The sequence below is a fragment of the Pseudomonas sp. B21-019 genome, assembly GCF_024749225.1.
In the GTDB taxonomy this organism is placed as follows: Bacteria; Pseudomonadota; Gammaproteobacteria; order Pseudomonadales; family Pseudomonadaceae; genus Aquipseudomonas.
The window spans coordinates 2,746,124-2,803,794 of sequence record NZ_CP087193.1 but is presented as its reverse complement, the minus strand read 5'-3'; the positions used below and the strand labels follow the sequence as shown (position 1 = coordinate 2,803,794).

The following is a 57,671-nucleotide window of genomic DNA, read 5'->3' as shown; positions in this document are numbered from 1 at the left end:
CAGATCCGCGCCGTGGTGCATCCCGATGCGACCAATCCGGATGATTCGAAGACCCTGACCTCGGACAGCCTGGTGACGCTGACGGCGACCAAGACCGATGGGGACGGCGACAGCGCCCAAGCAACGCTCAACATCGGACAGAACCTGGTGTTCAAGGATGACGCCCCCAGCATCAGCACCACCGGCACGGAACCGACGCTGACGGTGGACGAAACGGTGTTGGCGACCAACGATACCAAGAGCTTTGCCGCCAACTTCAGTTCGGCGTTTGGCGCCGATGGCGCCGGCACGCTGACCTACGCGCTGGGCGTGGTGGTGGGTGCCTCCGGGCTGACCGATACGGCCACCGGTGAGGCAGTCAACCTGTCGCTCAACGGTGGCGTGGTCGAAGGCCGAACGGCCACCACCAACCTGCTGGTGTTCACCGCTAGCGTCGCCGCCAATGGTGAGGTCACCCTCGACCAGATCCGCGCCGTGGTGCATCCCAACACGGCCAATCCCGATGATTCGAAGACCCTGACTGCGGACAATCTGGTGACGCTGACCGCGACCATCACCGACAAGGACGGCGACAGCACCCAGGCGACCCTCAACATCGGCCAGAACCTGGTATTCAAGGACGACGGACCGAACATCAGCACCACCGGTACGGAGCCGACACTGACGGTCGACGAGACGGTGCTGGCGACCAACGATACCAAGAGCTTCGCGGCTAACTTCACCTCCGCGTTTGGCGCCGATGGCGCCGGCACGCTGACCTATGCACTGGGCGTGGTGGTGGGGGCCTCCGGGCTGACCGACACGGCCAGCGGCCAGGCGGTGAACCTGTCGCTCAACGGCGGCGTGGTCGAAGGCCGCACGGCCACCAGCAACTTGCTGGTGTTCACGGCCAGCGTCGCCGCCAACGGCGACGTCACCCTCGACCAGCTCCGCGCGGTGGTGCATCCCAACGCCAGCAATCCCGATGATTCGACGACGCTGTCGGCGGACAACCTGGTGACGCTGATAGCGACCAAGACCGATGGGGACGGCGACAGCGCCCAGGCCACCCTGAACATCGGGCAGAACCTGGTGTTCAAGGACGATGGCCCTACACTTGCCTTCGGCAACCTGATCGGGACCGGTAGCATCCTTCCACAACAAGGGTACTGGGATCATTCGAACGGAGCCGACGGACTGGGGGCAACCGGGCTGGATATTTCGTTGGTGAATAACCAATTCACCCTCGTCCGGCCAGACAACACGACCACCACCGGGACCGGTACGCTCACCGAGCAGTCGCCTTCACCGGACGTCAATGGCGCGTTCCACTTCGCAGGGACGTTGACCGGTGATTTCGACAACAACGCCGCCACCGCGAATACCAGCGTCGACTACACGCTGACCGCCTATAGCAATGGCACCTATACACTGGACCTGGTGCAAGGCTTCAGTTCGACGATCGTGCTCAGCAGTGCCGATGGCTCGCTCAGTGCTGGCGGCCCGGATCCGGTGCGCACCTTGCTGATCCCGGCGCAGAATCCGCCGACTATTCCTTCACCCTCCGAGGAGATTGTGTTCTTTTCCGCCAAAGCAACGGCGTCGACTGCGGACATCCTGACCGGCATCGGGGTCGGGAAACCCGACCCCACCGAAGCCCAGCTACAGACCACCCCCCTGCCCTCGTACATCGACTCGGCGGCCATGAACGTCAGCACGTCCGGCATCGGCGTCGGCAATAACATTCTCCAGGGAGACAGCCTCGCGGCCATCAGCAACGCCGATGAAAGTTTCGTGATCAATCCGGAGAGCCTGCTGACGGGGATGAAAGTCTTCATCGACAACTCCGTGGGGGGGTACAACACGGCGACCGAGGACCTGTACTACAGGATCTACTACGAGGATGGCTCGACCTCGAACCTCACCGAGGTGAACACCGTGACGCCGGAGGCCGGCGGACAAGTGTCCTTCCTCGTTCAGAAGCAAGGCTCGCTGCTGATTGACGCGGTTCAACTCACGATGGGCCGAGGCGATGTCAAGATCCCGGTGATCCAGTTCATTCAGCAGACCGAGAACCTGGCCAGCGATGTCAAGCTGGCGTTCAACGCGACGCTGACGGACAAGGATGGGGACTCGGCGACGAGTGCGTTCGACGCCAACCTGTTCGCCAACGACTTGGGCACCACCTTCGACTTCACGCTGGCTGGCACGGCCGGTGAGCGGGATGCCTTCAACGTCGATTTGTCATTCACCCAAAACAAGTACCAGATCACCGGCTTCGATGCGAGCGCAGGCCTGCGCGACACACTGGTGCTCAACGGCGACCAGAGCTCCGTTGCCCAGATCGACAACAGCGGCGCAAACAGCATCGTGACGGTTACCGAAACGGGCGGACAAATAACCACCATCACCCTGGTCGGGGTCGATCTGCTGAGTACTGACATTGTCCATGGCAGCGCCTGAGGCAGCGCGCGCGTAAAAGAATGCGAGGGTGGCGTAGAAGCCACCCTCGCATGCCTTACAGGTCAAATATGGGATTCACGAACGGCGACACAGTGACGGCCTGGGCGCCCCAAAGAAATTCAATGCAGTTCCACCCAAGTGGACTCGGGCGGTTCTTCGTTGTTGGTGAGCCCGTGCTTCTGTGCATATATCAGCAAGTCGATCCGGTTAACGAGATTAAGCTTTTGATAAATGTTACTGAGGTGGTTGTGCACGGTGTGCTCGCTGATACCCAGGCGCCCGGCGATGCACATGTATTTGGCAGACGGATCCCCCACGATGGCGCGAATCAGTTCTCTTTCACGCAGGGTCAACCGCGCCTGTTTCGCCTGCTCCGAATTGCATTTCAAAGGTATATGCCCGGTCGCGGCATAGTCGGAAAGCCCACCGACCCAGGCTCTACCCAGCCCGATGTCACGATGGTGGACCTGGATGATGGCTCGGATGATCGATTCTGTCGGGTCTTCCGCCAGCACGACGCCGCGTGCGCCCGCCTCTATCGCCTGGGCAACAGGGACGGTTTCGTACAGACTCTTGAGCACTAGGACTTTCATTTCGGCGCTATGGGCGAGCCCCGCGACGACCGCCAATGGGTTCAGCGCATCCGGAAAGAAACTGAAAAAAATGACATCGGGACGCAACTGATCGGCAAGATCCAGCGCTTTGGTATAGGTGGTGGCCTGCCCGCTCACTTCCATCTGAGGCTTGCGGGCATTGATCAAGTCTTGAAGGCCCATAAGAACAAGGGGACGACAGTCGATCAGCATCACGCTTATTGGTTTTATTTGGGTCGTCATTACCGTCCTGACTCCCTTGAAAAATGCACGATGGCCTCCACCCGTTGGCCTTCCTGGATCAGCAACTCAATCACCTGGCCACCACGATTGAAGGACAGATGCGAGCGCCGACAGGCCTTGACAGTGCCCGCCCGGTATTAGCCTTTGGGACACTTCCACCCGTTGCACCGGCAGGGATTGCGGACGTTCCCAGAAGCCGGGCAAAAGCCATCGAAACAACAGAAATAGGAATAATCATCAATAGTTTGCGTTTGATGATGTGCTCCTTCGAACCGCTCAACTGAGTCTAGGCCAGCCCGGCGCACTGCCAGCCTAGCCATTTGCCAGTCGTCGACTTAGCCTCATACAGGTAGCCCGGTCGACGTACCCAAGGGCGCCCTCCCCCCTAGAAAATCAAGGTCTTAGGCTCGCCGCCGACGACCTGCGGTCACAGCCTGACCCGATCAAAATCGTCAATTAACCGACGAGTGGCGCACAACAAAGCATGACAATAAAACAATCGTCAATTTACCGGCGAAACCTGCCTCGCAGAGCCACCCACAAGCCGGCCCCAGGCCCGTGGGGCAGGCACTGAAAAACCAGTCTGGCTGGAGGGTATACAACGTCGGTATTGCAGGCAGGATCAGGGGGATGTGAGTTTTTTGCTGGAGCTGCCGGGGCTCAACCAGGCATTGACGTTTTCGACACTCTCGACAGGCGGCTTGCCCGCCCAGCGATTGAGCGTGAAGACATTGGTGACGAAGTCGTATTGCGTCTTGAGCAGATCACGACGAGCCCGGAATTCGTTGCGTACGCTGGTCAGTACATCGACGGCATTGACCATTCCGTAACTGAGTCCTTTTTCTGCCGCCACTCTGGACAGCTGTGCCGAGGCCAAAGCATGCCGGCTCGCACTGATCTTCTCTGCGCTCGAGTTGGCGGTCAGGTAAGCAGTGGTGATCTCCTTGACCACCTGGCGCTGGACTGCTTCCAGCTGCTGCTCCGCCACAATCTGATCCTGGTAGAGCCCCCGCACCCGCGCCGAGGTTGAACCACCGCTGTATATCGGCACTTGCACGCCAATACCGGCGACATAGCTGTCGGTACGCGGCGCCAGGGAGTTGTTGTAGCCCTCGTTGGTCTGTTGCGCGCTCAGAGACAGGCTCACGGTCGGATAGTGCCCGCCCTTGCCGCCGCGCAACGCAGCGCCTGCGGCCTCGACACCACTTTCGTTGGCCTTGAGCGCCGGGTTTTGCGCTATACCCTCGCGGACCCACGTTTCAAGACTCTGCGTCGACACCTGTAGTTGCACGTCATCGCGAATCCGGTTGAGCTTCTCCTTGACCGGCCGGCCGACGATTTCCGCCAGTGCCTCGCGGGTGATACTGGCCTGGTTCTGGGCATCCAGTTCCTGCGCCACCAGCAAATCGACCCGGGCCTTGAGGTCGAGCTGATCGGTAATCAATGCCAGCTGCTTTTCGTACAACGCATTGACCCTGTCCAGGCTCTTTTGCGTGGTTTGACGCTCCGCCTTTACCAACTCCAGTTCATCCTCGGCCGCCAACGCGGCGAAGTAACGCTGGGCCAAATCCACTGTGGCCTCGGCCTGGGCCTCCTGCGCTTCTGATTCGGTTTGCTTGGCCAGGCTTTTGAATCTTTGGTAGTTCTCCCACGCGGCCTTGTTGTAGAGGTACTGACGCAGCACCAGGCTGTAGATTTCGCTATCGTAACTGCGCTGTACCAGGTCGCTCTCCTGATGAATCCGGTTCTGCCCGGCGTTGAGCGATATCTGTGGTAACAGCGAGCCCAGGGCCTCGCGCTGATGTTCCTCGCCCGCCTTCGCTCGCGCATACGAGGCCAACACTCGCGGATCTTCCAGCCGGGCCTCGCGATACAACTGCATGAGATCAGTGGAATACGTCGAGGCACTGACCCCGGTCGGCTTTGCTTCAGTGGTTTGCGCCAGAACGGCACCCGCGGCAAACATGAACGCCCCGCCCAGCAGAACTGTCGACGCTCGCATGATCACTCCTCGATCAACGCTTGAGAGATGACATTGCGGGCCGGCTGCAGAAGGTATTGCAACAGCGTGCGTTGCCCCGTGATGATCAACACGTCCGCAGGCATCCCTGGCAGTAATTTGCGATCACCCAAGGCGCGCACACCGGCTTCGGTGACCCGGACCCGCGCCAGATAATAGGGAGTCCCGGTCTTTTCGTTGACCAGCCGGTCCGCCGAGACACTGATGACCTCGCCCTGGATCACCGGCGTGGTCGCACTGTTGAACGCGCCGAAACGGATATCGGCACGCTTGCCGATGGCGATGCGATCGATATCGACCGGCGCCACCTGGGCCTCTATGACCAGTTCAGAAACCGAGGGAACAATGTCCAGCAAAGGCGTCGCCGAGCGCACGACGCCGCCAATCGTGTGCACCGTCATGCCAATCACCATGCCCGATTCGGGTGCGCGGATGATGATATGGCTGAGCCGGTCCTCCAGGGCGGAAGCCTTCTCTTGCAGGTCGTAGATTTTGGTCTGGACATCGGCCAATTGTTTGGCGACATCGGCATTGAAGTCTTTATCGACTTGTAGAATCTGCAGCTGTGTTTCGTTGATCTGCAGGCGCGTCCTGGTGATGGTCGAACGATGGTCGGCCAATTCAGACTTGACCATTTCAAGCTTGCGCTGCTGCTCAAGCAGGCGTTGTTTGTCGACGAACCCTTGTGACAACATGTCTGTCAATTCAACGATTTCACCGCTGTAGGATTTATTCAGTTGGCTCTTGACCCCGATCATCGCCTCCAGCCCCTTGATCTGTTGATTCAACTGACCAATGCGCTCTTGCAGCACCGATATCTGGCCCAACCGTGACCCCCGTCGTGCGTTGAATACCTGGGTCTCGCCCTGGCGCGCCTCGGCACCTCGCAGACTATCGGCATCGGTCATGACGTCAAAGCCAATGACTGGCAGATTGTCCCGCTCAGCCTTGAGTCTTGCCTCCATGGCTCTGGCGGCAATGAGCTGGCTTCGGGTCATCTCGTATTCGGATCGCAGCTGGGCATCATCGAGAATAATCAGCGGGTCATCCTGCTTGACGATGTCACCGTCATGGGCCAACACCTCTTTGACGATGCCACCTTCGAGGTGTTGTACCGTTTTCCGATAAGCCTGCACGGTGACCACACCAGGCGCGTAAGCCGCGCCATCGATCGGTGCGACCGCCGCCCAGGTGCCGAACACCCCGAAGGTCATCAATAAAATGCCAAAACCCAGGCGACGGATCTTTCGATCAGATACCGCCAGGTCGGCGAAGTTATCTGTTTGACGACTGAGCATCGTACTGTTCATCGGCATCACCCTTGCGAGTAGCCACCGAAGCCACGCTTGCGCCTGCTTGCGTGGCGTGCTTTTGTGCCCGCTGCGCGAGTTCGGCCAGCACTTGTTCGCGTGGTCCATAGAGACTGATGGCGCCATCACTCATCACCATCAGCCGGTCAAGTTGGGACACAATGTTGGTTCGGTGGGTAATCACAAAAACGGTTGCACCTGTCAGCTTGAGCTGCTGGATGGCCACCGCCAGGGCACGATCACCGACTTCGTCGAGATTGGAATTGGGCTCGTCGAGGATAATCAGCCGCGGGTTGCCATACAGGGCACGGGCCAGGCCGATGCGTTGGCGCTGCCCTCCCGACAGCATGACGCCATCGCTGCCAATGACGGTGTCATAGCCATCGGGCAACAGCAGAATCATTTCGTGAACGCCGGCAGACTTGGCCGCCAGAACGACTTTCTCGGAGTCGACCTCGGCGAAGCGGGCAATGTTCTCGCTGACGCTGCCTTCGAATAATTCAATGTCCTGGGGCAAGTAGCCTATGTACGGCCCAAGTTCATGTTTGTCCCACGCGCTGATGTCTGCGCCATCAAGCCGGACCACCCCATGCTGCGGCGCCCATACTCCCATCAGTGCCCTGGCCAGGGTGGACTTGCCCGCCGCACTTGGACCGATGATTCCGATAATGCTGCCGGCAGGTACGCTGAAACTCATATTTTTGATGATCGGGGTTTTCGAGCCAGGTGCCGCGACGATCAGATTCTCCACCTGCACATGCCCCTGAGGCGCAGGCAGTGTCATACGCTCGGGCTGAGCCTGTTGTTTGTCGAGGATGTCATTGAGACGGCGGTACTGCGAACGGGCCGCAATAAAGCCCTTCCAGCTGCCGATAATCAGATCGATGGGGGCCAAGGCGCGCCCTAGCAGCACGGACCCGGCAAACACCATGCCTGGCCCCACCTGGTGATCCACGGTCAGGTACGCCCCCAGCCCCAGGATCAGCGATTGCACCAGGATCCGGAAGGACCTGGAAAGCGTGCTGATGATGCCACCTCTGTCGCTCGCCCCGGACTGCAGCAACAGGACATTTCTCTGGCGACGCCCCCAACGGTCCATCAGGGTTTCAAGCATGCCCATGGACTCGATGACTTCAGCGTTGCGCAGATTTTTCGTGGTGTGGAGCGTCGCGCTGATATGTTCCTTGTTAGCCTGGGCAAGTGCCGGCCCCGTAAACCTCTCATTGAGAAACGCGAGAAATAACAACAACAACGCACTGCCCACCGCTACCCAGCCATACCAGGGATGGAACATGAACATTACAGCGACATAGATAGGTAACCAGGGCGCATCGAAAAAGGCGAACAATCCATTACCGGAGAGAAACTGTCTCAAGCCCGTCAAGTCGTTGAGCGACTGGGCCGAGGCATCCATGCCGCCACTTTCCAGCGCCCGTTTGAAACTGGCCTTATAGACCTGGCGCCCCAGCAACACATCCAGCCGGGTACTGACCCGAACCATGATGCGTGAACGCACCCATTCCAGGGAACCGAGTGTTACCACCAACCCGGTCATGATCAGCGTCAGCATCGCCAGGGTCGTCAGACTTCCGCTGGTGACCACTCGTCCATACACCTGAAGCATATAGAAGGTAGGAACGAGCATCAGCGCGTTGATGAAAAAGCTGAAAAAGCCAACAGAAACAAAGCTGTCTCTACAGGCTTTCAACGCTATTTTCAGACTGTTTTCAGGTGTGTTTCGCATGGAAACCCCTGCTCGAAAAGCCATACCTTGAGGAGCTTAGATCATGCCGAACGACTGTGCGCAGCCGTTGGCCAGATCGCCCCGGACAACGGGTTTCACCCCCGGGCTGGCGGTCTTTTCGACTGGATGCAAGTAAAGCGTCACCGACAAGATCCGTTCCGCCAGTACTTGTCCTATCCTTCCCTCCAACCCATCACTGCGGACATCGAAATGCCCAGCCCCGAATCCACCCTCCTCCAGAGCTGGCACCACAACGCCAAGCCCTGGATCGAGGCTATCCGCACCGGCACCATAGAAAGCCGACTCAAAGTCACCGACCAGGCAATCCTGCTGGCGATACTGGGCCGCCAACCCGAGCGCGTGCTCGACCTCGGCTGCGGCGAGGGCTGGCTGTTGCGTGCGCTGGCTGAACGGGCCATCGAGGCGGTCGGTGTGGATGGCGATGCGACACTGGTCGAGGCAGCGCAGGCGGCGGGCTCTTCGCGGGTGCATTTGGCGAGCTATGATGAGCTGGTAGAGGCGAAGGTGGACATCGGCAGCGACTACGACCTGATCTGCGCCAACTTCGCCCTGTTGCACCAGGACATCATCCCCCTGCTCGCCGCCATGAACGCCCTGCTCACCCCCGGTGGCGCGCTGGTGATCCAGACGCTGCATCCGTGGACCGCGGCGGCGGGCGACTATCAGGACGGTTGGCGGGAAGAAACCTTCGCCGGGTTCAAGGGGCAGTGGCAACCCATGCCGTGGTACTCGCGCACCATGTCCAGTTGGCTCAACGCCCTGGACATGGCCGGTTTTCGGCTGGCCGCCCTGCAGGAGCCGCAGCACCCGCAAAGTCCGGTGCCGCAGTCGTTGTTGTTGGTGGCTGAGCAAACGTCCGCATGATCGCCTGCCGCGCCCACTGCTGAAGCAATGTTGTTCACTTAAGCCATTTCAGCCGCGACGCATTCCTTGTAGCAGCTGCCGAGCTCGCGAGGCTGCGTTCGGCGGTAGCAGCTGTCGAGCTTGCGAGGCTGCGTTCGGCTGCGCAGTAGTCGTCAAACAAGACAATGCGGTGCGTCAGATACACCACGGTAGCCGGACTCACGACTGCTGCGCAGCCGAACGCAGCCTCGCAAGCTCGACAGCTGCTACAGATCGCCTTACGGCATAAGTGAATATGCATTGCACCGCTAAAGAGCTTTTTTATAGCTCCCAAGCATATTTTTAATAATTTTCCTCTTCCGATTGATGCCGCACTATCAAACCGCACTGAGCACCTCTGGTCCGGCTTTCCCGGATGAAAGCTTTTTTCATAACGATGCCGGCCCCAAGAGCCCGGCACGGTGGAACCTTATCGGCCTCTGGCCAGCACTGCCCGGCTTTACACCATTCTAAAAACCAGCTGTGGGAGCGTTCCATGTCTTTATCCTTACGTACCTGTGTTCCTATTTCCCTGGCCCTGTTGTGCACCGGCGTGCTCGCCGAGCCCCAGGCCCTGACCGTCATTTCGTTCGGCGGCGCCACCAAGCAGGCCCAGGACAAGGCCTATTTCCAACCCTTCAATGCAAGCGGTGCAGGACGCATCGTCGCCGGCGAATACAATGGCGAACTGTCGAAGATCAAGGCCATGGTCGATGTGGGCCATGCCACCTGGGATGTGGTCGAGGTGGAGAGTCCGGAACTGTTGCGTGGCTGTGATGCCGGCTTGTTCGAGCGGCTGGACAAGGCCAGTTTTGGCGACCAGGCCCAGTTCGTACCGGGGACCTTGACCGAGTGTGGTGTGGCCACCTACGTCTGGTCGATGGTCATGGCCTTCAACAAGGACAAGCTGGCCAAGACCCCGACTTCCTGGGCGGACTTCTGGAACGTCACCGACTTTCCGGGCAAGCGCGGCCTGCGCAAAGGCGCCAAGTACACCCTGGAAATCGCTCTGCTGGCCGATGGCGTCAAGCCTGACCAGCTCTACAAAGTGCTGGGCACCCCCGAGGGCGTGAACCGAGCCTTCGCCAAGCTCGACAAGATCAAGTCGAGCATCCAGTGGTGGGAGGCCGGAGCCCAACCAGCGCAGTGGTTGATCGCCGGTGACGTGGTGATGAGTGCCGCCTATAACGGTCGTATCGCCTCGGCGCAAAAAGAAGGCATGAACCTGAGCATCGTCTGGCCACAGAGCCTGTACGACCCGGAATACTGGGCCGTGGTCAAAGGGTCGCCGAACAAGGCCCTGGCCGAGCGTTTCATCGCGTTTGCCAGCCAGCCGCAAGCCCAGAAGGTTTTCTCGGAAAACATCCCTTACGGCCCAGTCCACCGCCAGGCCCTGGCGCTGCTGCCGGAGCCAGTACGTCAGCAATTGCCGACGGCCGAAGCCAACCTGGCCAAGGCCCGGTCGGTAGATGCGGAGTTCTGGGTGGACCACGGCGAGGAGTTGGAAGAACACTTCAATGCCTGGGCGGCGCGTTAGCCGCGACACACTCTCTGTAGCAGCTGCCGAGCCTGCGAGGCTGCGTTCGGCTGCGAAGCAGTCGTGAATCCGGCTGACGCGGTCTGCCTGACGCACCGTAAGTTCTGGTTTTACGACTGCTGCGCAGCCGAACGCAGCCTCGCCCCGGCTCGACAGCTGCTACGGATTAATCAATCAAGCCATCAAGAGCGCCCCACGGAACCTGTGACCGGTAGATTTCCCAGCAAGTTGAGCCCGGTACTCTTCACGAAAGCGTCATAGTCCATCGGTTTCTCGATGCGAGTTTCAGCGTTGGGCAGTACGTAAGCCCAGGCACGCTTGGACGATGCGTCGTAAACCAGTTTGAACAGGCGGGTCGGCACCCAGACCTTGTTGTCGCCGACGGTGCCGTGGCCTGAATCAAAGAGCGGGCCGGTAAAGACAAAGACATTGCCATCGGCTCGTTTGGCAAACTTTCTGACATCGGACTCGACCTTACTCCAGATCTTCCGGTTGTTGGTTGGGTCTTGCGGCACCATGTTCGACAGCGCAAAGGATTGGGCCATTGCATTGGGGTTCGGTGCATCGGCCGCCGGGGATTGATGGCCACGGTCCACGGCCGGATGTTGGCTACGGTAGTCGCTCAACTCTGCCCGCCCACTCTTGGGAATGCGTGGGTCCGGATAGAACTGGTTGGTGCGCTCCTCCCCTTTGGCATCCTGCAGCTGGGCGGCATTAAGGCGTTCGACCACTACCAGCGGCGTCTTGCTGGTTTGCGAGTACAGCACCGCGAAGTTGTCGGAACACAAGGCCAAGGGTTTCATTGTGGCAGGCACAGTGGCCATGTTGATCGGTTTCGCGGCCGGGAACAGATCCGCGCAGCCGTCAAACGATGGCTGTTTCTGTTTGTTTGAATAGAGTTCCAGCGCCGCGCTCTGGCTGATCGAGCCCGAGTGGGAGGTTTGTTGCTGATGCTGGGTGGGCGGCTTGATGAAATCCAGCAGACTGCGGGCTTGTGCCCCGGTCGAGAGCAAAACAAGGGCCGACAGCCCAACTGCAATTTTGCGTAGGTGCATGCTTTAAATCTTCGAATTGGATTGAGGGGTAAACGTACGGCGAGTCCCGATTCACTGGACCAGGTGGAGGCGGTTGCGGATTATATTGCGGTGAGCATGCTTTCACTGTCCTTGATCAAAATGCCGATACGGATCCGGTCGGCGCCGGGCAGTACAACCGCTGACGGTCGCGCGGGGTTTATTGACCATCACAAGTCACATTAGTGCTGAGCAGTGTTCACATTCTACTTGCCCATGCTCGTCGAACGGGCATGCCTAAGCGGGCTCTTTAGTCGGCGCGAAACGTTGTGCGTACTCCTTTGGACTCACCCCAATGCGTCGCACGAAGGCTTTTCTGAGCACGTCGACACTGTGGTAGCCGCATCGGCGCGCAACCTCCTCCATCGACCGTCTTCCCAGCTCTATTTGCCGACAGGCCGCTTCGACCCGGACGTCCTCGACGTACTTCGCAGGCGTTGTCTTGAACTCCCGCTGAAACATGCGAATCAAGGTCCTCACGCTGGTGGCGAGCCTGTCTGCAAGTATCTCAACCGTCAGCTCCGTATGCAGATGCTCACTGATCCATACGCATAACTCATCCAGGTTCGAACCTGTCGCATGCTGCGACTGGAGTGCAACGCTGAACTGTGCCTGGCCGCCTGGACGTCGCAGAAACAGAACCAGATTTTTCGCGACCTCCAAAGCGATGTCGTCACCCAAGTCTTCGCTGACCAATGCGAGCGCAAGATCGATTCCCGCCGATATGCCTGCCGAGGTGTACACGTTGCCGTCTTTGATCCAGATCGGGTCGGGGTCCACCTGCACACTGGGATAGCGATCGGCCAGGCTGCGTGCCATCCGCCAGTGGGTTGTTGCCTTTCGACCATCCAGAAGCCCTGTTTCGGCCAAGGGGAAGGCTCCGACACAGATCGAACACACACGCCTGACATCTCTGGCTCGCGTGCGGATCCACTCGATGGCCGTCTGATCCAGATGATCCATGGCTTTCCAGCCCGACGTCACGATCAAGGTGTCGATGGGCTTGTTATCAAGACGCTCCTGTTCAAGCGTCTTGTGCGCCATAAGCGCGATGCCGGTGCTGCTCTCCAAGTGTTCATTGGCACCCGCACAAACGAGTTCGAGTGCGTAGGGAGCAGAGTCACCGCGGTGCAGATTGTTCGCATAGGCAAACACCTCTGCCGGGCCGATCACATCAAGCGAATCCACGGGCGGCAAACCCAGAATCACCACTCGCTTTTGCGCCACGCCAACAAAGGAATGGATTGATTTCTTTGTTTTTCTCACAGCGATCTCCCGCACTGAGTGGCTACGCATATTGGCACAAATCATCTGTAAATAGTCAATTTTGCCAATAGCGACTACTTAGAATGAACTGCAAGCCAACTTAATCCCCGGAAGCAAACATGAGTACCCCAGTCATCATCGGCGGCTTCAGCGCTCCAGACTCTGAACTCGCTCGCAAGGCCGCCTTCCTCGTCGAACGCGTTCACACGACAGTGTTCCTGCACCATGTGCATCGCACCTGGTGGTTTGCCGAATTCCTAGGCCAGCAGCGAGGCCTGAAATACGACCGCGAGGCGGTCTATCTCGCCGCACTGCTGCACGACCTGGGGCTGACGTACGAGTTTGCGGCCGACCAACGTTTTGAGGTCGACGGCGCCGACGCTGCCAGCCGCTTCCTGTTGGAAAACGGTTACCCGGAATCGAAAGCCGAGCTGGTTTGGGATGCAATCGCCCTTCACTCCAGCGCCGGCATCGCCGACCGCAAACAGCCAGAGATCGCCTTGATCTACATGGGCGCCCATGTCGACGTGATGGGATTACGGCTGGAGGAAATCACTCCGTCGCTGGTCGACGATACGCTGGCCCTCTACCCCCGCATTGGCATGAAAGCCGCGTTTACCCAAGCGGTCGCTGAAGTGGCCAGGAAGAAACCTCACACCGCGATTGGCACTGGGCTCGCTGACGTCGGACGTCGTCATGTGCACGGGTTCGATTGCCCGAATGTGTGCGACCTGATTGATCACGCTCCTTTCGATAGCTGACGGCGGTGCGCTACTGCGCAACCTTCTGGAATGGGTAACGCCTGATATGTGATATCGGCGCGAGCAATGTGTGTTCCTTTACTTTGGAGTATTCACCATGCAGCAACGTAAATACCTCGTCACCGGCGCTACGGGAAAAACGGGCGTCTACACCATTCGCCACCTTCTCAACGGAGGTCATGCAGTTCGGGCTTTTGTGCACCAGGAGGACGAACGCAGCGCAGCGCTCCAGAGCGAGGGCGCCGAAATATTCGTTGGCGACCTCCTTGAACATGACGACATCATTCGTGCGATGGAGGGGGTCACAGGCGCCTACCTGTGCTATCCCGTGCGCCCTGGCTACATTCAGGCGACCGCCTATTTTGCCGATGCCGCCCGGCGAGCCGGCGTCGAGGTCGTGGTGGAAATGTCGCAGATTTCCGCTCGGGAAGATTCATTGAGTCACGCCGCGCGCGACCACTGGATCGCGGAGCGCGTACTCGACTGGTCTGGAGTGCCCACAGTCCATATCCGCCCGACGTTCTTTTCCGAGTGGCTGATCTTTCCGTGGGTGCTTGATCAGATCGTGAAGGAGAACAAGATCACGCTGCCATACGGCACCGGCCGACATGCCCCCATCGCCGCTGAAGACCAGGCGCGACTGATCGCCGCCGTTCTCACGCAACCGTCTGGCCATATCGGGAAAACCTACCCGCTGTACGGCCCTGTCGAGCTGAGTCATCAAGAGATTGCTGACGAAATCAGCGGCATCGTAGGCCGCACCATCACCTACAGCCCTTCGACCCTGGAAGAGTATCGCCAGCATCTGGAGACCTACGATTTGCCGGAGTTTGTGATCCAGCACTTCCTTGCAGTCGCGGTCGATTACCAGAATGGGATCTTTAGCGGTGAGGACGGGGTTATCAGCGAAATCACCGGGCAAGCGCCTCAAACGGTGGGTGACTTCGTGCGCGCAAACCGGCAAGCGTTCGAGGGGTGATCATGATGGGCGTATGCGCCTGGTCTTGTAGACAGGCGCGTATGCCGCTTTTCACTTAGCATCCAATAATCATCCATTCATTTTCAGGGAGTGTCTGATGAACCCGAAAATAGAGCTGTATGGCGCGCCTACCGGCAACAGTCTGAGGGCTGCAATAGCCTTGGAGGAAGCAGGTATCCCCTACACCGCACGAAGACTGAACTTGCAGGCAAATGAGCAACGCGACTTGTCGTACCTGGCGCTTAATCCGGCAGGAAAAGTCCCAACCCTGGTCGACCATTCATCGACACCACCGCTGGTCATTAACCAATCGAACGCAATCATTCAGTTCGCTGATGCAAAAGCTCCGGGTCGGCTCGCACCAGCGCATCGTGGACCAAAACGCGACCGGGTGTTTGATCGTTATTTCTTTTTCGTAACGGACGTCATCGGGCCCAGTCATGCTGCATTTTCCCTGCGCCAGGCAGGATTTAATGATGCGGCCACAGTTATCGATCAACGCGTCATTGAACAACTCGTCTACGCAGAACGGTTTCTTACCGACGACTTTATGGCCGGAGATCAGTTCTCCATGGCGGACATCTCCGCTTTTACCATTGCAGCATCATTTCGTGATCGGCTGGATTGGGCAGTGCTTTCACGCTTATCACGCTGGTTCGACGCGATCGAAGCCAGGCCCGCCGTACAGCGAGGATTGAAAGTGTTCCAGAATCACTGAGCGCTACTGCGCAGACCTTATTGTGTGCGCTAAAGATGGGCATGGCAGCTCGCATCCTGCCCGAGGTCTGAGCCCCGGACATGCGAATATCGTATGTATCACAAGAATGGCAGCGTTCTATAAGGGCTCTGCTGTCTGGATAAGCGAGTTCAACACCAGTTTTATTTCAGAGGCCGGGTCTTTATGCCCTTGCAGTATCAAACCTTCCGACAAAGCGGTGAAGGTCCTTGCAAGAGCGGCATTCGCCAAAGGAGGCTTCTTGCCTGCATGATTAAATATGATGGTTATCAACTTACCCAAGGCTTCACTATTTTCCTGATGCAGATCGTAGTAATGCGTTGAGAACTCTTCATCACGCAAGGCGATCAGTTGCAACTCAGCATCAAGAATCGCGCAACTGGTATTATTTTTAAGCGTGTCAATATAGGCATTCAATCCATGGGTCAGCTCTTCCGATGAATACCCTGAAGTCAGGGTGACACTCAATCGATCGATCTCAACTCTCTTGAATCTCTGAGTCAACTGCAGAAGCAAGTCCGACTTACTTGTAAAGTTTGAAAAGAAGGCCCCCTTCGAAAAGCCGGCGTCCTCGGAAATAGCGTTGACACTGGTGGCGTGAAAACCTTTTCTCACCATAAGGTCAGTGGCGGTATCGAATAACTTATCCCTTGTTACTTGCTGACTTTCTTCTCGACCTAATCTCTTTTTAATCACGCCTTCGGCTCCTTTGGCCAAACAAATCTATTTGTAACTGGATGCAACGGATCTGCCACTCACTGCGCAAACCTGTTTTAACTATCATATCTTATACTAAGCCCTCTTAATCACTTTGCGTTTAAACTTTTAAGGAGTGCCATGTAAATGCCATGTATTGGGCCCCGCACGTTCAGGCGCCTTGGTATCCAGCCTGACGCGTGCCCCTGATGAATCCAGTCAGCCAGGGTGTCTTTTGACTCCCCCCAGAAGGCAGGCGACGGACGGCGAAAATGTCTTGCGATGACCTCGATCCGCTCGATTCAGGTGAATGTCTGTTGTCGACAACGCTCTAAACCGCAGGATTTTCGTGTTTCAGGTCGGGTTCAAGGACGTCGACCTTGTGGCGACTGTTAAATACCGCTTGATTTCCAGATACCGAATGGTTTTTACTTGCCGCCGTTGACGCCCCCCCGCCTGATCAAAGCATCGAGCGCGGTGACATCAATCTCAATGCAGTAGCAGGTTACCCCACAGGAGCTGGATTTTAATGGAATATGCCTTTGTTACAGGCGCTACAGGCCTGCTCGGCAATAATGTGGTTCATGCGCTTTTAAAGCGAAACATCAAAGTAAAAGCACTGGTCCGCTCCGTCGAAAAAGCCAAGAAGCAGTTCGGCAATCTGCCTGTCGAATTTGTCGAAGGCGACATGCTCAATGTCGACGCCTTCAGCCATGCCTTGCAAGGCTGTGATGCCTTGTTTCATACGGCCGCCTATTTCCGCGATAGTTACAAAGGTGGAAAGCACTGGCAGAAACTGTATGACACTAACGTGACCGGTACCGAGCGCCTGTTGCAGGCCGCTTATGCCGCAGGCATTCGTCGTGCAGTCCATACCTCCTCCATTGCCGTCTTGAAGGGCGATAAAGATCAGGTGATCGATGAAACCATGTCTCGCAGTGAATCGGAGGCTGACGATTACTACCTGAGTAAAATATTGTCTGAACAGAAAGTTCAGGAATTCCTGGCACGGCACCCGGACATGTTCGTTGCCATGGTATTGCCTGGCTGGATGTTTGGCCCTGGGGACATCGGCCCGACCTCATCAGGACAGTTCCTGCTCGACTTTGTCGGAAAAAAATTGCCCGGCGTACTGCCTGGAAGTTTTTCCGTTGTCGATGCCAGGGATGTAGCAGAGCATCAACTCGCGGCGATCACACGCGGCCGATCCGGAGAACGCTACCTGGCAGCCGGTAATCACATGGACATGAAAAGCATTTTCCAGGCGCTCTCCAGTGTCAGCGGCGTAAAAGCGCCGGAGCGCAAAGTGCCACTGTTCATGCTGCGTATAATTGCCTTGATCTATGAAGGTTATTACCGAATCACGAAAAAGCCGGTGCTCATCAGTACTTCCACTGTCAAACTCATGGAACAAGAGCAAGGGCGCACCCATTTCAGCCACAACAAAAGCCTGAAAGAATTGCAGTGCAAGTTTCGCCCCGTGACGGAAACATTGACCGATACCCTGGATTGGTATCGGAAAAATAACTACATTGATGCTTAATTGAAACAATTTATATATAGCCTGCCTCTGTAGTACTTTTTTGTCTGACCATAAATTCAAGGATTGAGAGAGGTTGGTAAATGAAAAGCCTTTCATCTAAAGAAGGTTTTCTGCATCGGTTCGTCGGTTTTTCAGAGTCGTTCCCCGAGCACATTGCTATCAGGAATCTGGACGCGGAAGAAGATACCGTCACTTACCGTGAGTTGCGTATAAAGGCTGAAGAGTGCAATGGCGCACTCTCAGCATTAAATGTATTGCCTGGCGACAAAGTAGCGCTCGTTCTACCCAATGGGGTGGAATTCATCGCTTACTATTTGGCGATCATCGGTCGCGGTGCGGTTCCGGTCATTCTCAACTACAAACTGACGCCATTCGAAATGAACAGCGTCATCAGCATCGCCAGACCGACGCTGGTAGTGACCACCGAAACGCTATTCGAGCAGCATAGCGAGACATTTCAACCTGCCTGCGGCGTTAAGCACTCCTTGGTGTTGAACGCCGCAAGCGAGCCGTCACCGCCCCTGCCCGACAACGCAACGGCAGACTCTCGGCTTCCCCGACAGACCGAGCCCTTGTTACTGCCCGAAGGCAATCCGATTGTCTCGGTACAGTTCACCTACCGGGGCATCGGTAAACCGCTGGCCGTTTCTCACCGCTACCTTGACCTGACGCAATCGAGTGATGGCCTGCATGAGCAGTTTCATCTTCAAGGTGTCGGTTCCGTTCATCTGGTGACGCTGCCGCTGTACGCCATCTTCGGCCTGTCGGTGATGATGGTTTTCCCCTTGAGCGTGGGCGCCACACTGTTAATGACTAACACCCTGCTCAACAGGGATCTGGCAGAAGTCTTGTCCCAGCATAAGGTCACCTTTGCCTGCCTGGTGCCCGACGTCATTCGCTACTTCAATACACGACTGGCCAAACGCAAGGGCGCGCTGTTGCCGTTGCACCCTCACCTGATGATTTATTCGGGTGGCAGCCATTTACCCGCAGACGAAGCCGAGAAGCTGGGAAGGCTGCTGGGGTGCAATCCGGTGCTGCAAGGCTATGGATTGACCGAGAGCATGCCGGTGATTGTCCAGAGCTCGATTGGCAAGGTCCATCGCGGCGCCATGGGACAACCGATCAGAGGCGTAGAACTAAGGGTCGTCGATGCCGAAGGGCGGGATGTCGCACCTGGACGCATTGGCGAACTGCTGATTCGCGGCTCGATGGTGATTGACGGCTATAACGATGCAGAGGACGCCAATGCCCGGTTCTTCCGTGATGGTTGGCTACACACGGGTGATCTGGTCTGGCGGGACGACGACGGGCATGTGTTCTTCTATTGCCAACGCCTGCGAATCTCGAAGATCAAAGCGCAAATGGTCGACCTGACTGAAATCGAATCCATTGCCCTGAAGCACCCGGACGTGGTGCGCGCGAAAGCTTACATCGTCCCGGACAACAAGGAAGTCAACGTACTGCACCTGTGCGTTGAAGGAGGCGGCGACCTGACCCAGAGCGCTGTCTCTACCCTGCTCTCGCGCTACCTCTCGGGCTTCAAGTTGCCCAAAACCATCGAGATCATCTCTCTCAAGGAAGAGATTCATGCAAGCTAATGGCACACAACCGGTACTGGCCGTGTTTGACTTTGACGGCACATTGACCGACAGACATACGTTCTGGCGCTACATGCGTTATATCGTGGGAACCCGATCGTTCTGGCTCAGGATCATTCCCCTGCTGCCCAAAATGCTCAGTGTAATCGTTGGCATCACGCCATTGATGCAAGCCCGACTGGCATTCATTGCCTGCTATCTGGGCGGTCTGTCCGTTGAGCAAGAACGCGAGCATGCCAAGTATTTCATCAGCGAGCTGCTACCGCTCTGGCTCAGGCCCGAGGCCCTGCGCCGGCTGCAATGGCATCAGTCCATGGGGCATGTCACTGCGCTGGTCAGCAACTCGCCGGAAAACTACCTGATTCCCTGGGGTCAGGCAGCAGGGTTTGACTATGTCTGCGGCACCCGCCTGGCGACTGCGAAGAACAAACTGACCGGCGGAATATCAGGTACCAACTGTGTTGAGAGAGAGAAAGTCACACGGCTCAAGGGCTGCCTGAGCAACCTTGATGACTTTTACATTTATGCCTACGGGGATTCATCCGGTGACGATGCCCTGCTCGGCATTGCCAACTCTCCCTTCTACAGAAACTGGTACTAACCGATGAACACTCTGAGCACTTTGGCCCCCAAGCACTTCAGCCAACCCGGTAATACCCCGACAGTCATGATCGTAGGCGCCGGCCCGATTGGCCTGTCCCTGGCAATCATGCTGAAAAAGTGGGGCGTCTCTTTTCGCATTATTGAAAAGAATGCCGGTCCCTCGACCGCTACCAAAGCGATGGCCATCCACTCCAGAACCTTGGAAATTTTCCGAGATCTGGGAGTTGCCGATCAGGCCATCAGCGACGGATTCACTATCAACCAGTTTTCGGTGCAATCGAACGCCAAACGGGTGCTGAACTACAACTTCTCCTACCTGGACGCCACCTATCCCCTGCTCCTCAGCCTGCCACAGCCGCAGACAGAGAAGATTCTGCTTGAGCGACTGAACAAGTTGGGAGCAGATGTTGAATGGAATACCGAGCTGGTCGATATAGAAAACCAGCCGGGCTCAGTGCAGATGACGCTTCATCATGCGGACGGCAGCGCCGAATCCTTTTCCAGCCGCTGGGTGGTCGCGTGCGACGGTGCTCGCAGCAATATCAGAAAACGTCTTGATATGACCTTCGAAGGATCGTCCTACGACCGCTTCTTCATGCTCGCCGATGCCGATATCGAGTGGTCTGGAAGTAAGGACGAAGGCGCTTTCTTCCTGGGTGCACAGGACGGTTATGTCGCGGTCGCGCCGATCAGCGCTCAATCCCGTTATCGACTTTTCATCGAGATGCCCTACAACCTGCCGCCAGAAGGTGAGCGCCCCTCCTTGAGCCTGGAGAACTTTCAGCGGTTGTGCGAAGGACGCGGGCAAAAGATGACGCTGTCCAATATTTCATCGACCACCATCGCCTCTTTCCAACATCGCCGCGTGCAGTCGTTGCAGCAAGGCTCTGTGTTTCTGGTGGGCGACTCGGCTCATATCGGCAGCCCGATCGGTGGCCAATGGATGAACCTGGGGGTTTCCGAGGCCTATAACCTGGCGTGGAAAATGGCCTATGTCGATCAGGGCCTGGCTGATCCATCGTTGCTGGAAAGCTACAACGAAGAGCGCTACCCGGTGGCCCTGGAAGTCGAGAACACGGCACATCGACTGACCGGACTGATTACCGTCAAGCATCGCGCCCTCGTTTGGCTGCGCGACAATGTTCTGCCACTGATAAGCAACCGGCGCAAGGTTCAGCGCAAACTGCCGTCGATGATTTCCGGTCATCAGTACCACTACGGCAAGAGTGATTACATCCAGGAATCGCTGACGAAAAAGCAGCGCATGAATTGGGATAAAAAAGGCAAGAAACCTGAATTCCAGACGTCGGTGCCTCGCGCCGGACAACTGGCTCCCGATGTCGAGTTGTGGCAACTGCAAGGTATGCCGCCAAAGCGCTTGATCGACTTGTTCCACGGAACGTTCACGCTGTTGATTTTCAGCGCAGCCGATCAGTTTTCCCCGTTGTTGCCGGGCTATTACTCGCTGGCCGAGTCGGTGGAGAAGGACTACCCGGGCATCAAGGCTTATTGCGTTATTGATGCCCTGAGCAGCGCCGAACTGCCTTCCTGGCACTCGACGTTGCTGGACCCCGATTGGCGGCTGCACAAGCGTTACCATGCCAAAGCGGGCACGTTGATGCTGATTCGTCCTGACGGCTACATCGCTTTCCAGGGAGCCGATGCAATAACGCTCTTCACTTATCTGAACGTAAGATCCGGGCTGCTCAAGGGAGCCAGAAAAACAACATCTTCCGAGATCGACGCAGTGGAACTCCAACTTTAAGTCGCTATATGGCTACTGCCAACTTGGTTCATTGATTCACACAAGGCCCAACCCTGGGCCAAGACTTGTTATTTCTTGTTTGTAGAAAACATATACCGACTTTGGTTAGGAGAACCTCATGCGCTTCCAACTCAACGATGTTGTGCAGGAATTCATCGTGTCCAATGGAAAAATAGCCAACAGCTATTTTTCTCTTTCAGAAAAAATCATTGATTCACTGTGCGAGTCCAATATCGCAAAAGAATCAATATTGATGCGTTTGCTGGAGCAGGCAGAATCCGTCACCGCGCATTACTTCAATGCTCACCAACAAGTCCTCGAGGGCGTTTATGCCAATGGGATTGAAGCCCCCGTCAATAAAAACCTTGCGGTGCTGGAGCCCGTACACTCGAACCCGGTAATACTGGAATCGACACCTGTTGCGGAACAAACACCCGCCCTCAACTACGGGCAATGGCTGCGCGCCGAAATAAGTACGGTCACAGGATTCAAAAAAGAACAAATCGACTTCGATCAAAGTTTCGAAAGCCTGGGGATCGACTCTCTCGGCATGGTCGATATTTTCGAATCCCTGGCCCAGCATTTCCCGGAAAAGAAAGAGCTCACCTCGCAGCTCTTCGATGCCCCCACTCCTACCGCCTTGCTGGCGCGGCTTGAAGCCGATCCGCAGGCACCTGCCGTGGATGTCGAAGCATGGGTACTGGAACAACTGGCAAATATCACCGGTTTTACGGTTGACCAGATCGACCAAAAACAAAGCTATGAAAGCCTGGGCCTGGACTCCCTCGTGCAGCTGGACTTCCTGGAGTCGGTCGTCGCATTGTGGCCGCAACTCAAGGCCAACAGCACTGAGCTGGCCAACGCCAAGTATCCGCAGGCAACAATCGCCCTGATTAAAGCCGCCCTGGCCGCCCCCGAGTCGACATCAACACCCGCTACCGAAGTGCAAGCACCTGCCACAACGGACGACCAAGGGCAGGCAAGCAACCTGCTTTTCAACTCCCTGTCCCCCCTGATCCCGGACGCGCCACAGTCGATCGACATTGAGACGCCCTTTGCACAGTTGGGACTCAACGGTTTTGCCCGAGAAGCACTCTGCCAATCAATGGCGCAACAGTGCTCTGCCAGCGAGTTTGCCGGTGAAGCACTGATGTCGCGTCGTACGCCGCAGGACGCCTTGTCGCTTCTGGCACGACTGAGCTGAAGCACTGAGCCGCTGTAAAAAAATGGCATGGAATCCGGGTGATCGGACAGATCACCCAGCATTTTGGCAATCAGGAGACAGGGTATGAATGGCGCGGTAACAACAGAGGGCGACTTTTGCTTCAGCGCAATGGCCGGCGAGTTTCCCGGGGCTCCGTCAACGGATGCGCTATGGCACTTGCTCTCGCAAGGACAGATCGCTCCGATCAATTCGATGCTGACCCGCTGGGAACTGGATAAGGCGTCAATCTATTCAGCGAAGACAGGTGAAAAGGATCGCGTTTACCTGGACAGTGCTTTTTGCCTGACCGATGACGCATCAACCCCTTCACGGCATGAAGGACGGCAGGTCGCCATCGGTAAGAAAGTACTGCAGACACTCCTCGCCCAGCTTGCCGGACAAGGCTCGACACTGATCAAGGAACGCACCGCATTGGTGGTCGCAACATCCTGGAGCGACGAGAGTTATTTCGTCACAGGCATGTCCGGAAAAACCGAAGCACCACAGGGCTACACGCCGGGTGAACAAGTGGCTGAACTGGCGGCGGCTTTTGCCTTCGGTGGCCCGGCGTTATCGGTCGACACCGCCTGTAGTTCGTTCCCCTATGCAATCGACATGGCTCAGGCCCTGGTCAATAGCGGACAGGCGGATAACGCGATTGTCATGGCTCTGAACACCGTGCTGCCACCGGCACTGTTTCTGGGGTTCTCGCAGTTGACCGCTTTTTCCGCCCGGGCCCAAATGCAGGCATTCGGTCAGGACGCTGACGGTATTGTGCCGGGCGAATGTGCAGTCGCCTTTTTGGTCGAACCTGTATCGCAGGCCCTGATTGCGCAGCGCCGCCCCCTGGGCGTTTTACGGGCATTGGGAATGTCCGCCGATGGCGCCGAAGGTTCAGTGTTTGCGCCTGGCAAACAGGCCCAGTACACGGCTTACCAGCGTGCCTATATCGGTCTTGATCCCAATGACGTGGACTACATCGAAACCCATGGCACCGGTACTCCGCTGGGTGATGCGACAGAGCTGGACTCGCTGAACAGCTTCTTCGCCCCCCATTGCACAGACGGCAAAAAAATCACCATCGGTTCGATCAAGTCCGTCATTGGCCACCCACTGGCCGCCGCTGGAGGCGCTTCGCTCGCCAAGGCGCTGATGATCTTGCGTCACAAAGGGATTCCACCTCAGCCCGACTACCGAACCAGCGCAAAAGTCGACGAGACCAGCCTGCGACTGGCCACAAAGCAGATACAGCCCCTCGCGGACCGGCAGTCGGCGATCCGTATAGGCATCTCGAGTTTTGGCTTTGGCGGCGCCAATGCGCATCTGGTGGTGGATGAATATATTCCCGATAACCGCCCTGCCGTCCCTCTAAGCGCCCCCGGCGTGTTGATGCTGGACCTCGCGATTGTCGAGGCTGAAGCAGCGATCGGCAGTCACGGTTCATTGCAGTCATTCAAGCAACAGCTCGATCGGCCGGCAGCGCCATCGGTCAGCTTCCCTTATGGGCGTTTCGTTGATTACTCCCCTGCCCCAGGTCAGCCGTTACTGGGCCAATTCCTGGCGCAGGATCGCGTCATTGATATCGACGGTTTCGGCATGGGCCCCAAACCTCTGGCCCATGTCGATCCGTTCAAGTTGTTGATCACCGATCGCGTCAATCATTTGCTGCGACGCCTGCCGGGTGTGGCCGGCTCACCCGGCACGGCGATGGTCATGTGCTGCAACATGGGTGGGGAACGCTTCAGCAATGCGTACAGCAGCGCTCACACCTTCTACTCCCAGGCTCAAGGCACGCCACCGGGCGTGGAAGTAGCGGACGTGGCAACCATGTTGCCAAACATGTTGTCCGGCTACCCGACGCAGATTTTTGACTTCAAGGGTTTCCATCAAACACTGGTCGGAACCCCGGGTCTGTTCTGGCAAACCTTGCTGGCATCGCAGCAATGGTTCAAGAACGGCATAACCACACTGTTGCTCGGTGCAGGGCGCTTTATCAGCGGTGAAATCGAGATCGAGCGCGCCCGACATTCAGCGACGGTGCAAGGTGAAGGACTGGGGCTGATTGCGCTGCGTCCCTATCAACCAGACGCCAGCGACAAACCTTTACTGGTGATCCGCGCGGCGGTTCTCGCCCATGCCGCGAACTCGCTGGAAGAGGCTTGCCAACTGCTGGGCAAAGAGCGGAGTCAATACCAGAACATTGAAGTCTGCGAGCTGCAACCTGAGGCGACTCATGCCAGTGGATCTCTGCAAGAGATTACCGGTTTCCTGGCTGAAGCCAGTGGCATCGAAACCCTGTTGGCGGTGATGTTGAGTGCATCGGCTCACACGGTGATCGAGGTTCGCGAAGCCGGCAAGGCAGTGATGTGGTTGTTTACTGAAAAGCTTCGGGAATGGAGCACGGTGGCCGAACCCGCTCCTGCCATCAAGCATCCCTTTACCCTGCGTTTTGCTCACTCGGCCCACCACGAACTGCAGCAGGTGATCCCGCCTGCCCGTCCTGTCAGCCTTGTCCGCGAACCACAAAACGACGGCGTCGACGTGCTGCAACTCAGCGACATGCTGACCAACACTCTGCTCTCAGGGCTGCGTGTCCGGGTTCGCGCCATGGAGAGTCTTTTCGCCCTGCACCGTGGCACTGAAGTCCAGCGCCCAGCGCACTGGCAACGTTGCCCGGAAAACGTCGTAATCACCAACGTCCAGCGCGGCCCCCAGTCACTGCGTGCCCAGCTCGTGGTGAATGAAGCGCACCCTTATTTCTTCGATCACCCTCTTGATCACATCCCCGGCATTCTATTGCTCGAGGGCGTGTTGCAACTGATTGAACTCGCCATGCCGCCACTGAGTGGACGAGTCGCGTATGTCAAAACCCTGAATATCAAGTTCCAGCAATACGTACAAAAGGAGGGTGTGATTGATCTGCATCTGGAACAGGAAAAAGACTCCCAGGTGTTCAATGCCAAGGTCATGCAAGCCGGAAAGCTGATGTGCACCTGCGTCCTTGGGATGGCCTACAGCTCGGCGTTCGAGAAATCGCCCGCCGGCGAGTTCACGGCCACTCGCTGCCGTGACAAGGCCTTGCTGCACAAGGCCAGGGAAGAAAACGTCATCGTCAGTGACATGAGCGGCATCGCTCAGGGCTTGAGCGTGGACACGCTCAAACTGCCGGATGAGCACTTCTTCCAGGAGGGCGACCCCGAGCACTATTCGATGGTGTATTTCCTCGAAGTTGCCCGCCAGTGCTACATGCAAATTGCCCACAGCCATCTGCGGATTCCACTCAACACCCCGATGAACCTGCTGGCCTTGAGTTTCACCCTGGATCGGCCAATCCCCAGGAACAGTCCGCTGTCATTGGCACCGCAAGCGGGTTTTGACGCACAACAGCCGTTCAAAACCAATCGCATCTATATCGACCTGTTCAACCGGGGCGAGAAAATCGGTCAAGCCAGCATTACAGCTCAAGTGCTGAGTCAATCCGCACCCGCTGCCTGAGGCACTCAATTGATCCCACTCTCCCGCATGACCGTGCCCCCAACAATCAAGGTGTCGCCGTGAACGATGTCAAAGTGCAAGTCATAGTCAAATCGCCGCGTGCTGAAATCTGGAATATCTGGAGCAATTTTTCAGAAGCGCCGCTATGGGATACCGACGTTCGCCAGTGTGAACTCAATGGCCCGTTTCAACCTGGAACGCGAGGCAAATGCGTCCTCAAAAATGGCCTGAACATGCCGCTGAAACTAGAAGCAGTGAAGCTGCATGAAAGCTATCGGAACACGGCAAGACTGCTGTGGATCGACCTTGAGTTCGATCACCAGATGCGCAGGCTTTCCCCGAATGAAACCCAGGTCATCCATAGCGCGAAGATCTCTGGCCCCTTGAGTTTTTTATACCGCGGGCTGCTACGCAAAATGCTGACCGCGGCAATGACCACGGCACTGCGCAACCTGTGCACGTTGGCTGAACAACGAGCGAATGCCATCAGTACCCCAGGGCTCGAAAAACCTGGAAAGCATTTGCACCGTGTATGAAATATCCCGGGAGGGAGCGTGTTGAACGCTCGCTCCCTAACACCCCCCGCTTACTTATCGATAACGGCACACTTCGGACCGAGCATGAACCTATTTAAAAAACCTCTGCATCTCATGATGGGCGTCATTGGCATGGGCCTTATTGCCCCTGAGTCCAGTTCCGCCGACACGCTCGGCCCCTACGTCAGTGTCATGGGTGGTCTGAACTGGGTGGCTCCGCAGGACCTTAACCAGAACAACCTCGACTTTGTCGAGATGGAATTCAACCAACCGTTACACTCCGGCTACGCCACCGGACTGGCACTGGGCTGGCGATTCCCCATCGGGCTCAGACCTGAAGTGGAACTCAGCTACCGCAAAAACACCCTGACCCAGTTCAATAACCGGGTCTACGAAGGCGGCGGGAGCATCGACGGTAAAGGCGAAGAGGAAGCCACCAGCGTCATGGCCAACCTCTGGTATGACGTCTTGAACCTGCCAGCACCCTTCAGTCGGTTCACCCCTTACATCGGCGGCGGCCTGGGTTACACCACGCTGTCGGTCAGTGGCCTGGAAGCCGGCGGCGTCCAGTTCGGCGGCACTCATCGCGACACCGTATCGGCCTATCAACTTGGCGCCGGTATAGGTTACGAACTCACCGAACAATGGTCCATGTCCCTGGATTATCGATACCTCAAGACTCGCGATGCGCACTTCGGTGACATTCAGGGCCTGCCCCAAGGCGATGTACGCACTGACTACAGCGCCCAGTCATTAATGCTCGGCCTGCATTATTGGTTCTAAGCGGTTAAACAGATCGGCGCCTTGCAAGGCGTCGCTACGGCAAGCCGGTGAAACGCTTCGGCGCAGGGGCTCACCGGCTGATTAACTGACTGACGACCACCCGTTCAAAAATCGATCAAGGCACAAATGAGTTCCTCACTTGATGCCTTGATTCGATACTTGACCCTCTGCCTACCTACACTTCACAAGTGCAGGAATCACATCGCCGCAGCCGCTTTTTCAATCAGCCGGGCTACCGGTTCCGGGTTTGAAACCATCACGACATGGGAAGCCCCTTTAACGACTTTCACCACCTTGGCCTCGGCTCGCTTGGCCATGAATTCCATGGCCTGCGGTGGAATGTTCTTGTCCTTGTCACCATAGATGTGCCAGGACGGAATGTGCTTCCAGGCAGGTGAACCTGACTGCTCGTTCAGCGCCGCTTCGGTAACCGGGCGCTGAGTCGCTGCCATCAATGCCGCCTGCGCGGCGGGGACGTCAGCGGCGAACTGATCGTGAAACTTGTCCTGCTGGATGTACAAATCCTTGCCACCATCAGCCAGTGCGACAGGCGCTGCGAGGGCTGGGCCGAGGGTACTCCCCGGGAATTTGCCGGCTAGCCCGGCGACCGTTTCGCCCGCCTCGGGCGCGAAGGCGGCGACGTAAACAAGTGCCTTTACATTGGCATGGTCGTTGGCCGCTTCGCTGATGACGTTGCCACCGTAGGAGTGGCCGACCAGCACAACAGGCGACTTGATGCCATCGAGCAACGCAGAAACAGCAGCGCCATCACTCTTCACACTGCGCAATGGATTGGCGGCGGCCACAACGGGGTAGCCATCTTTTTCGAGGATCTTCACCACGCCATTCCAACTCGAAGCATCGGCAAAGGCGCCGTGTACGAGAACGACAGTAGGCTTTTCAGTTTGCGCCGACGCGTTGGCGCCGATGATCAGGCTAACGGTGCAGGCCAGAGCGGCCATTACTTTTTTCATTGGAAACTCCTTGGGTGGTTGAACTATTGAGCGAATCGCGAGAAGGCGAAGTCGTGGTTCTGTACTCCTGCACAACTTTGTATCAACTGCCTTGATCGCAATCTTGAGCAACTGTGCTGTCTTGGACGTTGGCCGCTACCGCGCCAAGGCTGAGCACGGCAAACATTGAAGTGATGCTGAGGTTCTTCCAGTTCATGTCGATATCTCCAGACGTTGAGTGATCCTGTGAGACGGCTTGTGCTGTCTCGTTGGAGTTCATTTGACGCCGATCAGGTATCCCGGATGTGTCACCAACCGCCCATAAAAGAAACAGTCCGTATCGGCATGCGGCCTGGATACACAGAGATACATTTGTGCTAGCAGTGGTGAAACTTGATAAACATAAAAAAGAGACCGATGTTGCTCTTTTCAATTTTCACAAGCTTAAACGAAAGCCAATAGAACAATAACTTTAGCGAAAAACGCGACTCACACTCCGCCCCATTGAAATCGAAGAGATTTCTTTTATCCCTGGAACAGGAATACTCGGAAATTATTTCTTCCGACAAATGCACTTATTACCTGTTACCGCACCACACATCATTGGACAGTTATTATTTTTGCGCACTTCAACATTCACACTTTATACAAACATCACAACACACAAATAACACTTGGACAAACACCAACATGACTCGCTGACTTTTTATAACAATTATTGACACACCTACATGGAAACCCTAAATTAATGGCACTCTGCCAACGCCTAGACGACGCATCAACTTTGTTAAGTTAATGGAATGCTGAGTTTCTAAGTTATTTCATTCCTGGTACAACGCATGAAATATGTAGATGACATTACGAAACTCTTTACACGTTTTGGCGCAAATGCAGAGACTTACCAGGAAATACAACCAAACTATAAAGATTTCAAAGACGACCCGGTTATACCTGCGGTGGCTGAGCCAGAACCGCCGGTCGAGCCGGTGAAAAACACTGTCCTCTCGCCACCATCGCCCAAATCCCCTCCCCTGACCGAACCACCTGCGAGTTCCGCTACCGGTGACCGTCAGCGTTTGAGCGACCTGTTGCGTGAACTCAACCAGGTTCGCCGAGACGGTCTGCCAGAAACGATTCACAAGCGGACGAAGGCGAAGGTCATTGCCATCGTTTCAGCGAATGGCGGGGTGGGTAAAAGCACCGTCGCCGCTGGCCTCGCGAAAACACTTCGGCACCTTGGCGGGCGAGTCATCGCGATTGATCTGGACCCTCAGAACGCGCTGTCCAGCCACTTGGGTATCACCCGGCCGGCTCCCGGGCTGATCCAGCTCAAAGAACAGGACGCCGACTGGAGCGCTCATCGCCTGCCGGGCTTTAGCGAGAGTGAGTGCCTGCCCTTCGGCACTGGCGAGCTGAACGAACGCCGCTTGCTCAGGCAGATGCTGCTTGAAGATGCTGACTGGTTGAATCAGCACCTTGCGTCGATGAACCTCAGCGAAAACGATACCGTGATCCTGGATACGCCTTCGGGTGCGACCGTCTATTCGCAACAGGCACTCGACGCCGCCGATCTGGTGCTGGTGATGACGGTGGCCGACGCGGCCTCCTACCTGGCACTGGACACCATGACCCAGTGGCTGGAAACCAGCCTGCGACGCGCACAGCGGCAGCGGTATGTGCTCAACCAATGGGATGACTCCCGTGCGTTCAGCAGGGACATGGGCGTGCTGTTTCAGCGACGGCTCGGCGCTAACCTGATCGGGACGATTCACCTCGATCACCAGTTCAACGAGTCGCTGGCCTATGGTCGGGACCTGTTGCAGTGCGCACCTGAGAGCATTGGCTGTCAGGACATTCTGTCGCTATCTGCCGCGGTCCATGCCCTGCTGTTCGCGGATGCTTCCAGCCAGCAGGGCACGCCATGACCGTCCAGCTGAATCAGCTACCTGCAAAGACCTGGTGGTTGCAGAAGCTGCTGGATAGCTTCCAGGATCGCTTTAGCCAATGGCCCCTGCGTTGGCGCCTGGGCCTGAAAATCTCAGGCGGGCTGATTGCAGCATTGCTGGTGCTGGGTATCCTCACTGCGCCGCAGAATCTGTATTCCCAGGCCGTGTTTGCCTCCGTCTGTTTTGCCGCCAGCCTGATCATCCGCAAGCAAACCGGGCGTCTGGCGATCCTGACCCTGATCACCCTCTCGCTGATCGCTTCGTTGCGTTACATGTACTGGCGCCTGTCCGACACCCTGGACTTCGATAACTGGCAGGATGCCGTATTTGGCTACGGGCTGGTGCTGGCAGAACTGTATGCCTTGCTCGTCCTGGTCTTCGGCTATATACAGACCGCCTGGCCGCTGCAACGTAAACCGCAGTTTCTGCAACAGCCACCCGCGCAATGGCCGACGGTGGATGTGTTCATTCCCACCTATAACGAAGCATTGGGTATCGTCAAACTGGTGGTACTCGCGGCTCAGGCCATTGACTGGCCCGAGGGCAAACTGCGGGTGCACGTGCTCGATGACGGACGCCGGGAGGAATTCAAGGCTTTCTGTCAGAAGATTGGTGTCAACTACATCACCCGCGACAACAATCAACATGCCAAGGCCGGCAATCTCAACGAGGCACTCAAAGTCACCGATGGCGAGTTCATTGCCGTATTCGACGCCGACCACGTGCCCACCCGCTCCTTCCTGCAAATCACCATGGGCTGGTTCCTAAAGGACCCGAACCTGGCGTTGCTGCAAACGCCGCACTTTTTCTACTCACCCGATCCGTTCGAAAAAAACCTCGATACCTTTCGCTCGGTACCCAATGAAGGTGAACTGTTCTACGGCCTGGTGCAGGACGGCAACGACCTGTGGAACGCGGCATTCTTCTGTGGTTCCTGCGCGGTCATCCGGCGGACTCACTTACTGGAAGTCGGCGGCATCGCCACCGAGACCGTGACCGAGGATGCGCACACGGCACTCAAGCTCAATCGCCGTGGTTTCAACACCGCTTACCTCGCCATTCCACAAGCGGCGGGACTGGCCACCGAAAGCCTTTCCCGACACATCAGCCAGCGCATACGCTGGGCACGGGGCATGGTGCAGATTTTTCGGACTGACAATCCCTTGTTTGGCAAAGGGCTGAACCTGGGGCAGCGCATCTGCTACCTCAACGCCATGATGCACTTTTTCTACAGCCTGCCCCGCCTGGTGTTCTTGACCGCACCATTGGCCTACCTGTTTTTCGACGCGCAGATTTTCCATGCCTCGGCGTTGATGGTCACGGTCTATGTGCTGCCGCATATTTTCCACTCCAGCCTGACCAACTCCAGCATCCAGGGGCGCTTCCGCCATTCCTTCTGGAACGAAGTGTATGAGTCGGTGTTGGCCTGGCACATCATGCGACCGGTACTGCTCGCCCTGATCAGCCCTTCGCTGGGCAAATTCAACGTAACCGACAAGGGCGGCACCGTCGAAAAGGACTATTTCAACTGGAAGCTCGCGCGGCCTTACATCGTCCTGCTGACCTTGAACATGATCGGTCTGGCGATCGGCGTGGTGAAACTGGTCGGGAGTGATTCGGCCGAGGTCACTACCCTGCTGATCAATCTGGTCTGGACCGTGTACAACATCATCATCGTCAGCACCGCCGTGGCGGTGGCCACTGAGTCCTCTCAGGTGCGCAACGAGCCCAGGGTGCCCGCGGATCTGCCCGTGCGCGTCTATCGCGAAGACGGCACATCGTTCGATTGCATAACCCGGGACTTCTCACAAAACGGCGTGGGTCTGGCACTGCCACCGCAAGTTCAGCTCAGCGCCAAAGAGAAGCTGCGGCTGTGCATTCTGCGCACGCCTCCCTCAAGCCTCTTTCCCGCAACAACGATCTTCAGCAACGACAACGTGGCAGGCGTGAAATTCGAGGGTTTGACCCTGCGCCAGCAAAGTGAGCTGGTGCGACTGACCTTTTCACGGGCCGACACCTGGGCCAACACGTGGGGCAACGGCCGCCTCGACGCGCCAATGTCGGCGTTGCGCGAGGTCAGCAGCATTGGCTTGCGCGCCATCCTGCGCTTGTTCGTTGCCACCCTGAAGGACAGCCAGGCGCTGCTGCGCAAACGCCCGGCCACTCCATCACCCATCGACCCCACCGCGGACACGCAACGATCTTGAAGCCTTCCACTCGCCGGACCTTTCCTCCTCGTCGCTCACTCATGCTGCTCGCCTGCTCACTAGTGGGCTGGAGCGACTGGGCGTTGAGTGCTACCACCCCAATCAACGCCACAGAGCCGGCGGTGATGCCGGTCGCATCGTTGCCCGGGACCGATGCCCCGAGCAACAGCTATACCCGCACCCTCAAGGAGCTGGGCAAAAGCTATTCGATGAACCTTAAAGGCGTGGAGGCTACCGACAGTGTGAACTTCAATGTGCGCGCCGATGAAGTCGTCACGGCTGCGCAGGTCACGCTGCAGTACAGCTATTCACCGGCGCTGCTGGCCGACCTTTCGCAAATCAACGTGCTGATCAACGATCAAGTGGCCGCCAGCCTGCCCCTCCCAAAGGAAGAGGCCGGTAAATTGCAGACCCGGACCGTGCAGATTCCGCCGCAGACCATCACCGAATTCAACCGGCTCAGCCTGCAGTTCATCGGTCACTACACGATGCAATGTGAAGACCCTCTGCACTCCAGCCTGTGGGCCAAGATCGGCAACGAGAGCCAGCTGAGCCTCCAGGTGTCCTCGATTAAACAGCCCAACGACCTGTCCGCTCTGCCTCTGCCCTTGTTCGATCGTCGAGACGCCTCGCCCCTGAAGCTGCCCTTCGTGTTCACTGCGCGCCCGGGCGGCCCTGAGCTTGAGGCCGCCGGTATCCTGTCGTCCTGGTTTGGCGCCCTGGCCAGCTACCGCGGCGCAACCTTCCCCGCCAGCCTCACCAGCCTGCCGGCCAAAGGCAACGCCGTGGTGTTTGTCAGCGGCAGCGAATCAACGGCCTTGAGTGGCTTGCCGATCAAAGAGGCCACGGGGCCGACATTGACACTCGTGAGCAACCCGAATGATGCTCAGGGCAAACTGTTGATCGTCTCCGGGCGCGATGGCGCCGATCTCAAGGTCGCCGCGACCGCGCTGGCCCTCGGTGGCTCGGCCTTTTCCGGGCAGAGCGTGGTGATCGACCGGATCGACTCGCTCAAGCCACGCCGACCGTACGACGCGCCTAACTGGCTGCCCTCCGACCGCCCGGTTCGCCTGGGTGAACTGGCCAAGCCCGCAGAACTCAATGTATCGGGTTACAACCCGGGACAAATGACGGTTGCGCTGCGCTTGCCACCCGACCTGTTCAACTGGCGTGAACCCGGCGCACAACTTGACCTGAAATACCGCTATACGCCGCAGCCGGTCTCCACCAATTCCTCGTTGCTGGTCCACTTCAACGATACCTTCATCAAGTCGATCGATCTGCCTTCGATCGAGAAACTCGGCAGCAGCGACAGCCTGCTGGCGATGCTCAAAACCGACGACAGCCTGGCCCGCACGTCGCGCATGCTGTTGCCGCTCAATTCCGTAGCGCTGCAATCACGCCTGCAATTTCGCTTTATGTATGACTACATCAAACAGGGCGACTGCCGCGACATCATCATCGACAACATGCGCGGCGTGATCGACCCGGACTCGACCCTGGACCTCAGCCAATACGAACACTTCATGGCCATGCCCAACCTCGGGGTGTTCAAGGACAGCGGCTTCCCGTTCACCCGCATGGCCGACCTTTCTGAAACATCGGTGATCCTGCCCAACGAGCCAGGCCCGGCCGATCTGAGCGCCTATCTGACCGTGCTGGGCCGCTTCGGCGACTCCACCGGTTATCCGGCCACCGGCGTAAAGGTGGTCCACGCCGACCAGGTGGCCGAGCAACGCGACCGGGATTTGCTGGTGCTCGCCTCGGGCAACAATCAGCCGCTGCTGGAGCAATGGCAAAGCCTGCTGCCGGCCAAGGACGAAGCTGCTGCGCAGTACTTTGAACTGTCTGACCTGCCCTTGCGTCTGCGCAACTGGATCAGCCCGGATACGAAAACCAATCTGCGTGAAGCACGCAACAGCTTCAGGTTCAGTGCTGACGACGGCAGTGCTTATCTGACTGGATTCGAATCGCCGCTCAAAAGTGGGCGCAGTGTGGTGTTTATCGCCAGCGCAAGGCCCAACGGCTTGGCCGATGTGACCAACGCCCTGCTCAGCAGCGAAGAGAACGCCCACGAGTTGCAAGGCAGCCTGGTGGTGGTCAAGGGCAAACATGTCAAATCGCTGGTCGCCGAACAGGATTACTACGTCGGGAGCATGGGCCCATTGCGCTATCTGCAGTGGTACCTCTCGCAAAACGTAATGGCGCTCATGCTGTTCACTCTCCTCGGGGTCCTGCTGCTTGCTTCGATGACCTACCTGGCCCTGCGCTTACGGGCCAAACGTCGTCTTGGCCAATGAGTTGCGCATGCCTGTGTCGTCCATGAGCAGCCGGGCTGTTTCACTTCGCCAGTACCTGCGCGGTAACGCGCGCAGGTTGAGCGTTGTGCTTGCGCTCACCCTGCCGGTGCCTGCGATAGCCGCTACAACTCCCTGTGAGTTGCCGGCCTGGCCACTGTGGCAAACCTATGCAACGCGCTTCGTCCAGGCCGACGGCCGGGTTCTGGAATCGAGCCTGGAGAACAATCACAGCACTTCTGAAGGGCAATCCTACGGCATGCTCTTCGCACTGATCGGCAACGATCAGCCACGCTTTGACAAACTCTGGCGCTGGACATCAGCCAACCTCGCAGGCTCCGCCACCGCCACTCGCCTGCCAGGCTGGTTATGGGGGCAAGGCACGGACGGTCAGTGGCGCTTGCAGGACGCCAATTCGGCTGCCGACGCCGACCTGTGGATCGCCTACGCCCTGCTCGAAGCCGCACGCCTGTGGCATCGGCCGGACTATCGCCAGGATGCCCTGCACCTGATGGCGATGATTGAAACGCAATTGGTCGTCACGCTGCCCGGGCTGGGGCCGATGGTATTGCCTGGACCACAGGGCTTCGTCCTGCCGGATGCGCTCTGGCGCCTGAACCCCAGCTACCTGCCACTGCCACTGTTACGGCGGCTGGCCAAGGAAGCTCCCAACGGGCCCTGGCAAGCGATTGCCAACAACACCGCAACGATGATTGCCCAATCAAGCCACCACGGTTTTGTCGCTGACTGGGTCGGTTATCAAGGCACTTCAGCGCAATCGGGTGTCTTCGTCAGCGACCCGATCAACGGCGACACGGGCAGCTACGATGCCATTCGCGCGTACCTCTGGCTGGGCATGAGTGACACCTCCGAACCGCTGGCAGCGCTCCTGCTCAAACGGCTGGACGGCATGGCTCGCAGCACTGTCGCGACGGGTTCCCCCCCGGAAACAGTCCGGATTCTCCACGGCAGTGTTCAGGGTCAGAGCCCGTTCGGATTCTGGGCTGCACTGATTCCCTACCTTGAGGCCAAGGGGCATCCCCGGTTGGCCGATCAACAACGACAGCGCGTGGAGCTCGCCTTGCAAGAGGCGCTGGCCAGGCCTGACGCCGACGCCAGTCCGCCGCGTTACTACAACTTCATGCTTAGCCTGTTCGCGCTCGGCTGGGCAGATAAACATTACCGATTCCGGGAAGACGGAACGCTGAAACTCTCCTGGGAGACCGCATGCACGCGCACCACCGCACGCTAGCCATCGCCGTCATGAGCGCATGGACGGCTGCTGCACACGCTCAAAGTCCGACGCCACAGACGTTACTCGTCGAGCAAGGGCAGTACTGGCAGTCGCACAACAACCCTCAACGCGCTGCGGAAGTCTGGCAGAAAGTCCTGCTGCTGGACCCGGTCCAGGTTGACGCACTCTATGGCCTGGGCTTGATCGGCGTGCAACAGGGCAAGCCACAACAAGCGCAGCAATACCTCGCCCGCTTGCAAGCCATCCAGCCAACGCCTCGACAGGCTCTGCAATTGGCGCAGGACATCGGCGTGGCCCAACCGCAGAACCAGCAGCGCCTGGAAGAGGCTCGGCGCCTCGTCGATGCCGGTGAGCGTGACAAGGCGACCGCCGTGTTTCGCTCGTTGTTCGATGGCCGTCCACCTCAAGGTACGATCGGCCGCGAGTATTACAACAACCTTGCCTTCAATCAGGCTGACTGGGCTGAAGCACGCAGCGGGTTTCAGCGCCTGCAACGTGAGATGCCCAACGACTCGATCGTCGCGCTGTTTTACGCCAAGCATCTGATCCGCCATGAAGACAGCCGTGCCGAGGGCATTCGCGCCCTGGCCGCGCTGACCCAGCGTACCGACATCGCCGGTGATGCCGACGAAAGCTGGCGCCTGGCGCTGACCTGGATCGGCCCGCCCAATCCGGCACAAGTGCCGTTGTTCGAGACGTACCTCAAGACGCATCCGGATGACGTGGAAATCCGCGCGCAGATGAACAAGGGCAAGCAACAGCCGGCAACGACGGCCAGCAAGGAATGGCAACCGCCCGCCGAAGTCGCGCGCGGCCTGAAGGCGCTCAAAGCAGGCGATCAGGCCACCGCCGAACAGGCGTTTCAAGCACGCTTGAAAACCCAGCCCGATGACGCTGACGCGCTGGGCGGCCTTGGGGTTATTCGCCAGCAGCAACAGCGACTGGCCGAAGCGGAAAAGCTCCTGGGTCAGGCCACGCGACAACACAACGGCAGCCACTGGCAAGTGGCGCTGAACGAAGTGCGCTACTGGTCTGCGTTGCAGCAGGCCCGCGATGCCCAGGCCAAAGGCCAGACAGCCCAGGCACAGGCCTTGGTGAACCAGGCGCTGCGGCAGAATCCAAACGGGGCGGATGCTCTCCTCGCCCTGGCGGATATTCAGGCCAGCGCGGGCCAGTTCGATGAGGCTCAGCGCAACTATCGGCAAGTTTTGAATCTGCGCCGCGACGACCCTCGAGCACAGGAAGGGTTGGTCAATGTGCTGCTCAAGAGCGGCAAGAACGATGAAGCCCTGCAACTGATCAACAGCCTGCCAGCCACCGGACAGGCAAAGACCGGCCAGTCCGCACGCCTGCAAGCCTTGCGCGCGACGCAACTGGCCGCCCTCGCCGAACAACGCAACGACCTGCCCGCTGCGCGCAACGCCTTGCAAGACGCGCTGCGCGTTGAGCCGGACAACATCTGGACACGTTTCGCCCTGGCCCGCCTGAACCTGGCAATGGGCGAACCGCAAAAGGCTCGGGACCTGATCAACACCATGCTCCAGGCCCACCCCGACAATGCCGATGCGCTTTACGTCAGCGCCTTGCTGTCGGTCCAGATGGGTGAGTGGAAAGCCGCCCAGGCAACCTTGGGACGCTTGCGCCCCGACCAGCGCACCCCGGACATGGAAGCGCTGGCCGCAGATGTCAGCCTCAACCTGCAACTCAGCCAGGCGATCGGGTTGGGCAAGCGCGGACAGCGTCAGGAAGCCCTGACCTTGCTCGATCGTATTCAGCCGATGGCCAACAACAGTCCAGATCGCACGGCGAGCCTGGCCTCGGCCTATGTCGAGATCGGCGAGCCGACCCGAGCGCTGGCCCTCATGCGCGGCCAGTTGCAACACACCGCTGCGCCCTCGGCGGACTTCATCCTGCAATACGCTTCGGTCCTGCTTGAGTCCGGAGAAGACGCGCAAGTCAACGAGATTCTGCGCGACCTTCAGAACAAGCCCTTGAACGCACCGACTCGCAAGCGTTTCGACGACCTGCTCCATCTCTATCGCATCCGCCAGGCTGACCATCTACGCGAACAAGGCAATCTGGCCAGCGCGTATGACACGCTGGCGCCCGCGCTGGCGCAACGTCCCGGTGACAGCGCCGCCGTCGCGGCGCTGGCGCGAATGTATTCGGCCAACGGCGACACGGCAAAAGCCCTCGAACTCTACAAGCCGCTGTTACAACGTCAGCCAAACGACCCACAACTGCTGTTGGGTGCCGCCGACGCGGCGGTGTTGGCACATGACACAGGCTTTGCCGAACAGGCACTGCAACAGTTGCTCAAGACCGAATCCGGCAACCCTCAAACGCTGACCGAGGCCGCACGCCTCTACCAGAACATGGGCAAGACCGGCACGGCGACCGATCTGCTGCGCAAGGCAGTGGCCATCGAACAGAGCGAGAAACGCAGAAACCAGAGCGGCCAACTGGCCGGTTCGACAGTGGCGCCCAACCCTTTTGCGGGGGTGTCGGGGCCACGTAGCGAGGTCAGTCGCGACACCTTGCTGGCAGCGATCCCGCCACCGGCTCAGGAGATGCCGGGCAGCGTGAGGTCAACCTCCCCTTTTGGCATCGACGCCCTGCCAAGGCCGCAGCAGGCGAGCAATCCATTCGAGTCGCAGCTGCCGCGCGCAGCACTGCTGAGTGAAGACATCAGCCCCGCACAACTGGCGCTGAATAAAATCCTTCAGGAGCGCAGTGCCTACGTCACCCAGGGCGTGAGCATTCGCAGCAACAACAGTGAGTCGGGGTTGAGCAAACTGACCGATATTGAAACGCCGCTGGAAATCAATATCCCGCTGGATGAAAACCGCGTCGCTCTGCGCGTGACACCGGTCTCGCTGAACGCCGGCAGTGCCAGCGGCGAAGCACTGCAGCGCTTCGGTAGCGGTGCGCAGAGCGAAGGCGCCGGCTCGCAAAAAGCCGAGGGTGTCGGTCTTTCCGTCGCTATTCAACGGCCCGCGGATGGGCTCAAGGCCGATCTCGGCACCACCCCGCTCGGCTTCAAATACACCACCGCCACGGGCGGCATCAGCGTTGATCGCCCGGTGAGCGACTCCTCTAATGTCCGCTACGGGGTGAGCGTTTCCCGGCGTCCGGTGACTGACAGCGTCACCTCGTTTGCCGGCACCACGGACAAACGCAGCGGGCAGTCCTGGGGCGGTGTGACCGCCAACGGCGGGCGTGGCCAGTTGAGCTATGACGACAGCGAAGTCGGCGCCTATGGCTACGCCTCCTGGCACCAGCTGTTGGGCAACCATGTCGAATCCAACAGCCGCAGTGAACTGGGCAGCGGTGTCTACTGGTATCTGCAAAATGCAACAGACAGCAAGCTGACCGTCGGCCTGAGCATGACCGGCATCAGCTACGCGAACAATCAGGACTATTTCACCTATGGGCACGGCGGCTATTTCAGCCCGCAGACATTCTTCGCGCTGGGCGTGCCGGTGACTTGGGCACAACGCACCGGGCGCTTGACGTATCAAGTCAAGGGCTCGGTCGGCGTGCAGCATTTCGAGCAAGACAGTGCCGACTATTTCCCGACCGACAAAGCCCTGCAGGCGGCCTCGGGCCTGCGCTACGCCGGGCAAAGCAAAACCGGGATCGGCTACAGCGTCGCCGCGGCAGCTGAATACAAGCTCGCTTCGAACTTCCTGCTGGGCGCCAATCTGGGCCTGGACAACGCCCACGACTACCAACAATTCAGCGGCGCCCTGTCTTTGCGTTACCTGTTCGAGGACATCAGCGGCCCCATGAGCCTGCCGGTCAGCCCGTACACCTCGCCTTATTCCAACTGATCATTCTGGAGTTTTCGATGCCCACTTCTGCCCTTGCCGGCCTGACTCTCCTTGTTCTTGGGGAGAGCCATATGAGCCTCGCGGACCATTTGCTGGAACCGCTGCACGACAACCTGACTCGCCAAGGCGCCCTGGTTCACTCCATCGGCGCCTGTGGCGCCAGCGCTGGCGACTGGCTGATCAGTAAAAAGGTCGACTGCGGTGCCGAGCGCAAAGGCAACGACAAGATCGTGATCAAGGGCCGTGACGCCACCACCACACCGATCCAGGACCTGATCGCCGCCGACAAACCCGACCTGGTGGTACTGGTCATCGGCGACACCATGGCGTCCTATGACAAGCCCGTGTTTCCGAAGGCCTGGGCATGGCAAAGCGTCACCGGCCTGGCCAAGGCCATCGCGGCCACCGGGACCCGTTGCGCCTGGGTGGGCCCGGCCTGGGGCAAAGCCGGTGGCATGTACCAGAAGAATGATGCCCGCACTCAGTTGATGTCGCAGTTTCTGGCCGCGAACGTGGCACCTTGCACCTACATCGATTCGCTGACGTTCTCCAAACCCGGGCAGTGGATCACCACCGATGGGCAGCACTTCACCGTCGCCGGTTATCAAGCCTGGGGTACTGCGATTGGTGGTGCGTTGGCCAAGTTGCCCGCCAACACCGTCAGCAGCACAGGAGCCGGCAAATGACTCGATCCACATGTGGCTGGGCGCTGCTCGCGCCCTTGATGCTGAGCCTGCACGCCCAGGCCGCCGACATTGCCCTGTACCCGACGGGCCCGGATCAGGACTCGGCCTTCTTGCGCTTTATCAACGCCGCCGACCGCCCCTTGCAGCTGCTGGCCGAAGGCTCGCGGGCCAGCCTCAGGCTCGAGGGTTCGAATGCCGTGTCCGACTACCTGCCCGTGCCCGCCAACCAGCCGATCAAGGGCACCCTGGAACGCAACGGCAAAAGCCAGCCGCTGGACATCCAGGTGGCAGCAGGCGAATTCGCCAGTGTGATCGCTTTGCCCGACAGCGCTCAAGGTATCCGCCAGGTCGTCATCCGTGAGCAACCCGACGATTTCAATAGCCTGAGAGCCTCGCTGGCGTTTATCAGCGCCGATCCAGCGTGCACCCAGGCCGGTTTGCGCGCTGCGGGGAAAAACGCTGACCTGTTCAAGGAGGTGGCCGACGGCAGCGTGCAACGTCGAGCGATCAACCCGGTCAGCCTGTCGGTTCAATTGGTCTGCGCCCAAACCAACGTCGGTGCGCCACTTGACCTCGGCCAGCTCAAGGCCGGCGAACGCTACAGCGTTGTGCTGCTACCTGGTGCAAATGGCCCGCACCTGTTGCTCGCGACTGACGTCCTGGCCCACTGATCGGATCGCGCCACCACCATGGTTTTTGCCTCTCTCGAGTTTCTGACGTTGTTCCTGCCGCTGTTCTTGTGCAGCTATGCAGTGTGCCCAGCCGCCTGGCGCAACGTCACGTTACTGATCGGCAGCTGGCTGTTCTATGGCTGGTTGAGCCCTCGGTTCCTCGCAGTGCATGTGGTGCTGACGATCACGGCGTGGGCCGGCGGCTTGCTGATTGACGCCTTGCGGGAAAAAGACCAGGGCCGCGTGCGGCTACTCGTGACATTGATCGTGCTCAACACGGCGGTGCTGTGCTGGTACAAGTACGCCAACATCGTCGCCGGTACGTTGATCGATGCCCTTGCCTGGTCTGGCGCCATGCCGCTGGACTGGCAGCGAGTCATCATGCCGGCCGGGCTATCGTTTATCGTCTTGCAGGCGATTTCCTATCTGGTGGATGTACACCGCCGCACCGTGCCGGCCGAACGCAGCTTCATTAATTACGCCACCTATATTTCGATGTTCGGCCATTCGGTCGCCGGTCCCATCATTCGCTATGACTGGGTTCGGCGTGAGCTGAATCAGCGTCACTTCAACTGGCAGAATTTCTCGCTGGGCGCACGCCGGTTCATGGTCGGGATGAGCATGAAGGTCCTGGTGGCCGACACCCTGTCGCCGGTGGTCGATGTGGCGTTCAATGTGCAGAGCCCAAGTTTCTCTGACGCCTGGATCGGCTGCCTTGCCTACTCCTTGCAACTGTTCTTCGACTTCGCCGGCTACAGCGCCATGGCCATTGGTCTCGGATTGATGCTGGGCTTCCACTTTCCCGAGAACTTCAACCGTCCCTATCTGGCCAACAGCATCCAGGACTTCTGGCGCCGCTGGCATTTGTCGCTGTCCAGCTGGCTGCGTGACTATCTGTATATTTCGCTGGGTGGTAATCGCAACGGCACCTGGAAAACCTATCGCAACCTGTTCCTGATCATGGCCATCGCCGGCCTCTGGCACGGTGGCGATAGCTGGAATTATCTGCTGTGGGGCAGCGCCCATGGCATTGCGTTGTGTGTGAATCGTGTCTGGAACAGCTCTACCCTGCCCCCGTTACAGCCAGTGTTTTCCCATGGGCTGACCCTGCTGTTCGTCTGCCTGGCCTGGACACTGTTCCGCGCCCCCGACTTTCACAGCGCGCTGAGCCTGTATGCCGGACAGTTAGGGCTGCAAGGCATTGCCCTCGATGACGAACTGTCCGCGACCCTACGCCCGGTACACGGCCTTGCGGGTTTGCTGGGGGTGTTCGGTGTCGTTGCACCGTTGTTGCACCCTTACTGTGAGAAACGACTGGGCGGCCTATTGCTCCACACCACCGCCCTTTGGCCCATCGCCGGTTTCATGCTGTCGTTCGCACTGATCGCCAGTCGCGAAACCGTACCCTTCCTATACTTCCAATTCTGATGACAACCCTAAAGCCTCCCCCGCTCCCTACTCAGCCAGATGATTTGGCGATTCGCAGCAGTCGGTTGGCAGGCGTGGCGCTGCTGATATTCCTGTTCGTCGGACTGTTGTCCTCTGGCCGTCTGATCGTTTCAGGGCAGATCTCACTGTTACCCGGTAAGGTGCTGACCTCGCAGATTCTTGACGGTGATATCACTCATCGGATCGCCAAGGAACTGTCGAACGCTTACCTCCCCACGACCTTCGCCGAGCTGGAGCGCGGAGTCAGTTGGCTGCTCCTGAACGACACCGGGCCGAGGGTTCGCTCAGGTTGTCCTGGCTGGTTGTTTTTGGCCGATGAGCTCAAGGTCAACCATCAAGCGCAGCGCAATGCCGATGCCAAAGCCCAGGCCGTGATTGATCTAAAGCAGCAGCTCTCCCAGCGTGGTATCAGCCTGCTGGTGGTCATCGTTCCAGACAAGAGCCGCATCGCTTCCGAGCAGCGTTGCACACTGCACCGCCCAGCCGCTCTCGAAGGACGCATTCAGGCCTGGACCTCAAAGCTGGATGCGGGCGGCGTGTCGAATCTGGACCTCACCGCGGCGCTGACGCCACTGGGGGCCAGTGCCTGGTTGCGCACCGATACGCACTGGAGCGAATCCGGCGCGAAAACGGCGGCCGATGCCATCACACAGCGCCTGAAGACCCTGGGCATCAGCGCCACGCCAAGCAGGTCGTTCAATGAACGTCATGCCCCGCTCGCGGTTCGACCTGGCGATCTGGTCCATCTGGCGGGCATCGACTGGCTGCCGCTCAAATGGCAACCCGCACCCGACATGGTCGCTCAAACCAGCACCCACGAACTTCCCGTTACGTCAGCCGCCAACCCTGACACTGAGGCAGACCTTTTTGGCGATGCCGACCTCCCCAACACCGCGCTCATCGGCACTTCATTCTCACGCAACTCCAACTTCGCAGGGTTTCTGCAGCAGGCACTGGGCGCCCCCGTGGGTAACTTCGCCAAAGACGGTGGAGCGTTCTCTGGCGCTGCAAACAGCTACCTCAACAACCCGGCTTCCAAAGAAACGCCGCCAAAGCAAATCATCTGGGAAATCCCGGAGCGGGACCTGCAATCGGCGTACGTCGACCCCATTGCCTATCGCTCTTTGCGGTAGGCAATCACACCTGGCTGAAGGCAATCTTCGCCAGCTCGCCCCGTGTGTTCAGGGGCATTTCTCTCGATTGTTACCATCTTCGCAACAGTGTTTCTCCTTTCCGGCAAATGACAATTTGTCGCAGGGCTAGTTTTTTTTGATATCTTTGCGCAATTAACCAAATAGTTAACAACTATTTTCAGACTGCCTTCACTACTTTTAACCCTCCCCACAAACGTTCATGCGTCAGTAGGATCATGCAACATGACTAAGTCTCGACCTTCGGCATCCGTCAGCCGCTGGCCCATCTGGGTCGTCGCCTTCGGTGTGCTGGTATTTGGATTATTCTTCGCAGCAGGTGGTGGCTACCTCGCCACGCTGGGTGGCAGTTGGTACTTCCTGCTCGCCGGTTTCGGTTTGATCGTCTCTGCCGTACTGCTCTTCAAGCAGCGTCTGCAAGGTGCCTGGCTGTTCGCGGCGGTGATGGTGCTGACCGTGATTTGGGCGCTGGCGGATGTCGGACTGAACTTCTGGCCACTGATCTCTCGCTTGTTCGCCCTGGGCGTGCTGAGCCTGTTGGTGGCATTGGTCTACCCCCATCTGCGCAAGGCCAATAGCCTGGCCAGCGGCCGCAGTGGCTACGCTCTGAGCGGTGTGCTGGCAGTCGCCATCGTTGCAGGTGGTGCCGGTATGTTCGTTCCCCATGCCCCTGTTTCGCCGACCGGTGACGGCCCAGGGCTGACAAAGGTCGACCCTGCCAAGGCCCAGAAAAACTGGGAACACTACGGTAACGACGAAGGTGGCGGCCGCTTCGCCGCTCTGGACCAGATCAACCGTAGCAACGTCTCGAAGCTGGTGCCGGCATGGACCTACAACACCGGGGACATCGCGATCAGCGACGGCAATGGCGCCGAAGATCAGATGACACCGTTGCAGGTTGGCGACAAGGTGTTCATTTGCACCCCGCACAACAACCTCATCGCCTTGGATGCCGACACCGGTAAACAGCTGTGGAAGAACGAGATCAACGCCAAGACCCGTGTTTGGCAACGTTGCCGCGGTATCGCCTACTTCGACGCTACCGCCGCGCTCGCCCAGCCTGCTGACGGCAGCACACCTGCCAAGCCCGTTTCGGTACCGGCCGGCGCCAACTGCCAGCGCCGTCTGCTGACCAACACCATCGATGCGCGCCTGATCGCAGTGGACGCCGACACAGGGGAGTTCTGCCAGGGCTTCGGTAACAACGGTCAGGTTGATCTGAAAGCAGGTCTTGGCGACGTCCCTGACTCCTATTACCAGCTGTCATCGGCACCGCTGATGGCCGGGACCACCGTGGTCGTCGGCGGCCGTGTCGCCGACAACGTCCAGACCGACATGCCAGGTGGCGTGATCCGTGGTTTTGACGTCGTCACCGGCGAGATGCGCTGGGCATTCGACCCGGGCAACCCCGAAGACAAGCAGGCTCCGGCGGCCGGCAGCACCTACGTGCGCAGCACGCCCAACAGCTGGGCACCGATGTCCTACGACCCGGCAATGAACACCGTGTTCTTGCCGATGGGCAGTTCGTCCACCGACATCTACGGCGTGGAACGTACGGCACTGAACCACAAGTATGGCGCTTCCGTTCTTGCACTGAACGCAACAACCGGCGAAGAAAAGTGGGTCTACCAAACCGTCCACAACGACCTGTGGGACTTCGACCTGCCCATGCAGCCAAGTCTGATCGACTTCGCCAAAGCTGATGGCAGCAAGGTGCCCGCCGTCGTGATCGGCACCAAAGCCGGGCAGATCTTCGTGCTTGACCGCGCCACCGGCAAACCGCTGACCAAGGTGGAAGAGGTTCCGGTCAAAACCTCGAACATCCCGAACGAACCTTACTCGCTGACTCAGCCGAAATCGGTGGGCATGCCAGCGATCGGCGCGCAAACGCTGACCGAGTCAGACATGTGGGGGGCAACGCCGTTCGATCAACTGCTCTGCCGTATCTCGTTCAAGAAAATGCGTTACGACGGGCTGTACACCGCACCAGGCACCGATATCTCGCTGAGCTTTCCGGGTTCGCTGGGAGGGATGAACTGGGGCGGTCTCTCGACTGACCCGGTACACGGTTTTATCTTCGTCAACGACATGCGTCTGGGCCTGTGGATCCAGATGATTGCGGCGCAGAAAGATGCCAAGACCTCTTCCGGTGGTGAAGCACTGAACACCGGCATGGGCGCGGTACCGCTCAAAGGCACCCCGTATGCAGTGAACAAGAACCGCTTCCTGTCGGTTGCCGGCATCCCTTGCCAGGCACCGCCTTTTGGCACACTGACCGCGATCGACATGAAAACCCAGAAAGTCGCGTGGCAAGTGCCGGTCGGCACCGTCCAGGACACTGGCCCGTTGGGTATCAAGATGCATCTGCCGTTGCCGATCGGCATGCCGACGCTGGGCGGTACGCTCTCCACCCAGGGCGGCCTGGTGTTCATCGCCGGTACACAGGACTACTACCTGCGCGCCTTCAATTCCGCCAACGGACAAGAGGCCTGGAAAGCCCGGCTACCCGTGGGTAGCCAAGGTGGCCCGATAACATATGTGTCGCCGAAAACAGGCAAGCAGTACGTTGTCATCACCGCGGGTGGTGCGCGTCAGTCGCCCGATCGCGGCGATTATGTGATCGCTTACGCGCTGCCTGACAGCAAGTAAGCCGGGAACACCTGAAAGCCGCTGCCGCCCTATGAGGGTGGCAGCGGCTTTTTGTTGCTGTTTACGACTGACCTAAACCATACCCCAAAAGCGAGATAAATCCGATCCATCCCGGGCTACCCTGGCACAAACTGGGACACCTCCTGCAATTCCCTTGCCCCCAGTGCATCGAAAAACGCCCCGTCAGTCCTCAACCGACGGGGCGAACATATCCCCCTGCCGTCGGCGGCTTGGCGTTTGTCTTGGTAGGTGATGAGGACGCGGGCGATGGCGCGGATGCCCCATCTTGGGTCGGAGAATTGGACGAGTTGGGGGTCGGTTTGGTGGGCGGCCATGCTTTGCCAGCGGATGCCTTTGGCGTGGCGGACGTTGCCGGGGTTGTGGTTGCGGATGCCGCGGGGGGATTGGGGTCGCATTAAGTTGCCTCCAGTCAGGGCACCACGATTTACGGGTGCCAGAAATACACACGCCGCTATGGTGGTCGGCATGTGGGTGGAGGGCTTTTAAATGTGGTTAACGAGTAAGTTATCGTCGCTAGATGTATAGACCGAGGTCGAATTCTACAGGGGAGATGGCTGCGTCTATAATCTGTGCGCAGGCAAAAAATACAGGGAGTATCGTATGAGCGATGAGATAAAAATCAGTAAAATTGATAAAAAAAGGTTCACTGCATTAGTGGGGCCATCTCGCATGCCTATGGCTGCGATGGTCAGTGAAGAAATTGACTGGTTCGCGAACCAAGATGAAACAGTTCTAGGCGTTTTGCTCCATGACATTGATGATGAATATGCATGGGTAACGCTAGGCCGTGATGAAATCGGTCGTTATAGAGGATTTGGCGTCGGGTCGTGTTTTGAGAGCAAAAAGGAAGCTGAAAAAGCGCTGCTCGAAAAAATTGAAGAAGTAACAAAATCCGGACAAACTGAATTTCCCCAGCATGACAAAGGAAAAGCAATAGAGCTGTTCGAAATTATTGTTTCCGAAGAAAAAATCCACCCGTTTTTTCGACGACTTAATGAGGAGCCCTCTTTTTCCTCTGCTAGAGGGATCATCGGCGAGATGATGCCCCATTACACTGATATTGACGGAAATTTCGTTGAGCAGTTCCAATCATCCGGTTTCGATGCTCGCATATGGGAGCTGTATCTGAATGCCTATTTTATCGAGGAAGGTTTCGACTTTGACACTTCTCACTACGCTCCTGATTTTAACTTAAACAAGTACGGTCAAAAGGTATGTATTGAAGCTACTATCGTCGGCCGCGCCAAGCCGATGACTGAGGAAGAAGCTCGCTTTTCCGGCCAGACATTGACAAAAGAGCAAGCCTTGGAAAAGACGATGAATGAGATGCCAATAAAGTTTGGCAGCCCTCTTTATACAAAACTCAAAAAAGAGTACTGGAAGCACAAGCACGTTGCAGGAAACCCTTTGGTCTTGGCCATTGCCGATTTCCATGAGCAGCAATCAATGTTGTGGAGTTCGACATCGCTCCCTAACTACCTTTACGGCGTGCACCACAACTCTCACTACGATGAAGATGGCAAACTGGTCATCGACCCAATCGTTATAGAAAAACATAAGCACGGAGCAAAGGAAATCCCGTCCGGCTACTTTTTTCAGAAAGACACAGAGAATATTAGCGCAGTGATGTTCTCAAATAGCGGTACAATTTCAAAATTCAATAGGATGGGAAAACAGGCAGGCTTTGGAGCTGAAAATATTATTCTGCTCCGCAGTGGCTATTGTCATCATCATGATGATAACGCATCTTTACCTAAGAAATTTTCTTATAAGGTGACGAGAGAGTGTGATGAAAATTGGGCCGAGGGGCTATCAATGTTTCACAATCCCAATGCTTTGCATCCGGTGAACCCTGGACTATTTCCGTCTATTGCTCATCACTTTTTTGAAGATGGTCAAATTGTTAGTCATCTCCCGGAGTTTTATCCATACTCATCAACGACCAATATCATAAATGTAGTTGATGATGAAGAGTGGGAGAAGATTAAAAAACCAGGAAGCAACTAAATCATTCGTATTGCAGCAAAAAGTAGTGCCGGGCAGGCTAGCTGCCTGGCATTGCTTTTTTCTAGCCCTCTAAGGTTTCCCCGCCTTTGACGAATTTACACTTTCAAGGCATTCGAAATAATGAATCCTGAACTTATTTAATGTATTTCCTACCGCGCTTGAAAAGGCGTCTTTCCCGCTCTGTTGGGATTTTTTGTGGCTCTGTATTGTTTTTGTTCTGGTTCATTTGAAGCTCCTTGTGGATGTTTCGTTCTTGGGGTTTGCTTAGTGTGAGGCCACGAGCATGAAGGCCACGCAACCAAAAGCACCGGTGGCGATCAGGGCGTAGGCTTTGAGTGCTTCGGGCAGGTGGTCTTTGAGGGTGAAGCTTAAGTCGGCGATGCCGATGCGGGCCACGCAGATTTTCAGTGTGTTTCGGTTGTTGTTCTGCTGGCGGGCCTGGGCTGTTTTTTGGGCGACGTTGTCGTCGTGGCTTTGCAGGTTGTAGTCGCAGTGTATGCACAGTCGGGTGTAGCGCCAGGTGCCGCGATCGCATTGGGGGCATTGGCGGGATCGGTCGCTGTCTTGGGGTGGCGGATGTTTGGTGGTGTTGATGTCGAAGGTTTGGCGGCCGAGGTTGATGTGTCCGCGGTTGCCTTTGATGTCGATGGTGAGTTGATGTTCGTTTCCATCCTTGGGGAGGTTTTGTATTTCCTCTGAAAGCCTGGCTGATAATTTGCTTACCAGGTCTCCGTCCTCGCTTGGCATAGTTCTCCTTTGCTATTTTAGCGATTTATTACCAATTTCAGCTTTTTTGATGGCCAGCGCCGCCCGGCCTGTTTGGCGGCGGCTTCGAGCATTTCGATGATTCGCCCGAGTTTTTCGCCGTCGATGAGGGCCCATGCAGGAGCTTCTTCCGCGGACGGTGCGACGGCGATTTTTTGGCCGGTGATGATGTAGTACATGTCGGCACCTGCGTTGGCGATGGCGGCCATGTAGTCATTCAAGAGCGTGCAGCTGCAGTGTCGGTCTAACGTTCAGGTGTTCAATAACGGGGGGCTGGTGAACGAGATTCCGCTGGTCACGACCATGACCATTACGGGGAAGGAGTATCAGTTGGGTACGCTCAAACCACGAGACCCGACGAAGTATGAGACGCCGTTTTCGGCCACTTATGTGCGGCAGATGATCAATGGGGATGAGGTGGTGCTGCTGGATAATTTGGCGAATATTTTTCGGGTGGGTGGGGAGGATCATTTGGCCAGGTTCAACAAGAATCTTGGTATCGCTTAACGGCACTCCAAAAAAAACGCCGCTGTGAAAGCAGACTTAGCGAATGGCGGACTGCCGGCCACGCTCTTGCCGTATCCAATCAAATCGTAGATGGTCGTTCGCAGTTGAAAAGTGGCAGAGGGCCACCAATATAGTATGTACCGGGAGCGATTAGGACAGGCCAGATCGCACGGATTGGGGAATTACCGCAGATGACCATGGACAATTCAGAAGAGTTTATAAAATCCGTGCAACGCTTTTCAGCGCGACACTTTGATCACAAAAATCACCTTCCTACGCTTAATTCCTGCTTAGAGAAAGTGACGAAAGGAGCTCGCGATTTGCAGGTAGGGCAGGACAACCCGCTGCCTTTCATTCTAAAGGTCGAAACCGAAACCTTGCTGCACATCGTAGCCGACCTCAATAATAGCCTTCTTCTTTCTCTGTCGAACGGCCTATATTCATCTGTTGAGGCACTGTCCAGAGTTGCACTCGAAAACACTATAAACCTCGTGTATATCAACGAGGAAGATGATACGAGGCGAGCAAAATCACTTCTAAAAAGCTATTTGACTACCTCCAGAGATAGAGGAGAAAAATGGCTTGATTTCGCCGTGCTTACTAAAGACGAAGGTTCGGAACAGCGAGCAAGAGCTTTTTTCGATAATCTGAAGTTTGTTAAAGACCTTCTTCCACTCTTCAGAGACCCTAAGGTCAAGGGGTGGTCTGACGCGCGTGCTCGGTTTAAAGCTGTGGGGCTCGAAAACCTCTACCACATCCTCTATGCGCCAACCTGTAATTCAGTGCACTCTTTTTCGGAAGATATTTATAATCAAATGCTACTTGAACACACGGCACCAGAATTCAAGCTCGAAATTTTCAAAAGCATTGAAGCCGAAAAAACATCGTTTGCTTATTATTTGGCTACCAACGCAGTGCTTCTTTACGCTGACGCCGTACAGAGGCTTGCCGCCAAACTGGAAAATAATGATGTAGAAGACAGCGTCTTTGAAGTAGAGGAGACATTGTGGGGTTTGATTAAAGAACATGAAAGCCTGACGGACGAGTATTACAAGGAGGTTTCAGAGTCGGCATGACCTTCTTGTCTGCTGTTGCCGAAAAGAGCTCCCGCATAGCTAATATGTAGAACTGCCGAAGCTCTAAGCAGGCTTACAACTTCGCTTATATATGCCATCTCTGCCCTAGGCAGGGATGGCGGCGTTGAGCATCTAGTTCTAATTCATCTGTGGAATGGCGCTGGATCAAGGATGTACTCGAGGATACCTCCATGAGAGCCTTGATAATGGATGGGGAGAGGCATTACGGACGGTATTATTCCAAATTCCAGCTGATTGGCATCCATACCGGGAATGAATGGTGAGAAGAAAAGTACTCGGCTCGCGAATAGCGTAATTTCTCCATTTACGAGCACTGGAGTTTTCTTCCCTATTTGTGAAAATTTCTCTGGGGCACTGAAAGCGATGGAATATGAGTTTATAAAATCCATTTCTCGATAGGGCTCACTGGTATCGAGCTCACCATTAATCGCCAATCCCCTTCGTAGGAAAACATCGCTATCACTGATACTGTCACTGTTAGGATGGCTTTGCTTCCATGCTTCAATATGGCGATAAATCATTTGATCGTTGACGGTCAAAATTGCTGCGATATCTTCGGCATCAATCAATGGCTCTATATCTACGGGCAGATCCTCAGTCTGAACAAATTGAGTTTCACTGTTGTTCAACGTAAGCAAGTAATCATATATTGAACGTTTCAGTCGTCGAGACCGGCCGTTCTTACGCTTGCTCATGCCGTCAAACCACTCTTCGACGAGAACTTCGCAAAATAACTTAAAGGCACCCTCTGAAAGCTTATCCTCCAGCTCTGCAGTAAACTCGTCACGAAAGGATTCTTTGTTTTCCGTGAAATATTTCAGAAGATCTACTTCTAGTTCGCTAGCATCTACAACTTTTACTATTTCAGTGTTAGAGCTACGTTCAATTGGAGCGCCATTTATGTGCGCGGCAATGAGAAAACGTTCCATAAATGCAGCGGACATTACGTATTGTGGCAATAAGGATGTATCGAGAGCTGCACTTGGGTTCTTCATAATGCTCCAGACATAAGATTAAACTTTCCTTGGGGTATTGCTACTGACCTTTTTGTTAGCCAGCCAATACATGCAAGCTCCTCATAACCTATTAGGCAGTTGGGCTTCCCATGTCCCTAGCAGATACAAAGCGAGAGAGCCTGCAAGGTTCACTGCTAGCTCCGCATGACGTGGTGCAGGTTTCACTCCGGCCTTACCCGTGCCATGCGAATCACTCAGGCGATTACGAAGCGCGCCCAGGCCTTCAACAACGGCTGTACAACCACCCAATATTTGCTTGAAAACCTGTTCGGTGTGTTGTGAGGGCGCGAGGTTCAGTAACTCTGCCGTTTGACGATAGAGCTTATTCAGGTCGGGGCTGTCAGCATATTCCAACCCAGCCGCTTCAAGGATGTGTTTGCAGACCGATTCCAAAAGGGTTCTGGCCATCGTAATAGCTCCCTCTGGGTCAGTCGCTCGGCGTTCCAGTGACTTGGTCCAAGCCGCTCTCACATGTTCTGAATCGAACCTCTCAATAGCCCCTGTAACGACATTATCCGCCGGTGACGTTCCACTTTTTTCGACATAGTCCAGTAGCGGACGAAACTCGTCCCAAATATAGGTCCTACGTTCGGCGTAGGTTGCATATTTTCCTTTAATAAACTGCCAAAACTGACCGAGGCTCCTGCACGTTCTTACGAAGCGAGGAACCATCGTGGCGAGGGTTGAATCAGCCAAAACCACTTGACGCAATTTCAGGTAAGCCAAGTCGTCTTCGTTACCGCCAGTGGCCTGCGAAATCAGAATTCCTTGCAGTGATTCTGCTTCTTCTGAGAGAGGGTGCATTGTTGACCTTGTAAGCGATTTCGAGTGCTAGCAGCATAGCTGACCGTAGCCGCATGCATCGTCATGCCAGATGACCGTCAGCAGTAAGGTCGAATTTACTTGCTCGGCTAGCCATGTCAATGTGCCACATCCTGACAGTGAAAGAGATAAGGTGCTTGGCAGGTTTCCGAAGACGCCGAAAGCATTTATAGACTCGAGGTTTCCATCACCAGTTGAAGGGGTCTGATAGGGAGCTTTAGCAGGGCTGGCCTGAAAGGGGTCAGCCACGCAGCCAAGCATAGGAACTAGGAACCAACCCAATCCGCTGTTGCCTTGGTGCAAAAAACGACGGCTTTGCTCAAAAAGTCAGAAACAAGCTCTTTGACCTTTCCCGTCATGCCATCTTTTGTCGCGCTGACCAGCTGCTCGCCCAGAGACGGATCTTTATTTTCGAGATCTGAAGGCATTGCTTTGAGCAATTCCAATGCTCTGGCTGTAAGCGTGCAGCGAATAACGGTTCCGTTGCTAAGTACAGAGCCGCTTTCTACGTAACCATAATTGGCTAACCAAAGAACGATGGACGAGAAAAATCTGATGCTGTGATATGGATTTTCTTCCCTCGAAATCTGAACTGTTGTCATCTGCTCCAGAAAGTCCATCAGCACCAAGTCAGTGGGGATGGGAAAAGCCGTGCGGGTCCACGTCCAGGCCTGTTTCGATCGCGAGTGTCAGTTGCTTGCTGCATTGGCTAAAGGTACTTACAAGGCGGCCATGCTCGATAAGGGGTGTACAACTTTCATCGCTCAACCGCACGGATGGCATCAGATGGCTGAGCGGCAGCGAGCGTCTGAAGATGATGGGCTTTGCCTCGGACTGGATGCGGCCAACCTTGCAGAAGCTTTCGCTGCCGGAAACGCCGTCGTTACGCAAATCGCGCAATGGATTGCCGAAAAGCTAATCAAAGCAGGCTGAAAACAAAAGGCAGCGGGGACTATCGTCTCCGCTGCCTATCCAACCACCTCAGTTTTCGCAATTCTCTAGCACCAGACGCAAAAAAACTAAACCCTATTTACCTCGCGCCAGTGCCCGAGTTTTTCGCGCTCGGCATCATGTTGCCTTTTAAAAATCGAAGAACACCGTTTCACCCTCCCCCTGAATACGGATGTCGAAACGATAAGCCGCCTTGCCATCCACCTCGCAACGCTGCGCTATCAGCGTTTCGCGACGCTGCGGTTGCTCGATCAGATTAAGCACCGGGCACGTCGCGTTGGCGTGTGGCTCATCGGCAAAGTACAGCCGGGTTTGCAGGTGAATATTGATCCCGCGGGCAAACAGCGACACATTGATATGCGGCGCCATCGGCACCCCGGCGGCATTCTTCACCACGCCGGGCTTGATGGTATTGAGTGTCCACTCCCCTGCATCGAAGGTGGTGGCGGTTCGGCCGAAACTGTTGAAGTTTTTTTCCGAGTCGAAGACCGGGTCGTAGACACCTTCATGATTGGCCTGCCAAAACTCCAGAAACGAGTCTCGCACCAGGTGACCGTTGCCGTCATAGACATGACCGATCAGCAGTATCTGTTCGCCCTCGGCACCCGGCTTGGCCATCTGATTCCAGATTTCTTCCGGCCGCGTCGGGTTGCCGGCAGCCGCCAGGGCTAGACCGATATGCACGTAAGGGCCGGCCGTTTGCGAAGGGGTTTCGGGTAGCAGTTCGATAGGCATGGACGGACTCCTCAGCAGTTTTCGAAGTGGGTCTTGCGCTGGCCGCGCAGCACGATGTCGAAGCGATAGGCCAGGCAATCCATCGGATTGGCATTACCCATGTCGAGCCGGGCGATCAGGCTCTGTACCGCCTCTGGATTGGCGATCGACTTGACGATCGGGCACATCGGGATCAGCGGATCGCCTTCGAAATACAGCTGGGTGATCAGGCGCGTGGCGATCGATGGCCCGCTGATGGAGAAATGGATGTGCGCCGGTCGCCAGTCATTCGGGCCATTGCGCCAAGGATATGGTCCGGGTTTCACGGTGCGAAAGCTGTAATAGCCATCACGATCGGTCAGAGCCCGGCCGACACCGCCGAAATTCGGGTCCAGTGGCGCCAGGTAGCGATCATTCTTGTGCCGGTAGCGACCGCCGGCGTTGGCCTGCCACATCTCCACCAGAGTATGCGGGATGGGCTTGCCATATTGATCACAGACCCGGCCGGAAACGATGATCCTCTCTCCCACCGGCAACCCGCCATTATTGAAGTTGAGTAGCAGGTCGTTATCGAACCGCCCCATCTTCAGGTGAGAGAAATCCGGGCCGCTGGTTTCGCTGGCCGACTGGGGGATGCTCACCAAGGCTTGGCGTGGAGAACGGGCGACAGAGGTTTTGTAATCAGGGGTCAGGGCTTTGGGGTGCCAATTACGGTCACGAATAACGAAACGACTGCTGTCTGCATCAGACATGTCGATCTCCTGTTGTTTGATTTATGGAGCACTGCCTGCGCAGTTTCAAACAACAGAAGGCTGGGGAATATTGAAAAGCCACCTTCAACACATAACCAAACGGTTATGGATAAAGCCCTTCGCGATACGCCTGCCCTACCTCGCGCAGCACCTCGACACACCACTGGGCCGCCAGTGACAAGGGCAAGCTGGCGTTGCTGGAAATCCCCACCGAACCACCCGGTTCGCGCTGCCCCAGATTGATCTCAAACAGTTCGCCGCTTGCCAGATCCAGGCGCACGGCATCCAGTGGCGCGATCCAGATCGCCTCGCTGGACAACACATACCGACGACTCAGGGTCACGGACAAGGTTTCCAGACGCTGCCGCGACTGGCTGATGCCGCATTGCACGAACAGGCTATCGGCATATTTGCGAATCGTCGTCCCTGCCAGCGGCAGCACCAGCGGGAAATTTTCCAGGGCGCTACGCTCCAGCGGCTCGGCCAGCAAGGGATGATAGGGACGCACCACCAGTGTCATGGATTCACTGTACAGATGCTCGAAGGTCAGCCCCTGAATCTCCGGGCTATCGGTCATACGGCCGACCACCAGATCCACATCGCCCACCCGCAACTGCGACAACAAATAGGCGCTTGGCCCGGTCACCACACTCACCACCAGCGCCGAATGACGCTCGTGCAAGCGCCGTACAACCTCAGGCACCAGCAAACTTTCCACTGTCGACAACACGCCGAGTCGAACCGTGCCTGCCGCATATTCGCCACCACGCAAGGTATTCACCCCATCACGCAGCGCCTGCACCGAAGGCCCGGCATAACGCAAAAAGGCAACCCCGGCTTCGGTCAGGTTTACACCACTTTTACTGCGTATAAACAAGCTTGCTGCCAGCAGCTCCTCCAGCTCCTTGAGCGTCTTCGACATCGCTGGCTGACTCACCGCCAAGGTATCCGCCGCTCGCGCCAGGCTGCCCTGACGAGCCATTTCGAGAAAGCACACCAGATGACGGAATTTGATGCGGGTGTCGATGTTCACTACTGAGCCCCGTGAAGTTGCCTCGATGGCGTCGAAACGTTTGCAGGCGATCTTAGCGTGCGCTCAATTTCCTGGCGACCGGATGGTTACCGGATTTCAGAGATTCCCGCCGGAATTGATTTGTGAGCGCTCTCGACTCACCAATGGATCCACTAAATCGTTAACAAGCAGAATTAATTTGACAATACCCCCTAAAATCACCACTAATGGATCCACTAAATAACAACAAACCACCTTGGAGAATCTCCATGTACCCCAAGAACACCTGGTACGTCGCCTGCACGCCCGATGAAATCGCTGGCAAGCCATTGGGCCGTCAGATCTGCGGTGAAAAGATGGTTTTTTACCGCGGCCACGAGGGTAAGGTGGCGGCTGTCGAGGACTTCTGCCCTCATCGCGGCGCGCCGCTGTCCTTGGGCTATGTGGAAAACGGCAATCTGGTGTGCGGCTATCACGGCCTGGTGATGGGGTGCGACGGCAAGACTGTGGAAATGCCCGGGCAGCGGGTTCGCGGCTTCCCGTGCAACAAGACCTTTGCCGTGGTCGAGCGCTACGGCTTTATTTGGGTCTGGCCCGGCGATCAGGCGTTGGCCGACCCGGCGCTGATCCATCACCTGGAATGGGCGGTCAGTGACGAGTGGGCCTATGGCGGCGGCCTGTTCCACATCCAGTGCGACTACCGCCTGATGATCGACAACCTGATGGACCTGACTCATGAAACCTACGTTCATGCGTCCAGCATCGGCCAGAAGGAAATCGACGAAGCGCCGCCGGTGACCACGGTCGAAGGCGACGAGGTGGTCACTGCCCGCCACATGGAAAACATCATGGCCCCGCCCTTCTGGCGCATGGCCCTGCGCGGCAACAACCTGGCCGACGATGTGCCGGTGGACCGCTGGCAGATCTGCCGCTTCACCCCGCCCAGCCATGTGCTGATCGAAGTCGGCGTGGCCCATGCCGGCCATGGCGGTTATCAGGCTCCCCAGCAGTTCAAGGCGTCGAGCATCGTCGTCGACTTCATCACGCCGGAAACCGAGACCTCGATCTGGTACTTCT

The 57,671-nt window shown here is 57.1% G+C and carries 45 protein-coding genes (2 of these 45 running past the window's edge); 29 read left to right on the top strand and 16 right to left on the bottom strand.

Translation table 11 applies throughout. The features are described 5' to 3' along the window. On the top strand, nt 1-2,442 hold the end of the coding sequence (locus LOY36_RS12650) for a DUF5801 repeats-in-toxin domain-containing protein (protein WP_258673854.1). The gene continues 3,618 nt to the left of window position 1, outside the view; the window shows 2,442 of its 6,060 coding nt (coding positions 3,619-6,060); its start codon lies off the left edge, out of view; the stop codon is at nt 2,440-2,442. Nucleotides 2,443-2,561: 119 nt separating this feature from the next. On the opposite strand, the gene LOY36_RS12645 is transcribed toward LOY36_RS12650, so the two are convergent. The 4 genes from LOY36_RS12645 to LOY36_RS12625 form a co-directional block, all read right to left on the bottom strand. Continuing rightward, nucleotides 2,562-3,278 (bottom strand): LuxR C-terminal-related transcriptional regulator, encoded by a 717-nt coding sequence (locus tag LOY36_RS12645; protein ID WP_258673853.1) that lies wholly within the window; start codon nt 3,276-3,278, stop codon nt 2,562-2,564. Nucleotides 3,279-3,900: 622 nt separating this feature from the next. Beyond that, the gene (locus tag LOY36_RS12635; RefSeq protein ID WP_258673852.1) at nt 3,901-5,280 is read right to left on the bottom strand and encodes a TolC family outer membrane protein; all 1,380 of its coding nucleotides are present in this window, start codon (nt 5,278-5,280) and stop codon (nt 3,901-3,903) included. Between the two features lie 2 nt (nt 5,281-5,282). After that, nucleotides 5,283-6,596, bottom strand: coding sequence for an HlyD family type I secretion periplasmic adaptor subunit (locus LOY36_RS12630; RefSeq protein ID WP_018927963.1), 1,314 nt, complete (start codon nt 6,594-6,596; stop codon nt 5,283-5,285). Then, nucleotides 6,574-8,352 (bottom strand): type I secretion system permease/ATPase, encoded by a 1,779-nt coding sequence (locus tag LOY36_RS12625; RefSeq protein ID WP_258674177.1) that lies wholly within the window; start codon nt 8,350-8,352, stop codon nt 6,574-6,576. The genes LOY36_RS12630 and LOY36_RS12625 overlap by 23 nt, the downstream gene beginning before the upstream one ends. Nucleotides 8,353-8,562: 210 nt before the next feature. Between LOY36_RS12625 and LOY36_RS12620 the strand changes: the two genes are divergently transcribed. Further along, nucleotides 8,563-9,237 carry a bifunctional 2-polyprenyl-6-hydroxyphenol methylase/3-demethylubiquinol 3-O-methyltransferase UbiG gene (locus tag LOY36_RS12620; RefSeq protein WP_258673851.1) on the top strand — a complete coding sequence of 225 codons (675 nt, stop codon included), beginning with the start codon at nt 8,563-8,565 and terminating at the stop codon, nt 9,235-9,237. A 514-nt stretch (nt 9,238-9,751) separates the two neighbouring features. Beyond that, nucleotides 9,752-10,792, top strand: a complete 1,041-nt coding sequence (locus LOY36_RS12615) for an ABC transporter substrate-binding protein (RefSeq protein ID WP_258673850.1) — start codon at nt 9,752-9,754, stop codon at nt 10,790-10,792. 182 nt (nt 10,793-10,974) lie between these two features. On the opposite strand, the gene LOY36_RS12610 is transcribed toward LOY36_RS12615, so the two are convergent. Beyond that, nucleotides 10,975-11,847: a DNA/RNA non-specific endonuclease gene (locus tag LOY36_RS12610; protein WP_258673849.1), complete on the bottom strand. Its 873-nt coding sequence runs from the start codon at nt 11,845-11,847 to the stop codon at nt 10,975-10,977. Between the two features lie 255 nt (nt 11,848-12,102). Next, on the bottom strand, nt 12,103-13,176 hold the full coding sequence (locus LOY36_RS12605; protein WP_258673848.1) for a GlxA family transcriptional regulator: 1,074 nt from the start codon (nt 13,174-13,176) through the stop codon (nt 12,103-12,105). Between the two features lie 74 nt (nt 13,177-13,250). Here LOY36_RS12605 and LOY36_RS12600 point away from each other — a divergent pair, with 74 nt between their 5' ends. The 3 genes from LOY36_RS12600 to LOY36_RS12590 all read left to right on the top strand — a co-directional run bounded on the left by LOY36_RS12600 (nt 13,251) and on the right by LOY36_RS12590 (nt 15,589). After that, nucleotides 13,251-13,892, top strand: coding sequence for an HD domain-containing protein (locus tag LOY36_RS12600; protein WP_258673847.1), 642 nt, complete (start codon nt 13,251-13,253; stop codon nt 13,890-13,892). A gap of 97 nt (nt 13,893-13,989) precedes the next feature. Next, complete coding sequence (locus LOY36_RS12595; protein ID WP_258673846.1) at nt 13,990-14,871, top strand: NmrA family NAD(P)-binding protein; 882 nt, start codon at nt 13,990-13,992, stop codon at nt 14,869-14,871. Nucleotides 14,872-14,968: 97 nt separating this feature from the next. Beyond that, nucleotides 14,969-15,589 carry a glutathione S-transferase family protein gene (locus tag LOY36_RS12590; RefSeq protein WP_019648980.1) on the top strand — a complete coding sequence of 207 codons (621 nt, stop codon included), beginning with the start codon at nt 14,969-14,971 and terminating at the stop codon, nt 15,587-15,589. Nucleotides 15,590-15,706: 117 nt separating this feature from the next. Here the strand turns inward: LOY36_RS12590 and LOY36_RS12585 are convergent, their stop codons facing one another. Next, nucleotides 15,707-16,303 carry a TetR/AcrR family transcriptional regulator gene (locus LOY36_RS12585; RefSeq protein ID WP_258673844.1) on the bottom strand — a complete coding sequence of 199 codons (597 nt, stop codon included), beginning with the start codon at nt 16,301-16,303 and terminating at the stop codon, nt 15,707-15,709. Between the two features lie 529 nt (nt 16,304-16,832). Between LOY36_RS12585 and LOY36_RS12580 the strand changes: the two genes are divergently transcribed. The 8 genes from LOY36_RS12580 (at nt 16,833) to LOY36_RS12545 (ending at nt 27,833) form a co-directional block, all read left to right on the top strand. After that, the gene (locus LOY36_RS12580; RefSeq protein WP_019648982.1) at nt 16,833-17,846 is read left to right on the top strand and encodes an SDR family oxidoreductase; all 1,014 of its coding nucleotides are present in this window, start codon (nt 16,833-16,835) and stop codon (nt 17,844-17,846) included. Nucleotides 17,847-17,926: 80 nt separating this feature from the next. Then, on the top strand, nt 17,927-19,447 hold the full coding sequence (locus tag LOY36_RS12575) for a class I adenylate-forming enzyme family protein (RefSeq protein WP_258673842.1): 1,521 nt from the start codon (nt 17,927-17,929) through the stop codon (nt 19,445-19,447). Then, nucleotides 19,437-20,048 (top strand): HAD-IB family hydrolase, encoded by a 612-nt coding sequence (locus LOY36_RS12570; RefSeq protein ID WP_018927948.1) that lies wholly within the window; start codon nt 19,437-19,439, stop codon nt 20,046-20,048. Before LOY36_RS12575 ends, LOY36_RS12570 begins: the two co-directional genes overlap by 11 nt. A gap of 66 nt (nt 20,049-20,114) precedes the next feature. Next, nucleotides 20,115-21,815, top strand: coding sequence for an FAD-dependent monooxygenase (locus tag LOY36_RS12565; protein ID WP_408981112.1), 1,701 nt, complete (start codon nt 20,115-20,117; stop codon nt 21,813-21,815). A 118-nt stretch (nt 21,816-21,933) separates the two neighbouring features. Next, the gene (locus LOY36_RS12560; RefSeq protein ID WP_018927946.1) at nt 21,934-23,019 is read left to right on the top strand and encodes an acyl carrier protein; all 1,086 of its coding nucleotides are present in this window, start codon (nt 21,934-21,936) and stop codon (nt 23,017-23,019) included. A gap of 84 nt (nt 23,020-23,103) precedes the next feature. Further along, complete coding sequence (locus tag LOY36_RS12555) at nt 23,104-26,514, top strand: beta-ketoacyl synthase N-terminal-like domain-containing protein (protein ID WP_258673840.1); 3,411 nt, start codon at nt 23,104-23,106, stop codon at nt 26,512-26,514. A 59-nt stretch (nt 26,515-26,573) separates the two neighbouring features. Continuing rightward, the gene (locus LOY36_RS12550) at nt 26,574-27,050 is read left to right on the top strand and encodes a polyketide cyclase (protein ID WP_019578642.1); all 477 of its coding nucleotides are present in this window, start codon (nt 26,574-26,576) and stop codon (nt 27,048-27,050) included. An 84-nt stretch (nt 27,051-27,134) separates the two neighbouring features. Beyond that, on the top strand, nt 27,135-27,833 hold the full coding sequence (locus LOY36_RS12545) for an outer membrane protein (RefSeq protein WP_026345792.1): 699 nt from the start codon (nt 27,135-27,137) through the stop codon (nt 27,831-27,833). Between the two features lie 197 nt (nt 27,834-28,030). On the opposite strand, the gene LOY36_RS12540 is transcribed toward LOY36_RS12545, so the two are convergent. Then, the gene (locus LOY36_RS12540) at nt 28,031-28,807 is read right to left on the bottom strand and encodes an alpha/beta fold hydrolase (protein WP_019648987.1); all 777 of its coding nucleotides are present in this window, start codon (nt 28,805-28,807) and stop codon (nt 28,031-28,033) included. A gap of 818 nt (nt 28,808-29,625) precedes the next feature. Between LOY36_RS12540 and bcsQ the strand changes: the two genes are divergently transcribed. From bcsQ to LOY36_RS12485, 11 genes are all read left to right on the top strand, one after another. After that, nucleotides 29,626-30,711: a cellulose biosynthesis protein BcsQ gene (gene bcsQ, locus LOY36_RS12535; protein WP_258673839.1), complete on the top strand. Its 1,086-nt coding sequence runs from the start codon at nt 29,626-29,628 to the stop codon at nt 30,709-30,711. Next, nucleotides 30,708-32,939: a UDP-forming cellulose synthase catalytic subunit gene (bcsA, locus tag LOY36_RS12530; protein ID WP_258673837.1), complete on the top strand. Its 2,232-nt coding sequence runs from the start codon at nt 30,708-30,710 to the stop codon at nt 32,937-32,939. Before bcsQ ends, bcsA begins: the two co-directional genes overlap by 4 nt. Continuing rightward, entirely contained in the window at nt 32,936-35,239 is a 2,304-nt protein-coding gene (bcsB, locus tag LOY36_RS12525) for a cellulose biosynthesis cyclic di-GMP-binding regulatory protein BcsB (protein WP_258673836.1), read from the top strand. The genes bcsA and bcsB overlap by 4 nt, the downstream gene beginning before the upstream one ends. Before the next feature lie 7 nt (nt 35,240-35,246). Continuing rightward, nucleotides 35,247-36,488 (top strand): cellulose synthase complex periplasmic endoglucanase BcsZ, encoded by a 1,242-nt coding sequence (gene bcsZ / locus LOY36_RS12520; RefSeq protein WP_258673835.1) that lies wholly within the window; start codon nt 35,247-35,249, stop codon nt 36,486-36,488. Further along, entirely contained in the window at nt 36,464-40,324 is a 3,861-nt protein-coding gene (locus LOY36_RS12515) for a cellulose biosynthesis protein BcsC (protein ID WP_258673834.1), read from the top strand. The genes bcsZ and LOY36_RS12515 overlap by 25 nt, the downstream gene beginning before the upstream one ends. Before the next feature lie 17 nt (nt 40,325-40,341). Then, entirely contained in the window at nt 40,342-41,010 is a 669-nt protein-coding gene (locus LOY36_RS12510; RefSeq protein ID WP_026345795.1) for an SGNH/GDSL hydrolase family protein, read from the top strand. Further along, nucleotides 41,007-41,681: an alginate O-acetyltransferase AlgF gene (locus tag LOY36_RS12505; protein ID WP_258673833.1), complete on the top strand. Its 675-nt coding sequence runs from the start codon at nt 41,007-41,009 to the stop codon at nt 41,679-41,681. Before LOY36_RS12510 ends, LOY36_RS12505 begins: the two co-directional genes overlap by 4 nt. 18 nt (nt 41,682-41,699) lie before the next feature. Further along, the gene (locus LOY36_RS12500) at nt 41,700-43,109 is read left to right on the top strand and encodes an MBOAT family protein (protein WP_258673831.1); all 1,410 of its coding nucleotides are present in this window, start codon (nt 41,700-41,702) and stop codon (nt 43,107-43,109) included. Beyond that, complete coding sequence (locus LOY36_RS12495; protein ID WP_258673830.1) at nt 43,109-44,263, top strand: alginate O-acetyltransferase AlgX-related protein; 1,155 nt, start codon at nt 43,109-43,111, stop codon at nt 44,261-44,263. The genes LOY36_RS12500 and LOY36_RS12495 overlap by 1 nt, the downstream gene beginning before the upstream one ends. 243 nt (nt 44,264-44,506) lie before the next feature. Further along, nucleotides 44,507-46,930 (top strand): glucose/quinate/shikimate family membrane-bound PQQ-dependent dehydrogenase, encoded by a 2,424-nt coding sequence (locus tag LOY36_RS12490; protein WP_258673829.1) that lies wholly within the window; start codon nt 44,507-44,509, stop codon nt 46,928-46,930. A 621-nt stretch (nt 46,931-47,551) separates the two neighbouring features. Beyond that, complete coding sequence (locus tag LOY36_RS12485) at nt 47,552-48,958, top strand: hypothetical protein (protein WP_258673828.1); 1,407 nt, start codon at nt 47,552-47,554, stop codon at nt 48,956-48,958. A gap of 264 nt (nt 48,959-49,222) precedes the next feature. Here LOY36_RS12485 and LOY36_RS12480 read toward each other — a convergent pair whose 3' ends face one another. Then, on the bottom strand, nt 49,223-49,705 hold the full coding sequence (locus LOY36_RS12480; protein ID WP_258673826.1) for a hypothetical protein: 483 nt from the start codon (nt 49,703-49,705) through the stop codon (nt 49,223-49,225). A gap of 17 nt (nt 49,706-49,722) precedes the next feature. Beyond that, nucleotides 49,723-49,932 (bottom strand): hypothetical protein, encoded by a 210-nt coding sequence (locus LOY36_RS12475; RefSeq protein ID WP_258673825.1) that lies wholly within the window; start codon nt 49,930-49,932, stop codon nt 49,723-49,725. Between the two features lie 16 nt (nt 49,933-49,948). On the opposite strand from LOY36_RS12475, the gene LOY36_RS12470 reads away from it, so the two are divergent. Both LOY36_RS12470 and LOY36_RS12465 read left to right on the top strand, forming a co-directional pair. After that, nucleotides 49,949-50,230 carry a phage major tail tube protein gene (locus LOY36_RS12470; protein ID WP_258673824.1) on the top strand — a complete coding sequence of 94 codons (282 nt, stop codon included), beginning with the start codon at nt 49,949-49,951 and terminating at the stop codon, nt 50,228-50,230. A gap of 191 nt (nt 50,231-50,421) precedes the next feature. Next, a complete protein-coding gene (locus LOY36_RS12465; RefSeq protein WP_258673823.1) occupies nt 50,422-51,306 on the top strand; it encodes a DUF5677 domain-containing protein in 885 nt (294 codons plus the stop codon). Nucleotides 51,307-51,449: 143 nt separating this feature from the next. Here the strand turns inward: LOY36_RS12465 and LOY36_RS12460 are convergent, their stop codons facing one another. The 3 genes from LOY36_RS12460 to LOY36_RS12450 all read right to left on the bottom strand — a co-directional run bounded on the left by LOY36_RS12460 (nt 51,450) and on the right by LOY36_RS12450 (nt 53,785). Next, nucleotides 51,450-52,322, bottom strand: a complete 873-nt coding sequence (locus LOY36_RS12460) for a hypothetical protein (protein WP_258673821.1) — start codon at nt 52,320-52,322, stop codon at nt 51,450-51,452. An 81-nt stretch (nt 52,323-52,403) separates the two neighbouring features. Next, complete coding sequence (locus LOY36_RS12455; RefSeq protein WP_258673820.1) at nt 52,404-53,147, bottom strand: abortive infection family protein; 744 nt, start codon at nt 53,145-53,147, stop codon at nt 52,404-52,406. Between the two features lie 284 nt (nt 53,148-53,431). Next, entirely contained in the window at nt 53,432-53,785 is a 354-nt protein-coding gene (locus LOY36_RS12450; RefSeq protein ID WP_258673819.1) for a hypothetical protein, read from the bottom strand. A 19-nt stretch (nt 53,786-53,804) separates the two neighbouring features. Between LOY36_RS12450 and LOY36_RS12445 the strand changes: the two genes are divergently transcribed. After that, nucleotides 53,805-54,098 carry a hypothetical protein gene (locus LOY36_RS12445; protein WP_258673818.1) on the top strand — a complete coding sequence of 98 codons (294 nt, stop codon included), beginning with the start codon at nt 53,805-53,807 and terminating at the stop codon, nt 54,096-54,098. Nucleotides 54,099-54,245: 147 nt separating this feature from the next. Here LOY36_RS12445 and pcaG read toward each other — a convergent pair whose 3' ends face one another. From pcaG to pcaQ, 3 genes are all read right to left on the bottom strand, one after another. After that, nucleotides 54,246-54,851, bottom strand: coding sequence for a protocatechuate 3,4-dioxygenase subunit alpha (pcaG, locus tag LOY36_RS12440; protein WP_258673817.1), 606 nt, complete (start codon nt 54,849-54,851; stop codon nt 54,246-54,248). Nucleotides 54,852-54,862: 11 nt separating this feature from the next. Next, the gene (pcaH, locus tag LOY36_RS12435; protein ID WP_018927930.1) at nt 54,863-55,582 is read right to left on the bottom strand and encodes a protocatechuate 3,4-dioxygenase subunit beta; all 720 of its coding nucleotides are present in this window, start codon (nt 55,580-55,582) and stop codon (nt 54,863-54,865) included. A 103-nt stretch (nt 55,583-55,685) separates the two neighbouring features. After that, entirely contained in the window at nt 55,686-56,615 is a 930-nt protein-coding gene (gene pcaQ, locus LOY36_RS12430) for a pca operon transcription factor PcaQ (protein ID WP_258673816.1), read from the bottom strand. Between the two features lie 248 nt (nt 56,616-56,863). On the opposite strand from pcaQ, the gene LOY36_RS12425 reads away from it, so the two are divergent. Next, nucleotides 56,864-57,671, top strand: partial view of an aromatic ring-hydroxylating dioxygenase subunit alpha gene (locus tag LOY36_RS12425; RefSeq protein WP_258673815.1) — the 5' portion only. The gene runs 239 nt beyond the window's last position; only the first 808 of its 1,047 coding nucleotides appear in the window; its start codon is at nt 56,864-56,866; its stop codon lies off the right edge, out of view.

Excerpts from the sequence above, each read along its gene's own strand:
- LOY36_RS12645 (WP_258673853.1), bottom strand. The coding sequence starts at position 3,278 with ATGACGACCCAAATAAAACCAATAAGCGTGATGCTGATCGACTGTCGT.
- LOY36_RS12635 (WP_258673852.1), bottom strand. The coding sequence starts at position 5,280 with ATGCGAGCGTCGACAGTTCTGCTGGGCGGGGCGTTCATGTTTGCCGCG.
- LOY36_RS12630 (WP_018927963.1), bottom strand. The coding sequence starts at position 6,596 with ATGCTCAGTCGTCAAACAGATAACTTCGCCGACCTGGCGGTATCTGAT.
- LOY36_RS12625 (WP_258674177.1), bottom strand. The coding sequence starts at position 8,352 with ATGCGAAACACACCTGAAAACAGTCTGAAAATAGCGTTGAAAGCCTGT.
- LOY36_RS12620 (WP_258673851.1), top strand. The coding sequence starts at position 8,563 with ATGCCCAGCCCCGAATCCACCCTCCTCCAGAGCTGGCACCACAACGCC.
- LOY36_RS12615 (WP_258673850.1), top strand. The coding sequence starts at position 9,752 with ATGTCTTTATCCTTACGTACCTGTGTTCCTATTTCCCTGGCCCTGTTG.
- LOY36_RS12610 (WP_258673849.1), bottom strand. The coding sequence starts at position 11,847 with ATGCACCTACGCAAAATTGCAGTTGGGCTGTCGGCCCTTGTTTTGCTC.
- LOY36_RS12605 (WP_258673848.1), bottom strand. The coding sequence starts at position 13,176 with ATGATTTGTGCCAATATGCGTAGCCACTCAGTGCGGGAGATCGCTGTG.
- LOY36_RS12600 (WP_258673847.1), top strand. The coding sequence starts at position 13,251 with ATGAGTACCCCAGTCATCATCGGCGGCTTCAGCGCTCCAGACTCTGAA.
- LOY36_RS12595 (WP_258673846.1), top strand. The coding sequence starts at position 13,990 with ATGCAGCAACGTAAATACCTCGTCACCGGCGCTACGGGAAAAACGGGC.
- LOY36_RS12590 (WP_019648980.1), top strand. The coding sequence starts at position 14,969 with ATGAACCCGAAAATAGAGCTGTATGGCGCGCCTACCGGCAACAGTCTG.
- LOY36_RS12580 (WP_019648982.1), top strand. The coding sequence starts at position 16,833 with ATGGAATATGCCTTTGTTACAGGCGCTACAGGCCTGCTCGGCAATAAT.
- LOY36_RS12575 (WP_258673842.1), top strand. The coding sequence starts at position 17,927 with ATGAAAAGCCTTTCATCTAAAGAAGGTTTTCTGCATCGGTTCGTCGGT.
- LOY36_RS12570 (WP_018927948.1), top strand. The coding sequence starts at position 19,437 with ATGCAAGCTAATGGCACACAACCGGTACTGGCCGTGTTTGACTTTGAC.
- LOY36_RS12565 (WP_408981112.1), top strand. The coding sequence starts at position 20,115 with ATGATCGTAGGCGCCGGCCCGATTGGCCTGTCCCTGGCAATCATGCTG.
- LOY36_RS12560 (WP_018927946.1), top strand. The coding sequence starts at position 21,934 with ATGCGCTTCCAACTCAACGATGTTGTGCAGGAATTCATCGTGTCCAAT.
- LOY36_RS12555 (WP_258673840.1), top strand. The coding sequence starts at position 23,104 with ATGAATGGCGCGGTAACAACAGAGGGCGACTTTTGCTTCAGCGCAATG.
- LOY36_RS12545 (WP_026345792.1), top strand. The coding sequence starts at position 27,135 with ATGAACCTATTTAAAAAACCTCTGCATCTCATGATGGGCGTCATTGGC.
- LOY36_RS12540 (WP_019648987.1), bottom strand. The coding sequence starts at position 28,807 with ATGAAAAAAGTAATGGCCGCTCTGGCCTGCACCGTTAGCCTGATCATC.
- bcsQ (WP_258673839.1), top strand. The coding sequence starts at position 29,626 with ATGAAATATGTAGATGACATTACGAAACTCTTTACACGTTTTGGCGCA.
- bcsA (WP_258673837.1), top strand. The coding sequence starts at position 30,708 with ATGACCGTCCAGCTGAATCAGCTACCTGCAAAGACCTGGTGGTTGCAG.
- bcsZ (WP_258673835.1), top strand. The coding sequence starts at position 35,247 with ATGCCTGTGTCGTCCATGAGCAGCCGGGCTGTTTCACTTCGCCAGTAC.
- LOY36_RS12515 (WP_258673834.1), top strand. The coding sequence starts at position 36,464 with ATGCACGCGCACCACCGCACGCTAGCCATCGCCGTCATGAGCGCATGG.
- LOY36_RS12510 (WP_026345795.1), top strand. The coding sequence starts at position 40,342 with ATGCCCACTTCTGCCCTTGCCGGCCTGACTCTCCTTGTTCTTGGGGAG.
- LOY36_RS12505 (WP_258673833.1), top strand. The coding sequence starts at position 41,007 with ATGACTCGATCCACATGTGGCTGGGCGCTGCTCGCGCCCTTGATGCTG.
- LOY36_RS12500 (WP_258673831.1), top strand. The coding sequence starts at position 41,700 with ATGGTTTTTGCCTCTCTCGAGTTTCTGACGTTGTTCCTGCCGCTGTTC.
- LOY36_RS12495 (WP_258673830.1), top strand. The coding sequence starts at position 43,109 with ATGACAACCCTAAAGCCTCCCCCGCTCCCTACTCAGCCAGATGATTTG.
- LOY36_RS12490 (WP_258673829.1), top strand. The coding sequence starts at position 44,507 with ATGACTAAGTCTCGACCTTCGGCATCCGTCAGCCGCTGGCCCATCTGG.
- LOY36_RS12485 (WP_258673828.1), top strand. The coding sequence starts at position 47,552 with ATGAGCGATGAGATAAAAATCAGTAAAATTGATAAAAAAAGGTTCACT.
- LOY36_RS12480 (WP_258673826.1), bottom strand. The coding sequence starts at position 49,705 with ATGCCAAGCGAGGACGGAGACCTGGTAAGCAAATTATCAGCCAGGCTT.
- LOY36_RS12475 (WP_258673825.1), bottom strand. The coding sequence starts at position 49,932 with ATGGCCGCCATCGCCAACGCAGGTGCCGACATGTACTACATCATCACC.
- LOY36_RS12465 (WP_258673823.1), top strand. The coding sequence starts at position 50,422 with ATGACCATGGACAATTCAGAAGAGTTTATAAAATCCGTGCAACGCTTT.
- LOY36_RS12460 (WP_258673821.1), bottom strand. The coding sequence starts at position 52,322 with ATGAAGAACCCAAGTGCAGCTCTCGATACATCCTTATTGCCACAATAC.
- LOY36_RS12455 (WP_258673820.1), bottom strand. The coding sequence starts at position 53,147 with ATGCACCCTCTCTCAGAAGAAGCAGAATCACTGCAAGGAATTCTGATT.
- LOY36_RS12450 (WP_258673819.1), bottom strand. The coding sequence starts at position 53,785 with ATGGACTTTCTGGAGCAGATGACAACAGTTCAGATTTCGAGGGAAGAA.
- LOY36_RS12445 (WP_258673818.1), top strand. The coding sequence starts at position 53,805 with ATGGGAAAAGCCGTGCGGGTCCACGTCCAGGCCTGTTTCGATCGCGAG.
- pcaG (WP_258673817.1), bottom strand. The coding sequence starts at position 54,851 with ATGCCTATCGAACTGCTACCCGAAACCCCTTCGCAAACGGCCGGCCCT.
- pcaH (WP_018927930.1), bottom strand. The coding sequence starts at position 55,582 with ATGTCTGATGCAGACAGCAGTCGTTTCGTTATTCGTGACCGTAATTGG.